Source organism: Robertkochia solimangrovi, from assembly GCF_007279655.1.
In the GTDB taxonomy this organism is placed as follows: Bacteria; Bacteroidota; Bacteroidia; order Flavobacteriales; family Flavobacteriaceae; genus Robertkochia; species Robertkochia solimangrovi.
In genome coordinates this window covers 57,672-115,342 of sequence record NZ_QKWN01000014.1, presented here as the reverse complement: position 1 = coordinate 115,342, position 57,671 = coordinate 57,672, and the positions used below count along the sequence as shown (strand labels likewise).

The following is a 57,671-nucleotide window of genomic DNA, read 5'->3' as shown; positions in this document are numbered from 1 at the left end:
CGCCGAGTCGATTTACCAAAAACGTAATGATCGTTCCAATAAAACGAACCCTGTACAAATAAAGAATCACGAACTTTCTCAAGGTCCTTATTGCGAATTACGGAATCGAATAATTGTTGATTTTCACGAAACATTGCTGCCAGTTGTGATAATCTAATGGTTGGAAAATTATCAGGTCGTAAACCGAAATATTCCGGAGCATGAAAAGGCAGTTTCTTCAGGTTATATTTCCGATATAAAAATCTGTATTCCGACTGTAATCTACGATACTGACTCTCCCCGTGTTCGCTATCCAGCATATTGGCCTGCCCGTACAACAGTGCTTCCAGCGACTCTCCTGAAACCAGGACCTTTCTGATCAGGGTAAGACGGAGTGATCTCGCCAGATCATAGAAATAACCGGCATTAACCTTTGTGCCCATCGCTTTAAAAAGATATCGAAAGAACAATTCTTCCCAATCACCATTGCAGTGTTCGAGCTCTTCATAGATACCTTTTGTTCGTTCCTCCAGCCGCTCAAAAAACATACGCTCCAACCAGTGAGTAACCATAAAGTCAGGCACCTCGTTAATACGTCTTTCACAATTGATGAATGTTTTTCTGGCCTTAAATAATTCCGTATAGTTTCGGAGCAGGGTCTGCGGTATTAAGCGACGGAGTTCTACAGCCGGAATCTCTGACCCGTTTTGAGTGTATACCGGACGATCATACGCCCATACCACATGAAGAATCACATTATTATACCGGGAATCGGAATCGTGACGATGCTGATACCAATCTGAAGCTTTGACATGAAGCTCTACATTTCCTGCCCAAAGCTGACCACCGATCTCAATACGTGCATTGAAGAAATCCGGACCGGAATAATGGTTGTGACTCCCGGCTCTGAAGATAATGACCGGTAATCCGTCTGTCGTAAAAAGCTTTGATGGCTTTAATTTCTGGTGGCTCCAGATATAATGGAGAAGATCTTCTTTCACCGGCAAATAGTTTACCGGTGAATTTACGAAAATCTTTATAATATAGAATATTTTCTACGTATGAAATAACGATCAATCCTGTGTGATCTCACCTTGCCATTTCATGATACCTCCTGTAAGATTATAGGAATTAGCAAAACCTAACTGATCCATAAGCTTACATGCTTGTCCGCTTCGGTTCCCTGAACGACAGTATACATAGTAATTTTTAGATTTATCCAGTTTCTCGAGTTCTTCTATAAACTTCTGACCCTGGTAAATATCGATATGTACCATTCCGGGTATGTATCCTTCATCTACTTCAGCATCGGTTCTAACATCCAGGATTACCGCATTGTCATCCTTTTCTAATTGTGCTTCCCATTCTTCCTGAGACAGATCTGCCATAATATTGAATCAATTTGTATTAATAAAAAAATCCGAAGCCTGAGCTTCGGATTACAAAGTTACTATTTTTTCTTTTCTATACTTTGATAGAACAACCGATTGCCTTGGTATTCTTGATCTCTATTTCTTTACCGCTCAACATCGCGTCTATAGCATTTTCAACAAAGGTGGTTTCCACTGCAGAAACATCCTGGTAATTATCGTCTACCGCTCCGATATAACGAACCACATTTCCATTTGCTGTTTTCTCTAAAAGAAAGCAGTGCGGAGTTCTGGTTGCACCATATTTCGGAAACACCGTTTGACCTTCATCCAATAAATAAGGGAAGGTGAATCCTTTTTCTGCAGCACGCTCTTTCATCTTATCATAACTATCCTTGGGTTGTACATCCGGATTGTTTGGATTGATAGCGATCACAGGAACGCCCTTTTCTTTATATTTTGCATCCAGTGCAATGATACGGTCTTCATATGCCACAGCATACGGACAACTATTACAGGTGAAAACGACAAGATATCCTTTAACATCTTTATAATCTGACAAGGAAATCATCTTCCCGTCTATATTTTTCAACTTAAAGTCATCTGCTACATCACCTATCTTATAACCATCGTTATATTCTTTGGGCATTGCAAAAGCGGTCAGTGCGAACACGCTTAAAAAAGCAATGATAAATTTCGAAGTTCTCATATTGATTAGCAATTGGTTATAACGCTTTCTTCAAAGCGTTCTCAAGCTCCATAAAGGTAAAAGATTTTTCATAAAACGCACGATTATTTTTATTAAATATAAGCGTGGCTGGGATGGCCCCCGACCAGTCGTTATCTACTTTAGGGATCCACTCGTTCATTTTGGGATCATCGAGCAACAAGACCTTGCTCTTCAAATGTTTCTTTTCAAGGAAAGGGATGAGTAGCTCATCTGCTTTCGCCGGAAAATCCAGACTAACCAGTACTACTTCAACATTTTTATCACGGTACTTATCATTGATCTCCTCAAAATGCGGAAGTTCGGCAACACAGGGTTTACACCAGGTAGCCCAGAAATTCACCACATACGTACGTTCATCTTTTCTATTGAGCAATTTCTGCAGGCCCTCAAAATCATAAACTTTAACACTTTGATTCACCCCTTCTATAACATGTTTAGGCTCTGCTCCAAAGGCAAAATCACCATTTTCGGATACTGCAGAATTCTGCGCTCCTGTCTCTTTGCATCCAAAGGAGATCACCGTTATGAATACGGCTATAAGATACTTCATATCAATTGTCAGGTTTAATAGGTTTACTACGGTTTTGAATATGGTTGTTCTAATAAATGTATGAATGAAAGGTAAAGCCTTCGAATATTTAACTTTTTTTTATCAGTTAAAAAATTTGGAAAAGTCATTTATCATCGTACATTTGTACCAACAAATATTGTAGTGACAATTGAAAATCGAAAAGATCATAAAATCTGAATCTATGCCATCCGGAAGAAAAACCGTGATCAACCTGATGTATACGGCAAACCTGGTGGGCGAACGCACCACAGAATTGCTCAAGCCATTTGGCATCACCGTACAGCAGTTCAATGTACTGCGCATTCTGCGTGGTCAGAAAGGTAAACCGGCGAACCTGTTTACCATTCAGGAGCGTATGATCCACAAAATGAGTAACACTACCCGACTGGTAGACAAACTTATTGAAAAAAAATTGGTAGACCGTATGGTTTGCCCGAATAACCGAAGAAAAGTGGAGATCAGTATTACGGATTCCGGATTGAAACTTCTAAGTGAGATCGATGGGCCGATCGACGAACTGAATCTTACATTGGTGGAAGCATTCACTCCCGAAGAACTGGAAACCTTCAATATTTTTCTTGAAAGAATACGATCTTAATTAAAAAAATTTACACTAACATTTGTATATACAACTAAAGTTATGACAACAATAGAAAACAGCACCTTCATCGACAATATGAACTGGCGATATGCCACTAAAAAGTTCAATGCGGAAAAAAAGCTCAGTGAAGCTGAACTTGAGATCCTTACCGAAGCCATTCGTTTGAGTCCCTCTTCCTATGGCCTGCAACCTTACAAGGTATTCGTTATTACCGATCCTGAATTAAGAGCAGAATTACAAAAGGCTTCATTTATGCAGCCCCAGATCACCGATGCTTCACAGCTGATCGTGTTTGCTAATCAACTCAATTTTGGAAGCGAAGAGATTCAATCCTATATAGAGAACATTGCAGACACTCGTAAAATGGATATCAAAAATCTCGATGGATTTAGCCAGATGATGAATAACCAGGTGAACTCTTTACCGGAAGATGTAAAGAATAACTGGACTGCCAAACAGGCATATATCGCCCTCGGAAACCTACTTGCAGCAGCCGCAAACCTACACATAGACGCTTGTCCGATGGAAGGTTTCGATGCCGCAAAATACAATGAGATCCTGAATTTAAAATCTGAAAATCTCAACGCCTGTCTGGTAGCTGCGATCGGTTATCGCGATGCCGACGATGAGACACAGCATTACACAAAAGTTAGAAAATCTAAACAAGAATTATTTATAAATCTATAATCTGAACACAATGACTAAGAACATTTTAAAATCCGTATTGGCCCTTACTGTAATATTCGGAAGTTTCGCCTATACCCTGCCACTGGTTGAAAAACCCGTAAAAGTTGAAAACAGCTCTGTATCCTGGAAAGGATATAAAGTAACCGGTTCGCACGAAGGAACTGTAGCTCTGAAAAAAGGAATTCTGACCTTTGACGGCGATAAATTAGCCGGAGGTGAATTCACTGTTGATATGACCTCACTGGTATCCACTGACCTTACCGGTGAATATAAAGGAAAACTGGAAGGACACCTGAAATCAGATGATTTCTTCGGAGTTGAAAAATACCCTAACGCTACTTTGGTATTTACGAAAGTTTCGGCTACCGGAAAGAATGCGTATAAAGTTACCGGTGACCTTACCATCAAAGGTAAAACACACCCTGTAAACTTTGACCTTTCAATCTATGGAAGCAAAGCAACTGCAAGCGTTAAGATCGACAGAGCTAAATATGATATCCGATATGGATCCGGAAGCTTCTTTGACAATTTAGGAGATAAAACCATCTATGATGAATTTGATCTGGTAGTAGATCTGGAATTCTAATTCCCCCTAAGTTTAAGTTTAATTGTTATGATAAGATCCTGTGTTTTAACCGACACAGGATTTTTTTTTTAATCCTTGCTATGAAAATTTAAAAATCGTTTCTATATTTGACCTCAACATGAGAAACAATATTAACATTATCTGGTGGTGGTCTAACTTACGTTCGAATTCGTGAGCAGACGCCCCTATGATGTAATCAAAATATAAAAGGCCTGTCGATCACGACAGGCCTTTTTTGTTTCCAATAGTTTTTGAAATTAAGAAATCACAGAAAACCATGCATACCTTTGAATTAAAGACACATTATAAGCAGATACTCGCCGACACCATTACCCCGGTGAGCGTCTATCTAAAGATACGGGATAAATTTCCGAACAGCATTTTGCTTGAATCCAGTGACTATCATGCAAACGACAATAGTTTTTCGTACATCTGTTTCGACCCGATCGCCTCGGTAAAAGTCGAAAATGAAACGATCGTACGCCACTACCCTGACGGTACCCATCTTTCAGATGCGCTAACCTCAGAAAGTGATGTTCCGGCCATGATCGAAGCCTTTGCTAAAAGCTTTAAAACAGAAAATAACGGATTTAAGTTCATCACCAACGGACTCTTCGGCTATATCGCTTATGATGCCGTTCGCTATTTCGAAGATATCGAGATTCGGAAAAAAGAGGATTCTTTACAGATTCCGGATATCTATTATGCGGTATATCGCAACATCATCGCGATCAATCACTTTAAGAATGAAGCTTATATCTTTTGTCATTCCTCTGATGATTCACATAATATTGCGGATATTCAACAATTACTCGCAGCGCGAAACTTCGCTTCTTACAACTTCCAAAAAGTTGGTGAACCTCATTCTTTTCTCAAGGATGAAGATTACAGAGCACTGGTTGAAAAAGCCCGCCATCACTGTAAACGCGGTGACGTGTTCCAATTGGTGCTGAGCCGAAGATTTTCCCAACAATTCAAAGGCGATGAATTCAACGTTTATCGAGCCCTGCGATCCATCAATCCTTCTCCCTACCTCTTCTATTTCGATTACGGAAACTTCAAGATCTTTGGAAGTTCCCCGGAAGCACAATTGGTGGTAAAGAACGATAAGGCTGAGATCCATCCGATCGCCGGCACCTTTAAACGCACGGGTAATGATGAGAAAGACGCCCAACTGGCCATTGAACTTTCCGAAGATCTAAAAGAAAACAGCGAACATGTAATGCTGGTGGATCTGGCAAGAAACGATCTCAGCCGAAACGGCAACAGTGTTGCTGTGGAGACCTACCGTGAAGTTCAGTATTTCTCCCATGTGATACACCTGGTTTCCAAGGTCACTGCCAGAAAAAAACCTGAGATCTCGACCATGCGGGTCGTTGCCGACACCTTTCCTGCCGGAACGCTGAGTGGAGCTCCGAAGCACATGGCTATGCAACTGATCGATCGTTATGAACACAGTCAGCGGGATTATTATGGCGGGGCCATCGGTTTTATGGATTTCAACGGAAACTTCAACCATGCTATTATGATACGGACCTTCCTGAGCAAGGATTACCGCCTTTATTATCAGGCAGGTGCCGGACTTGTATCCGCATCCGTTGCGGAGAATGAATTACAGGAAACCTATAACAAACTCGGAGCTCTGAACAAAGCCATGGATATGGCGGAAGAGATAAAATAAAATTTCCAATTGGAGAAAAATATGAAAAAAGTATTGGTAATCGATAACTATGACAGCTTCACCTATAATCTGGTACATTACCTGGAAGACCTGGATTGCGAGGTAGAAGTTTACCGGAATGATCAGATCGATCTTGATATCGTCGAAGATTTTGAAAAGATCGTCCTATCACCCGGTCCCGGAATTCCTGACGAAGCCGGACTTTTAAAGCCTCTCATAAAACGCTTCGCTCCTACCAAGAGTATCTTTGGAGTGTGCCTCGGACAACAAGCCATCGGTGAAGTTTTCGGGGGTTCACTTATCAATATCGAAGAGGTATATCACGGGGTGAGCACTGCTATTAAGATCATTGCTGACGACCCTATCTATAATAACCTTCCTGAAGAGATCGAGGTCGGTCGTTACCACAGTTGGGTGGTCGACCCTAAAGTCCCAAACGATCTGATCATAACCGCCATTGACGAAAACGGCCAGATCATGTCGTTAAAACACCGTGAATATGATGTCCGGGGTGTACAATATCACCCGGAATCGGTACTCACCCCTGAAGGTAAAACCATTTTAAAGAACTGGCTCGACATGTAATTTTCCAACATGCAGCACAATCGATAAAATGACTTTAAAAAAACTACAATGAAAACAATTTTAAACCGATTAATAAATCACGAGACCATCAGTAAGGAAGAAGCCAGAAATGCTTTGGTAATGATCTCAAACGGGGAAGTAAACACCAGTCAGATCGCAGCTTTTCTTACCGTCTATATGATGCGTAACATCACCATCGAGGAACTGGAAGGCTTCAGGGATGCCCTGCAGGAACTCTGCCTTTCTGTAGACCTCAACGGCCATGAGACCATCGATCTATGCGGGACCGGAGGAGACGGTAAAGACACCTTTAATATTTCAACACTCGCCTCTTTCATCACGGCAGCAGCAGGAGTTAAGGTTACCAAACATGGGAATTACGGCGTTTCTTCAAAATGTGGCTCCAGTAATGTCATGGAACATCTCGGAATCCGATTCTCCCAGGATGTCGATTTCCTTAACCGCTGCATCGACCAGGCCGGAATCTGTATATTACATGCTCCCCTGTTCCATCCGGCCATGAAGCATGTGGCTCCTATTCGCAGAGAACTGGCGGTGAAGACTTTTTTCAACATGCTGGGACCGATGGTTAATCCGGCATTCCCTAAGAATCAAATGGTAGGCGTATTCAACCTGGAACTCGCCCGACTTTATGGTTACCTCTATCAAAACACAGAAAAGAACTATACCATCCTTCATGCCCTTGACGGCTATGATGAGATCTCGCTCACCGGAAAGACCAAGGTCATTCGCAACAACCATGAACAAATGTTGGAAGCAGCAGATTTCGGAGTTACCGAAGTAAAGCAAAGTGAGATCATCGGAGGTGGAAGCATTGAATCATCAGCAGCCATCTTTATAAATGTTTTAGAAGGAAAAGGAACCACTGCGCAAAATAATGTGGTTTGCGCCAATGCTGCCATGGCCATTGCAACGGTTAAGAACACCCCGGTACATGATAGCTTTGCAGAAGCCAAAGAAGTGCTTCTGAGCGGTAAGGCGCTGGAAGTACTCAGAAAAATACAACAACTCAGTGCTTAAGACTGATAATCGATATACTCAAATGAACATACTGGATAGAATTATAGCTGATAAACGGAAGGAAGTTGCTTTAAGAAGTTCACTGATACCCATAAAGCAACTGGAGGCCTCGGCTCTTTTCGATCGAAAGATCAATGCTCTTTCCGATCGCTTGCGAAACAGCGAGTCCGGGATCATCGCTGAACACAAACGCCGATCCCCTTCAAAGGCAGTGATCAACCAGCAATTGAATGTACAGGATGTGGCGACAGGGTATCAGCGAGCCGGGGTGTGCGGAATGTCTGTCTTAACCGATGTCAAATATTTCGGTGGGGCGATCGACGACCTGCTGATCGCCAGAGCCGCCGTGGAAATTCCTTTATTACGAAAGGAATTCATAATAGATCCTTACCAGCTATTTGAGGCTAAGGCCTATGGAGCCGATGTGATTTTACTCATCGCAGCGGTACTCACCACCCGGGAAATGCAAGACCTGGCTAAACTCGCCAGTGAACTGCAATTGGAAGTATTGCTGGAGGTTCATGACCTGGAAGAATTACAGCGATCACTGATACCGGAAGTGGCCATGATCGGAGTAAATAACCGAAATCTCAAAACTTTCGAGGTATCTTTGGATACCAGCCGGTCCTTAGCGTCACATATTCCCGATTCTTTCGTGAAGGTTTCCGAAAGTGGCATCAGTGACACTGCATCCATTGCAGGTTTAAGAGACTACGGTTACCGTGGATTCCTGATCGGTGAGAATTTTATGAAAACCGAGGATCCGGGAAAAAATGCCGGGGAATTTATTAGTCAGCTTCAAAAAACCACCTCATGAAATTAAAGATCTGCGGAATGAAACATCCGGCCAATATAAAGGCTGTAGGCAATTTGAATCCCGACTATCTCGGCTTTATCATGTACGAAAAGTCTCCGAGGTTCTTCGAAGGAATCATTCCGGAACTTCCGGATTCAATACGAAAGGTGGGTGTATTCGTCAATGCAGATATCGATTCGCTTCTCAAATCAGTGAAGTATTACCGCTTTAATGCCATTCAATTACACGGAAATGAAAGTCCTGAATATCTGGCGAAACTGGATGCTTTACTTCTGGAGGAATTTGGCAACGGGGTATGCAAACCGGAATTGATTAAGGTGTTCTCCGTCATCGACAGGATCGAGGCTAAAACGATCAGTCGATATGAGCAATATTCCGATTTCTTTCTGTTTGATACGAAAGGACTTCTCCCCGGCGGCAATGGTTTTACCTTCAACTGGTCAGCGCTGGATGAATATCCGTCAGAGACTCCCTTTTTTCTGAGTGGAGGTATCGGGCAGCAGGAGATCGGACAAATTCTTGAATTTTTGAGTTCACCGGCAGCGGCCTATTGTCATGCGATCGATGTGAACAGCAGATTCGAATCTGAACCCGGAATGAAGATTCCGGAAAAACTTAAACTTTTTAAATCATTGTTACCTTAACAGAAATACAACCAAATGAACTATAATGTAGACAGCAACGGATATTACGGGAATTTTGGCGGGGCATATATTCCAGAAATGCTCTACCCGAATGTGGAAGAACTTCGTCAACGTTATCTTGAAGTGATGAACGAGCCTGATTTCAAAGTTACTTTCGATAAGCTGCTCCGCGATTATGTGGGCAGACCCTCGCCTTTGTATTTTGCCTCAAGACTTTCCGAAAAGCATGGCGCCAGGATCTATCTGAAACGTGAAGACCTGAATCATACCGGTGCCCATAAGATCAATAATACCATCGGACAAATTCTGATGGCCCGAAAATTGGGTAAGAAACGGATCATTGCAGAGACCGGTGCCGGACAACACGGGGTTGCAACTGCTACCGTATGTGCACTGATGGGAATGGAATGTGTCGTGTATATGGGAGAAATCGATATCGCTCGCCAGGCTCCAAATGTCGCCAGGATGAAAATGCTCGGAGCTACGGTCAGACCTGCGCTTTCCGGAAGCCGCACACTCAAGGACGCGACAAATGAAGCTATTCGTGACTGGATCAACAACCCGGTCGACACACATTATATCATCGGGTCTGCCATTGGCCCGCATCCGTATCCCGATATGGTTACGCGATTTCAAAGCATCATATCAGAAGAGATCAAATGGCAATTAAAAGAGAAAGAAGGAAGGGAAAATCCTGATTATGTGATCGCCTGTATCGGCGGTGGCAGTAATGCTGCAGGTACGTATTATCATTTTCTGGATCAACCGGAAGTAGGCATAATCGCCGTGGAAGCAGCCGGAAAAGGAATTCATTCCGGTGAGAGTGCAGCAACTTCTATTCTTGGAAAGGAAGGAATAATTCATGGTTGTAAAACTTTATTGATGCAATCGGAAGACGGTCAGATCACCGAACCATACTCCATCTCTGCCGGACTTGACTATCCCGGAGTTGGTCCGATGCATGCCCATCTCTACACTTCCGGAAGAGGTGAATTCTACTCCGCCACTGACGATGAAGCCATGCATGCCGGACTGGAGCTCGCAAAATTAGAAGGGATCATCCCGGCTATTGAGTCCAGCCATGCATTCGCGGTATTCAACCATAAAAATTTCAAAAAAGACGACATCGTTGTTATCAGTCTTTCAGGTCGTGGCGACAAAGACCTCGATACCTATATCAATTATTTTAATCTCTAATGCTATCATGAACAGGATCGAAAAGAAATTACAGGAAGATAAAAAGTTATTATCGATATATTTTACCGCAGGATATCCTCAAATAAACGATACTACCGATATAATCCAATCGCTGGAAAAGGAAGGTGTCGACCTGATCGAGATCGGCTTACCCTTCAGCGATCCACTTGCAGACGGGCCGACCATTCAGCAAAGCTCCACCGATGCCTTAAAGAATGGAATGAGTACCGCTGTGCTTTTCGAACAACTTAAGGATATTCGAAAAACGGTCTCCATTCCGCTGATCATCATGGGGTATTTCAATCCCATATTACAATTTGGCGTGGAAGAATTCTGTAAAAAGTGTCATGAGATCGGTATTGACGGACTCATCATTCCTGACCTTCCCGTTGATGTTTATAAAAGGGAATATCAGGCCTTATTCGAGCAATACGGCCTTTTCAATATATTCCTGATCACTCCTCAGACCAGTGATGAACGCATCCGTTTTATAGATGCTGTTTCCAACGGATTTATCTACATGGTAAGTTCTGCCAGTGTAACTGGAGCGAAGAGCGAATTCGGAAATACGCAGGAATCCTATTTCAAAAGGATCAGTGATATGGATTTGAAAACTCCACAAATCGTAGGTTTCGGGATCTCAAATGCTACAACCTTTCAGGCCGCCACTAAATATGCTCATGGAGCGATCATTGGCTCAGCCTTTATCAAATGCCTGAACGAAAAAGGCATAACAGGTATCCCTGACTTTATAGGAAGTATTCGATAGTCGGTTTAACATACCATAACAAGGTTTTAATAAGGCTTTAGCACCCTTTTCTTCTATATTTCCCTATATTAAGAATGAACCTTAAAAACTATGAATATGGGAACTATAGCAGACAAAAAATGGAAAAGAAAAAAACAACAGGAAAACCCGACAAATCCGTCTGGTAATACCAATATCGATACCAACGATTTCGATGTTGACAAGAAAACGATCAAGGAACAGCAGAACAAACAGTGATGCTGTCCCCCAGATAAACAAACCGGAGCCACGTCTCCGGTTTTTTGTTTAAAAATATCTTGAATACTGGTCTACCCGGTAATCGAAGGTCGTATAATCCGGATTCTGTTGTTTCTTCCTTTTGTATTCGGGAATGCTTCCAACCGCCCGATTGGCTGACCCCGATGGTGATATCAAAGAAACCGTCCTGATCGTTCGTCCGTCCAATACAAACTCATGTTCCCTCGGCAGCTCCTCGGACACTTGAACAAATGATAATTCATGTGCCTTTAACTGTCTTCTAAAGAAATATTCTGGCGCATTCTTACTGTTTCCTCCCGTGAATAACAGTGTATCCACACTTGAGAATTTCCGTAATCCTCCTAAAAGGTCACGTAAAACCACATTCTCCATACTTGTATCTGCAGCATCCATCCTTTGCCTTTCGGCACTTTCAACGATGTCAAAGATTCCTATCCCTTTCGATCTCAGAAATTGTTTTCGTTGCGCTATGGCCAATGCTGTAGAAGCAAATTCCAGATTCAGTTCGAAAATAGTATCCAGGATCTTCCACAGTTGTCCGTCACGACTTCCATAGCAGAAATCAACATCGCCTTCCTTAAGCAATCCGGCACTAAATCGTGGTGGAGGCAGGGTGCCTACAATTAATTTACGAGTGTTTTCGGGAACAAAAGGAGGATATGGATGGAAATGATGAAACATAATTTGACAAAAGTCCTTATTTTATTTAAATTAAGAAAGAAACAAATAAAAACCTTGTATTATGGGAAAAGGAGATCTAAAATCTAAAAGAGGAAAAATAAGCCGGGGTACTTATGGCGTACGAAGACGAAGAAAATTAAAGAAACGTGCTCCGATTGAAGAAAAGGTGAGCGTAGATACCAAGAAATAAAAAACGGGTATTTTCAATACCCGCTATTTCTATCGTATGAACACAAGTTCGTTCTTCTTCACTGAATGTTCTTCGCTATAGGTATATCCGTCGTAATCGAAACCTTTCAGGTCTTCCATACTTTGCACACCCCTATCGATGATATAGCGCACCATGGATCCTCTTGCCTTTTTCGCAAAGAAACTTATCACTTTTAATTTACCATTCTTAAAGTCTTTAAAGTTTGGGGTGATCACAGGCACTTTCAGTTTTTTGGAATCCACTGCAGAAAAATATTCATTGCTCGCCAGATTTATGAATAACTCATCGTCAGCTAGCTCCTCATTTAATGCAGCGGTAATCTTTTTTTTCCAGAATCCGTAGAGGTTCTCATTACGTCCCACCTTAAGGGAGGTCCCCATCTCAAGTCTGTAAGGTTGCATCAGGTCAAGTGGACGTAAAACTCCATAAAGTCCGCTCAATATCCTGAGAGACTCTTGTAATTTCTCTATCTTTTCTTCCGGAATAGAATAGGCATCAAGCCCTGAGTAAACATCACCGTTAAAAGCATACACCGCAGGACGGGCATTTTCGGGAGTGAAGGGTAAACTGAAATCCTGATTACGCTGCCAGTTTAATGCTGCAAGATTATCAGAGATATGCATCAGTTCCGACAATTTTTTTGGTGATTTCTTTTGTAATACCTTATTCAGTTTGTCTGCCTCCTCCTGGAAAAGAGGTTGTGTATGCATTTCCACTGGTAAGGCCGATTCAAAATCCAATGACTTTGCAGGAGATATAACGATCTTCATGATAAGAACAGGTTAATTCAGTTTAGTGTTTATTACCGTGATCTGCAGAAAATTTCCACAGAAAATCACAGGTCAAAAATACCACTCGGGAGAAGGATATAAAATTAATATTGAGTCGTAATTCCTATCCTATTATAAATTTTAATTATCGATCTGATGTTTGGCATAATTGCGCCATTTTTCAATGGCTTCCTGCATATCTTCCGGGATTTCCGAATCGAATCGCAGGAATTCACCCGTTACCGGATGTGCAAAGCCAAGAGTTTTTGCATGCAGCGCTTGTCTAGGCAATATCTTAAAACAATTCTCAACGAACTGCTTATACTTGGTAAACGTAGTCCCTTTAAGGATTCTTTCCCCACCATATCGTTCATCATTGAATAAGGTGTGACCCGCATATTTCATATGTACGCGAATCTGGTGTGTTCTACCGGTCTCCAATCTGCAGGATAATAAGGTCACATAACCAAATCGCTCCAATACTTTATAATGGGTAACCGCTTCTTTACCCTGGTCGCCCTCAGGAAAAACCATCATCTGAAGTCGGTTCTTCGGATTTCTTCCGATATGACCGGTAACTGTACCTTCATCCTCCGTAACATTTCCCCAAACAAGTGCTACATATTCCCTTTCACTGCTCTTATCAAAGAACTGTCTTGACAAATGGTTCAGTGCATGTTCGGTCTTGGCGATCACCAATAATCCAGATGTGTCCTTATCGATACGATGAACGAGTCCGGGACGTTCGTTACTGTTCAACGGAAGGTTATTAAAATGGTAGATCAAGGCATTGATAAGAGTACCGGAATAATTTCCATGTCCGGGATGCACCACCATTCCTGCCGGTTTGTTGATCACCAGAAGTTCATCATCTTCATAGACGATATCCAGTGGAATTTCTTCCGGAGTCAACAGGTATTCATGAGGAGGATGCTCAAAGAGTACTTTAACCTCATCATTAGCTTTAACCTTATGGTTTGATTTTACAGCGATACCATTAACATAAATATTCCCGTTTTTGGCAGCTTGTTGTATCTTATTTCGTGTGGCATTCTCGATAAAATTCATCAAAAACTTATCCACTCTTAATGGTTCCTGACCTTTTCCTGCCTGAAAGCTATAATGTTCGTACAGCTCATCATCCTGATTCAGTTCATCATCCCTTTCCGTGTCCTTCATCTCTTCTAATCTTGTTCTTCAGGATTATTTCCGTTTCCGCATACCAATTCTACCTGTGAGGTTTTTGGCAACTGGTGTCCGGGCAATATATCTTCACCGTCATAACGCACATAATATACCATGTCTTTTCCGATCTCATCGATATAGGTAACTTTACCTACTTCAAGTCCGACCGCTTTCAACATGGAGGTAGCGTTCCGTTTGGTTTTCTGGATCAGATTAGGTACACTTACCTTTCTGTAACCTGAAGGATTGATAATAAGATATATTTTTCTTCCTTTCTTTACTTTCTTATTGGGTTTTGGATTCTGTTCAATCACTGAAAATCTCGGGTAATCAGGATTAAAATTCGCAGAATCAAGAACCACTGATCTGAGCTCGGCATCTCCTAAGATATTATCCACTTCTCTGATCGACTTCTTAGAAAGATCAGGTACCAGTACGGTTTCACCATGATTTGTGGTATATTTCAGGTATTGCAGCATTAGCAGGGTCAGTACAACAACAACTCCTGCAGCTAGGGCAAGTTGTTTTAAGAAGGTCTTGCTTAGGATAAACTTGAATAGCTTCATTTAAAAAAATTATTGGACAAAGATATAAAATCAAAATTCACAACCACCGGTTGATCCGGCAATTCAATTTTAGGATATGTTCTTTTAAAGAATGTTGAAATTAAATAATACTTTTGATTAACGTAAATATCGGCTGAAGTTATATACGATGCAGCCCCAATAATTCGTTTTTATCACAAACTTTTATGATCAAGGGGTTCCATCTTTCCTTTTTTAAACACAATGAGTAATACAAATATGAAAAAAAAGATAGGGGTTGTCATGGGAGGATATTCTTCCGAATTTGAGATTTCACTTAAAAGTGGTTATGTGGTTTGCAACGCCCTCCCAAAAGATAAATATGAAGTGTATCCACTTCATATATTAAAAGATAAATGGGTATATGTGGATGAAGATCAAAAGGAACATCCGATCGATCGAGCCGATTTCAGCATTCAGGTGAATGGAGCCCAGCTACAATTCGACTGTATCTTCAATGCAATTCATGGTCATCCGGGCGAAGATGGATTTCTGCCAGGCTATTTCTCATTGCTCAACCTGCCACATACTTCCTGTGACATGTATCAGTCAGCACTCACCTTCAACAAGCGTGATTGTCTTGCTGTTTTAAAACCTTACGGCATTAAATGTGCAGCTTCCTATTACCTGAACCTTGGTGATGAAATCGACGAAAAAGCGATTATCGATAAAGTTGGCCTGCCCTGTTTTGTCAAGGCCAATAAGGCAGGTTCCAGTTTTGGGGTATATAAAGTCTCTGATCAGGAAAACCTCAGTGAAGCAATCCATAATGCCTTAAAGGAAGATGACGAACTAATTATAGAGAGTTTCCTCTCGGGAACAGAAGTATCGGTAGGTGTAATTCGTTACAAGGGAGAAGTGATCGTATTGCCCATCACCGAGATCGTTTCAGAGAATGAATTTTTTGATTACGAAGCAAAGTATCTTGGAAAATCACAGGAGATAACTCCCGCTGGAATATCAGAAACCGAAGAGAACAATGTCAGGGAGGCTGCCAAAAGGATCTATGAGATCCTCAGGTTAAAGGGATTCAGCAGGAGTGAATTCATCTTTGTAAATCAGGAACCTTACTTATTGGAAGTGAATACAATTCCCGGATTAACCAATGAAAGTATCCTGCCACAACAGGCCAGGGCTGCAGGAATCAGTCTGCCGGAATTATTCGATAACGCCATCGAGGAAGCCTTACAATAGTAGTTTTTACGATAACTTAATAATTGAAAGGCAGCTATAAGTAAATAAGACCTAAAAACAATACAGATCAAGTCATAGAACCGTTTGCAAAAGGATACTTCGCAAAGTACCCTGAAAAATAAGAACGTTGGGATAAGATCAATTTTCAATTCCTCAAACGTACATCAATGATTTTACTATCTTTATTCATTCAACCGAATTAACAGAATCACAGACATGCGTCGAGCTATATTTCCGGGATCCTTCGATCCGATCACATTGGGACATTTTGATATTATCACCAGAGGGATCACGCTATTTGATGAGCTGATCATTGCCATAGGGATTAATGCGGAAAAAAAATATATGTTCGACCTGGAGGAAAGAAAGGAGTTTATCGAGAACGCTTTTGCAAATGAACCGAAGATACGCGTGATGACCTATGAAGGGCTCACCGTCGATTTCTGTAAAAAAGTTGATGCGCAATTCATTCTGAGAGGTTTGAGAAATCCGGCAGATTTTGAATTTGAAAAAGCCATTGCTCATACCAACAGAAAACTATCCGAGATCGAAACGGTTTTCCTGCTGACCTCATCCGGAAAAAGCTATATTTCGTCTTCCATCGTCAGGGATGTAATCAGAAACGGAGGCGATTATACCGGTCTGGTCCCTGATACGGTTCGTGTAAAAAAATAAATCGGTGAAATTATGTCGTCGAAACAACAGATATTGGTCATCGATGATGACACCCTAAGCAGATTTCAAGTTAAAAAAGTTATTGCAAATGCTTTTTCGGACTCCGATATACTGGAATTTCCAGAAGGAAGTTCTGCATTTAATTTTCTTAAAAGTTATGATCTTATTCCCGGAACCAACTTTCTAATATTCCTGGATCTCTTCATGCCGATTATGGATGGCTGGAAATTTCTGGAAAAGCTGCCGTCCATCAACTTTCCGGAAAAGAATGCCATTCAGGTATTCCTCCTGACTTCATCCTTTGACCCCGAAATCGACACCAAGGTTACTGAATACCGCACAACTTACGGGATGAATGTAACCAAAATTGAGAAGCCGGTTGTTGCCTCCAAACTCACGGGCCTGGTTATTCCATAACCTTGGCCATCACATGATATCGCGGATCATCGATATCTTCAACGATCACATTGGCGAGTTTCGGTGAGGCTTTTATCATCAGGCGCTGACATTCTTCACTGAGATGTTTGATCTTCAGATTTTTCCCAGCAGCTTCATATTTATCAATCAGATTGGAAAGCGCCTCCAGCGCAGAATGATCGCTTACCCGTGATTCGATAAAATCGATCTCAACGTTTTCCGGATCGTCCTTGATATCAAATTTGCTATTGAACTGTTGTACCGAACCAAAGAAAAGTGGCCCCCAGATCTCATAGACTTTGGTACCATCCTCCTTTATATGTTTTCGAGCCCGAATTCGCTTGGCATTTTCCCAGGAAAAAACAAGGGCAGAAATGATCACTCCGGCGATAACTGCGATCGCAAGATCAAAAATAACGGTAAGCAAGGACACCGCGATCAATACAATTGCATCACTTAACGGGATTTTATGCAGGATACGGAAACTACTCCATGCAAAGGTTCCGATTACCACCATGAACATCACCCCTACCAATGCAGCGATTGGCACCTGTTCTATATAAGCGCTGGCAAAAAGAATGAACATCAATAAGGTAAGGGCAGCTACAATTCCTGAAAGTCTGGTTCTGCCTCCAGATTTGATATTGATAATCGACTGACCGATCATAGCACAGCCTCCCATTCCACCAAACAATCCCGTGATAATATTAGCACCTCCCTGAGCCATACATTCACGATTAGCACTTCCACGGGTCTCCGTAAGCTCATCGATAAGGTTTAATGTCATCAAGGATTCAATGAGTCCGATAGCTGCAAGTATCAATGCATAGGGCCCGATAAATCGTAAGGTTTCCATATTCATAGGTACCTTATTAAAAAGATCCCACTGGAAATCCGGCAAACCTCCCTTTAACCCTTCTCCTCCACCATCACGAATAAAGGAACCTACGGTTGCCACATCGAGTTTCCCAAAGATAACGATCGCAGACACGGCCAGGATTGCGATAAGTGCCTCTGGTAATTTTTTATAGACCTTAGGCAGCAACCACATGATAGCCATGGTTAGTCCAACCAGTCCGATCATGAGATACAGATCGGTTCCATGCATCCAGATACGCTCACCATTCTGTACATATTTAAACATCCCCAATTGTGACAAAAAGATCACGATTGCCAGACCATTCACAAAGCCCATCATCACGGGATGCGGAATCAGACGTACGAATTTCCCCAATTTGAAAACGCCGGCAAGCATTTGTATGATCCCCATGAGAATAACGGTTGCAAACAAATAATAGAGTCCGAGATTTTCTCCATCGATACCACGTGCATTTCCTTCCGCTACGAGATGGACCATAACCACGGCCAATGCTCCTGTTGCCCCGGAGATCATACCCGGTCTTCCCCCAAAGACAGAAGTGATCAGACCGATCATAAAGGCCGCATACAAACCTACTAATGGAGGTACGCCTGCCACGAAAGCAAAGGCTACCGCTTCCGGAATGAGTGCGAGTGCCACTGTCAGTCCACTTAATATATCATTCTTGGCATTTGCTGCTCTTTTGCGGATAAAATCTGTCATCTGGAGAAAATTTAAGGGTGCAAAACTACTGTAATTTTTGATTCTCACAAGTTATGCAACCATATGTAACTATTTCATAGTTTGAGGGGTGTATATGTTTTTAAGCGGCTGAAAGATTTCGGAACGAAAAAAATCATTAGTTTTAACTAACCTTAAAACAACAAGTTACAAACGTTTTGAAAATTTACACGTCATTTCAATAATTATCAAAACAACCACCACAAAAAACCAACCTCATGAAAGCTTTTCTTTTTGCCGCCCTACTGACCCTGTCCGGTCTACAGATCTTTGCTCAGGAATTAAAAGATCCGTCCTTTGAAGAGATCCTCTCAATAAGAAATGCAGGAAGCCCTGTAATCTCTCCGGACGGTTCGACCATCGCATATACATCTACTACCACCGATTGGGAAAATAACAAATACGATACAGAGATCTGGTTGATAAGACCGGGTGAATCCCCTTTTCAACTCACCAATGCGAAAGATGGCGGCAGTACCAACCCAAAATGGTCTCCGGATGGGCAATGGATAGCTTTTAGCTCCGACAGGGATGAAAAGAATCAGATCTTTGTGATTCGCAGTGCAGGCGGTGAGGCCATACAGCTCACCGGAACTGAGGGTAGTGTATCCGATTTTGACTGGTCACCTGATGGAAAACAGATCGCTTTTATACAGGCAGAGACAGAATCTGAAGCAGAGAAGAAGCGCAAAAAGAAATACGGCGACTACTTTACAGATGATGAGAAATTCTACCTTCACAAACTATGGATTATCCCTTTTGAAGGCTCCGATGCCCAACTTCGCCCTGCATTACCGAAAGATTCCGCTGCAACTGCAGCCCTTAAATCAAGGGAACTCATCAGTGAATCATCGTATAGCATCAACAACTTTTCCTGGTCTCCGGATAGTAAACAGATCGCCTTCGAGCATCAACCAAACCCGTTGATCAATACTTTCTTTAAAGCTGATATTTCTTTGCTGGATGTAGCTTCTGAAAAGATCACCCCTCTTATCAACAATAAAAGCTATGATGGTTTGATCGGATGGTCACCGGATGGAAACTCCATCTTATACAGCAGTTCTTTAAATGACACCATTTCCAACTATTACAAGAATGATAAGTATTTCATCATCGGCAAAGACGGAAGTGGGAACAGGCAGGTAGGCAGCAGGTTTGACGAAAATCTGGGAGACATTCACTGGACTCCCCGTGGCATCTTCGCCACAGCCTGGCAAAAGACCCAAAGAAAATTGGTATATATGGATCCTGCTTCCGGTAAGGTTACCCTGATCAAAAAAGGTCCGGAAAGGATTTATGGCATTTCCTTTTCCAAAGACGGAAGCAAAGTCGCCTTTTCCGGTACCAACGATGATGATATTACCGAGATATATTCGGGTGATGCCAACCTGACTAATTTAAATAAGTACACTTCAAACTCAGATATTATCAAAGACTGGGCTGTTTCCAACAGTGAGGTGATTTCATGGAAAAGTAAAGACGGGGCAAAAATAGAAGGTGTACTTATGAAACCGCAAAACTTTGACCCCGATAAAAAATATCCGTTGCTGGTGATTATTCATGGGGGACCTACAGGAATTTCAACACCCGGACCGGTACCCTCTTATGTTTACCCGATGGTTCAGTGGCTGAATAAAGGGGCCCTGATCCTCCAACCCAATTACAGAGGTTCGGCAGGATATGGGGAGGAGTTCAGAGAATTGAATGTCAGGAATCTCGGCGTTGGGGATGCATGGGATGTATTATCGGGAGTCGATTATCTGATTTCAAAAGGTTTGGTTGATAACGAAAAAATAGGATGTATGGGATGGAGTCAGGGCGGTTATATTTCTGCATTCCTCACGACCAACAGTGACCGGTTCAAAGCGATATCAGTTGGAGCCGGCATATCGAACTGGATGACCTATTATGTAAATACCGACATTCATCCATTCACGAGGCAATACCTGAAAGCCACACCCTGGTCAGATAAGGAGATCTATGAAGTAACCTCCCCCATGACCAACATCAATCAGGCAAAGACGCCAACACTGATCCAGCATGGTGAATTCGACCGTAGAGTACCCATCGCTAATGCCTACGAACTTTTACAAGGCTTAAGAGATGTTGGGGTGCCTTCCAAACTGATCGTGTACAAAGGATTTGGTCATGGAATCACCAAACCTAAGGAACGACTTGCCGCCATGTGGCACAATTGGATATGGTTTGGAAAATATCTTTGGAATGAAGAAATCGTACTGCCCGAATAGTTTATAATAGGAGATAGGGTATCTTATATTTTCAGATATGCCATTTTTGGCTACATTTGGAAGAATAAAAATTGTACCCTTGAAAAAAATTTACCTGTTACTTACACTATTCCTGCATTGCACATTGCATTCCCAGGATTTTACGACTGTATTTGAAACCTCTGAAGGAACTGAAACTGCGACTTACGCACAGGTAATCGCATATTATCAGGGTCTTGCTAAAAAATACCCTTCCATCACCATTACCGAAGAGGGGATGACAGACAGCGGCTATCCATTGCATCTGGTGATCTACAACCCCAACAAGGAGAAAGATCTGAACAAGCTGCGTAAAGACCACAGGATCCTACTAATCAATAATGGGATACATCCCGGCGAACCGGATGGAATAGATGCGACAATGATGATGCTCAGAGATTTTGCATCCGGCAAAATAGCAGCGCCGAAACATACCATCATCGCCACCATTCCCTTATACAACATCGGTGGATCCTTAAACCGAAACAGCACGTCGAGAACCAACCAGAACGGACCGGTAGCCTATGGCTTCAGAGGTAACGCGAGAAATTACGATCTGAACCGTGATTTCATCAAGAGCGACACCCGAAATGCGCGCGCCTTTGCCGGTATCTATCAAAAGATACAACCCGATGTTTTTATCGACAATCATGTTAGCAACGGAGCGGATTATCAATATACCCTCACCCACCTTTTTACCCAGCATAATAAACTGGGATATGAAGCCGGAGACTATGTACAAAACAAGATGATGCCCGGTCTGATCGATGGCTTACAGGCTAAATCCTGGGATATTACACCATACGTGAATGTTTTCAACCAGGTTCCTGAAAAAGGATTTTCACAATTCCTTGACTCCCCCCGCTATTCCACAGGCTACACCACACTTTGGAACACACTGGGCATGATGGTGGAAACACACATGCTCAAACCCTATAAACCCAGAGTAGAAGGTACCTATGACCTGATGATCGCGATGATCGATTTCACGGAAGCGAACTACAAAAAGATACTGGAAGTACGAAATGCGAATTTTAAAGCATTCGAAACTGCTGCAACCTATGAATTAAACTGGGAGGTAGACACTACTAAATCACGCACTTTTGACTTCAAAGGATTTGAAGGAAGTTTTATCGAAAGTGAAGTTACCGGTCAGGAAAGACTTTATTACGATCGCAACAAACCTTTTACGAGACCTGTCGAATATCAGGACGAGTTTAAAGCCTCAGTATCGATCGAGATTCCGGAAGCCTATATGATTCCTGTAGGCTGGCATAACGTCATCGATCTTTTAAAACTGAACGGAATAGCCATGGAACTTATAAGTCAGGATATGGATACCGAAGCAGAGATCTATCATATCGAAGACTACAAGACACGAAACAATGCATATGAAGGTCATTATACACATTTCAATACTAAGGTACGTGCAAGCACGGAGATGACCCATTTTGAAAAAGGCAGGTATTACCGGGTAAATACAAGACAGCCCGGGATAAGATATATCCTTGAAGTTTTGGAACCACAAGCTGTTGACTCATTCTTCAACTGGAATTTCTTCGACACGATTTTACAGCAAAAAGAAGGCTTCTCTCCTTATGTATGGGAAGATAAAGCGAATGAACTCCTTATGAAGGATAGCGACCTGAAGGCAGCCTTTGAAGCAAAGAAAAATACAGACGAAGCCTTTGCTAAGAATTGGTATGCACAACTGAACTGGTTGCACAAACATTCTCCTAATTACGAAAAGGCTCATCTAAAATACCCGGTTTATCGCTTGCGTTAAGCGTTAAGCCGGGATCATCGTAAAGAAGCTCTTGATATTGGCATAGGAATTCTCCAATGCCTTTTCAATCTTCTTATCACTAAGCCATTCAGCAACTTCGATACCTTCGTTACATTGAGGCACGAGTTTACCACTGTATCCGGTACGCATGAGATACCAATGCGTTTCCTTTAGTTTATAAACTCCGTTGCGTTTGAAAATATGGTAAGTCACCTGAAGGAAGTTGTCGATCTTTAATTTCTTAACACCGGTCTCCTCCTCTACTTCACGTATAGCAGCATCTTCAATGCTTTCACCTTTATCGACCTTACCTTTTGGCAAATCCCACTTTCCATTTCTGAAAATAAAAAGTGTCTTTCCTTTATCATTTTTAACCACCCCTCCGGCTGCCACCACCAGAGGCACCTTCTTCATGAACTTCTTCAATAAGGCATCCTTATCGGGATGATAGATTTGCGCTGCTTTGATCTTCCCTTTATTCAGCTGATCGATCACATCTTCCACATTCACTGTATCCATCAGAAACAGCTTAAAATCGGTTTCTTTGGAAATCTTTGAGGTTAAAAAAATGCGATGCTCATTTACAAAAACTTCATACATTTGCAACATGATTTTAAATAAAGATACCGCTAAAAAAACAGCAGAGCTTTTATTGCAAATTAATGCAATAAAGTTGAATCCGAAAAATCCTTTTACATGGGCTTCCGGATGGAAATCACCAATTTATTGTGACAACCGCATCATTTTGTCGTATCCGCCTATCAGAAACTATGTCAGAGAGCAGATTGCCAGACAGATCGAGGAGCTTTACGGCAAGCCGGATGTCATCGCTGGAGTAGCTACCGGAGCTATCGGTATCGGTATGCTTGTCGCCGAATATATGAACCTTCCATTTATCTATGTAAGGCCTGAACCTAAGAAACACGGCAGAGGAAATCAGATCGAAGGAATTCTCGAATCCGGACAACATGTTGTGGTAGTCGAAGACCTTATCAGCACTGGAAAAAGCAGCCTCAATGCAGTTGAAGCCCTGAAACAGGAAGGAGCTCACATCAAAGGCATGCTCGCTATTTTCACCTATGGCTTCAATGTTGCAGAAGAAAACTTCAAGACAGGCGACATCCCTCTTCATACCTTAAGCAGTTACGAATACCTGCTGGAGCAGGCACTCGACACTAATTACATCGGTGAAAAGGACATGGAAACTTTAAAAGAATGGCGCCTTGCTCCGCAAGACTGGAAATAATACAGAAATATGACAATTGAAACTCCAAAAACCACAGTCGGTAAAACGCCTGAAGAAGTCTATAACTTTCTTACTGACATCAAAAATTTCGAAAAGCTGATGCCTGAGAACATCAGTAAGTTCGAAGTACTTGAAGAAGATAAATTCCTGTTCGCTCTCAAAGGAATGCCAGAGATCGTTCTGAAATTAAAAGAAAAGAATCCCCATAACGAAGTAATTCTGGGCGCAGCCAGTGATAAACTACCGTTTACTCTAAAGGCAGACATCAGTGAAAAAGGGGATGCAGGTAGTGAGGTCGGACTTACCTTCTCCGGAGATTTTAATCCGATGATGGGCATGATGATCAAAGGACCGATCACCAGCTTCATCAACACACTGGTAACCAACATGGCTAAATTGTAGTAAGAACGCACTACATCAATCTATAAAAAATCACCCTGTTGCATCCTTAATACAACAGGGTGATTTCTTTTAGATCATATTCACAAATACTGTGATCTTCGATCATAACCATCAGCTTACCCTGTTCGGTTACTCCGCGGATAAAGCCCATGAACAACTCTCCGGAACGATCCTTAAAAGTTGAAGGCTTATCTTTTCGGAATAATTTCTCTTCATATCGCTGGTGCAATTCATGAAGCTGACCTTCCCGTATCAGCTTTTCATATTTCCTGAGACTATCAACAATTAGCACCATCATCTCTTCCTTATCATAAATCACACCTGTGATCTGTTTCAGAGAGGAAGCATTCAAAACACCGTCGAAATCTGATTGATTAAGATTAAGACCTATCCCTATAACCGCTGCCTCTAACTGCCCATTTTTTATTTGATTTTCGATGAGAATACCGCAAACCTTAGAGTTTACTGACAAAATGTCGTTAGGCCACTTAATGCGTAACTGAGGTATGGTGAACGCATTTAAGACATCATAGATACACAAGGCGACTGCCATACTAATGTAAAACTGATTGTCTTTATTTAAGGTGTTTATATACTTGAATATGCTGAAAGTAAGGTTCTTACCCGGTTCTGAGACCCAATTCGTTCCCATCTGCCCTCTTCCTGCGGTCTGATTCTCTGCCATGACAACTGTATAATCTTCCAATTCCGATTGAGCTGCCAGCTGTTTTAAATACGAATTGGTCGAATCGATGGCATTAAGTTTGATTAACTTCATAAGAAACCCCTACATTTGAATTAAATCTTTATGATAATTTTGAATGGTCAAAAAAGTAAAAAATAATAACTTTGTGAAAATAAAAATTTTTAATGGCAAAAACGAGTAGTAGTGCAGATCAGTTGATAACATTTATCTTAAAAGGAATTGAGGAGGTTAAGGGAAAGGATGTAAATATTTTAGATTTAAGAGAAATAGAAAACACGGTTTGCGATTACTTTGTTATCTGCAACGGTACTTCAAATACCCAGGTTAACGCCATCGTTAATTCCATACAAAAAACAGTAAGTCGAGAACTCAAGGATAAACCCTGGCACGTCGAGGGAACTGACAATGCAGAATGGGTGCTTATCGACTACGTCAACGTGGTAGTTCACGTTTTCCAGAAACACATTCGGGAATATTACGATATCGAAGGATTATGGGGAGATGCCAAGGTTACGGCAATTCCCATGAATTAAATTTTCAACGACTAAAAAATTTAAATGGCTAAAGAAAATAACAATCCAACTCCAAAGCGTCCTAAATTCAGTTCATACTGGATCTACGGAGTCATATTGCTTTTCATCATCGGTGCTCAGTTCTTTACTGGAGGTAGCGGTTGGCAGACACCACCCGATATTACTCCGGCAAAATTACAGGAGTTCATCAAAACCGGTGATGTCAATAAAGTTGTCATCATAACGAATACAAGACAGGCTAAGGTCTATCTGACCGATGACGCCCTCAAGAAAGACATTCATAAGAACGCTCAGAGCAAATCTAAGCTCATGACCGCTCAACTCCCGCAATATCAATTGAAATTCGGGGATCTTCAAAATTTTGAAGACGAGGTCACCAAAGCGATACAGGATAGTGATGCCTCTACAGATGTGATCTTTGATCAGGATAATAACCTGTTTGGTGATATCTTGCTCACAATATTACCGTTCGTACTCATCATAGGTATTTGGATATTCCTGATGCGAAGAATGTCAGGTGGCGCCACAGGAGGTGCAGGCGGACAAATTTTCAATATCGGAAAATCCAAAGCCCGTTTGTTTGATGAGAAAACAGATATGAAGGTAACTTTTAAGGATGTTGCCGGACTTGAAGGAGCGAAAGAAGAGGTTCAGGAAATTGTGGATTTCCTTAAGAACCCTGAAAAATATACCTCATTAGGTGGTAAGATCCCTAAAGGAGCACTACTTGTAGGTCCTCCGGGAACCGGTAAAACCTTGCTTGCAAAAGCAGTTGCCGGAGAAGCTAAGGTTCCTTTCTTCTCCCTGTCCGGATCAGATTTTGTCGAAATGTTCGTAGGGGTAGGAGCCTCAAGGGTACGTGACCTTTTCAAACAGGCAAAAGACAAATCACCATCGATCATCTTTATCGATGAGATCGATGCGATCGGACGTGCCAGAGGAAAGAATAATTTCACAGGGAGTAACGATGAGCGTGAAAACACCCTCAACCAGCTACTGACCGAAATGGACGGTTTCGGCACGAACACCAATGTGATCGTACTGGCTGCAACCAACCGTGCAGACATCCTTGATAAAGCTCTGATGCGTGCCGGACGTTTCGACAGACAGATCTATGTAGATCTACCGGACGTAAGAGAAAGAAAAGAGATTTTTGAGGTACACCTCAAACCTATCAAGACCGCTGAAACTCTGGATCTTGAATTCCTGGCAAAGCAAACTCCGGGATTCTCAGGAGCGGATATCGCGAATGTTTGTAACGAAGCAGCACTGATCGCTGCACGTAACGGCAAAAAAGCGGTAGACAAGCAGGATTTCCTGGATGCGGTTGACCGTATCGTTGGAGGACTTGAGAAAAAGAATAAGATCATCACTCCCGAGGAGAAAAAGACCATCGCTTTCCATGAAGCAGGACACGCCACGGTTAGCTGGATGCTGGAACATGCTGCTCCACTGGTTAAGGTAACCATCGTGCCAAGAGGTCAAAGTCTTGGAGCTGCCTGGTATCTTCCGGAGGAAAGACTTATCGTCAGACCTGAACAGATGGCAGATGAGATGTGCGCAACCATGGGTGGTCGTGCTGCAGAAAAAGTGATGTTTGACAAAATTTCCACCGGAGCATTGAGCGACCTTGAAAAGGTCACCAAACAGGCACGTGCCATGGTAACCATTTACGGACTCAATGATCAGATCGGTAACCTGACCTTCTATGATTCTTCAGGACAAACCGATTACAATTTCTCCAAACCTTACAGTGAAGAGACCGCTCAGATCATCGATAAAGAGATCTCAAGAATTATTGAAGAACAATATAAAAGAGCGATCAAAATACTGGAAGACAACAAAGACAAACTCACAATTCTCGCGGAGCACTTGCTTGAAAAAGAGGTTATTTTCAAAGACGACCTCGAGCGAATCTTTGGAAAACGCCCATTCACCAAAGAAGAAGAACAACAGCTTCAGGAGAATTAAAATATCGGAAGGCGAGCGTAAAACACATTTTTTACGCTCGTTTTCTTATATATACCCTTTAATTTTATACTTTTATATTGGATTAAACTAATTAAATAGCATTCCCCTTCTAATTTAAATGAGCTTATTTAAAAAACTTTTCGGATCTAAACAACGCAAAGAAACTCCAGAGAAAGGAGCTGAAGAGCGCGGAAAGTTTATGCCCGAACTGAAGCTACCCACAGACGAGAAATTCACCATCAATTTTAAAAAGAACGGAGGTAAATTCCTGTACTGCGATTCCTTAGAGGAGGTACACGACTGTTTCCGTAATATACTGGCGGAGAACCAATGGAATACCGATCAGGTATGCTGCCTCGATGTAAACCTCGGTTCAAAGTTCAAACCGTTCCATCTGGAAAAAAGAAGCAATTGCCGTGGCGCCAACCTCTTCCTCTCGACCTGTGAAAATCTGGTCGCAGATAATGGCTCCATACTCATCAGTTCAAATCAGATCGGTGAGAGTAAGCTCAATGATTTACCTGATAATTTTATAGTTTTTGCCACCACAAGTCAGCTTATCGACAATATTGGCGAAGGCTTGAGAGGCATAAAATCTAAAAACAAGAACCAGATTCCGACGAATATTACTACTATCAAGCACTTTAACCATAAAGAAGAAAAAGATTTTCTTACCTATGGGAGTAGTGCAAAAAACTTATATTTGCTCTTATTGGAAGATTTGTGAAATGAGAGAGCTCCTCAAGCGTACCATCACCGGTATTTTATATATTTTTTTATTACTAGCTGCCGTTTATCTAAGCAATGATGCATTTGATTTTCTTTTCCTGATCTTCGGCCTTACCTGTCTTTACGAATTCAAAAAGATCATCAGACTCCGGGGCTATTTTATCTTTATAGCGTTCCTCCTGTTATGGTGGGTATGCATATACCTCCTCGGAAGTTTTGCGCAGCATTTTCTGGTCAGCATCATCCTATTAGGATGTTGTGTCGTGGTTGACCTTATCATGATCCTGAAATTGTTCAGCACCACCCCGGCACAATACACCAACACTCAGAAATTCCTGATCTCATTGTTCTATATCGGCGGTGGATGTATCTTCCTGACGATGATCCCTTACAGGAATGAACATTTTGCAAAGACATTGATTATTGGTATTTTTATATTGATATGGGTAAATGACTCATTTGCTTATCTCGTAGGGAAAAGCATAGGAAGAACCAAGTTATTTGAAAGGGTATCTCCTAAAAAGACTGTAGAAGGATTTGTAGGCGGATTGGTATTTTCACTGATCGCTGCATACTTCCTTTATAAATACGGTTCAGAATTAAGCCTTGCCCAATGGCTGATCCTGGCGATTGTTGTTGTAGTCTCCGGCTCATTAGGAGACCTTGTGGAATCTAAATTTAAACGTTTAGCAGGCGTGAAAGACAGCGGAGCAATCCTTCCGGGACATGGGGGATTACTCGACAGACTAGACAGTCTTGTTTTTGCCGCACCGTTTACTTTCCTAACTTTGCAAATTTTTAATTATGTTTCATAAAGAAGGCTTTAAGATCATCCTGATCACCTTTTTCGTTGTGATCGCTGGTATTTTACTGGCTCAATTTTTCATATCAACAGAGTGGCTACAAAAACTCATTCAGGTCGCTTTTCTCATCCTGCTGATCCTGATACTTCAGTTTTTCAGAAACCCCAAACGAACAACGACCCCTGATGATGAAGTGATCATCGCTCCCGTTGATGGCAAGGTAGTCGTGATCGAAGAAGTTTTTGAGAAGGAGTTCTTTAAAGATAAACGTATTCAGGTTTCCATCTTTATGTCGCCTGTCAATGTACATGTAACCCGTTATGCACTTAGCGGACTTGTTAAATACAGCAAATATCACCCGGGGAAATATCTGGTAGCATGGCACCCAAAAGCCTCTGAAGAAAATGAAAGAACCACTGTCGTTATCGAAAATGCCTCTTTCGGAAAAGTATTGTATCGTCAGATCGCAGGTGCGCTGGCGAAGCGTATCGTAAATTATGCCAAAGAAGGTATGCTGGTGGTTCAGGGAACCGATGCAGGTTTTATCAAATTCGGCTCCAGAGTCGATCTGTTCCTCCCGCTTGACGCCGATATCAAAGTCTCCCTGAATCAAAAAGTAAAAGGAGGAGTTGACATTATAGCTTCCTGAGAAAAGCTAAAAACGGACAACACATGAATGCTGAAGAATTAGATGATAAGTTCAATGAAGCCGTTGATAAGATAAATAATCACCAGGAACCCTTTCCTGCCGATTTTTTATTGCGCCTCTACGCCTATTACAAAAAAGCCACCCAGAGCAACGATCCACCGCGCAGCCGCACGCCACTGATCAATGCCTTTAAAGCTAATGCGCTGTTTCAGGCGAAGAACATTTCAGAAAAAGAAGCTAAAAAGAAATACATAAAGCTCGTAGAACAATATTTCGAAGAGACTAAAAAGTAAGTGACAGACCGTTTGCAGCAGACAGTTATAGACTGTAAAACAAAAACCTGTATCACCTCCCCAAAAAAGTTATTAAAGCATCGCCGTGGCGAGCACCATAATTGCAGCGACAACTTCTCGTAGGCGAAGTCATAAGTCCCGAATTCTATCAGGCAACATGGCACCGACTACTCAGCAGGAAAGATCGTCACTTTGAATTGCATCAGCAAACCAGAAGGTTTAAGTCAAAAAAAATGTCGCTTGAACATATTCAAACGACATTTTTAATTACCAGGTTTACATAAACCCTATTATTTCAATCTTGAAAGACTTTCCTTCAACGTATCGATCTTCGCCAATGCGTCGGCTTCTTTTTGGCGCTCGATCGCCACTACATTATCCGGTGCATTATTCACAAATCGTTCATTTGACAATTTCTTTTGAACCGATTTTAAAAAGCCTTCTGTATAAATAAGCTCCTCATTTAATTTAGCGATCTCATCTTCCACATTGATAGCACCTGCTACCGGAATAAAGTATTCATCTGCTCCCACTCTGAACGACAAGGCGCCTTCTACCTGACTAGTGACATAGCTCAACGCATCAAGGTTCCCCAGCTTTGCGATCACACTGTCATAGCGCTCCGATTTTTCATCAGCCGCAAGAACCATCAGGGATAATTCATTTTTCTGCGGAATATTCTTTTCCTTACGAATAGTACGAATACCCGAGATCACATCAGCTGCTTTTTCAAATTCTCTGATCACCTGCTCATCAAAAGTTTCCTGCTCAGGCCATTTCGCCACGATCAGCGCATTTTCAGGAGCTCTTTCCTCCATATGCTGCCAGATCTCTTCAGTAAGGAAAGGCATAAACGGATGCAACAATTTCAGATTATCTTCAAATACCGCGATGATCTGAGCATAGGTTTTCGCATCGATCGGTTGCTGATAGGCAGGCTTTACCATTTCCAGTAACCAGGAACAGAAATCATCCCAAATTAACTTATAGGTAGCCATCAAAGCATCAGATATTCGGTATTTTGAGAATTGATCTTCGATCTCTTGAAGCGTCTTATTAAATTTATGTTTATACCACGCTAATGCCACAGCCGAATGTTCGGGCTGAGGAATTTCCGCTGACACCTCCCAACCTTTCACAAGGCGAAAAGCATTCCAGATTTTATTTGCAAAACCTTTTCCTTGCTGACAAAGTGCCTCATCGAACAACAAGTCATTACCTGCCGCCGAACTCAGCAATAATCCAACCCTGACACCATCCGCTCCAAATTCTTCGATCAGCTTGAGTGCATCCGGCGAATTACCCAGCGATTTCGACATCTTACGACGTTGCTTATCACGAACCAATCCGGTCAGGTAAATATTACTAAATGGCTTCTCTCCTCTGAACTCATAACCCGCAATGATCATTCGTGCCACCCAGAAGAATAAAATATCGGGCCCCGTAACCAGATCGTTGGTTGGATAATAATAGTTAATCTCTTCATTTTCCGGCTCCAATATCCCGTTAAAAACGCTGATCGGCCATAACCATGACGAAAACCAAGTATCCAGAGAATCTTCTTCCTGACGGAGATCTGCAGTGGTCAGTGCAACGTTTCCGGTTACTTCTTTAGCTTTCACCAAAGCTTCCTCAACATTATTAGCCACTACGAAATCCTCTTTTCCCCCACCGTAATACCATGCAGGGATCTGATGTCCCCACCACAACTGACGACTTATATTCCAGTCTCTTATATTCTCAAGCCAGTGTCTGTAAGTGTTCTCAAATTTCTTGGGAAACAATTTAATCTCACCTGATCCCAACACTGCTTCATGTGCAGGTTTTACCAGGTCTTCCATTTTCAGGAACCATTGATCCGAAAGCTTAGGCTCAATTACCGCCTTGGTTCTTTCAGAGGTTCCTACTTTATTCAGATGCTGTTCCGTCTTTATCAGGAATCCTTTTTCCTCAAGTTCTTTACTGATCTCTTTTCTTACTACAAAGCGATCTTTTCCGGCATAATGCAATCCGTGCTCATTAAGGGTTGCATCATCATGGAAGATATCCACCACCTCAAGGCCGTGTTTATCGCCCAGCATTTTATCATTCTCATCATGTGCCGGTGTCACCTTAAGACATCCGGTCCCGAATTCCATATCGACGTAATCATCGGCGATCACCGGGATGGCACGACCTGCCAAAGGAACGATCGCTTTCTTTCCGATGAGATGTGTATAACGCTCATCATCAGGATTCACACAGATCGCGGTATCTCCGAGAATGGTTTCCGGTCTCGTGGTTGCGATCGTGATCTTTTCATCGCTTCCTTCCACGGCATACTGTAAATAATACAGTGATCCCTGACGTTCTTCATAGATCACCTCTTCATCAGAAAGCGTAGTCTTCGCTTCAGGATCCCAGTTCACCATACGGTAACCGCGATAGATCAGTCCTTTTTCATAAAGATCCACGAATACTTTGATCACGGAAGCAGAAAGATCTTCATCCATGGTGAATTTAGTCCGATCCCAATCACAGGAACATCCTAACTTCTTTAACTGCTCCAGGATTACTCCCCCATATTCATGTGTCCAATCCCAGGCATGTTCAAGAAATTCTTCACGGGTAAGATCAGCTTTAGCAATACCTCTATCCTTCAATTTGGCCACCACTTTAGCCTCGGTGGCAATAGAAGCGTGATCTGTACCGGGCACCCAGCACGCATTGAAACCTTTGAGTCTCGCACGTCTGATAAGCACATCCTGAATGGTATTGTTAAGCATATGCCCCATATGCAGCACACCGGTTACATTCGGAGGCGGAATAACGATAGCATAAGGTTTTCTCTGATCGGGAACCGATTTGAAATACCGGTTTTCCATCCAGTAGTCATACCATTTACGCTCTACTGTACCAGCCTCATATTTAGAAGGAATTTCCATATCCTGAATTCACATTTTGATTTAAGATTGCAAAAATAGCCATATCCAGAGGATTTTAAAAGAAATCAATAAATTTTGCAGACTGACTAAAAGTGGTTACTTTTGAGTTTCACTTAAATCTTTATCAGATGAAAAAATTACTAATGCTTCTATTTGTCGGACTGACATACATCAGTGTATCAGCCCAGGAAAAAGTAGCAAAGATCGAATTTAAAAGCGACGTTATAGATTATGGCGAAATCGCTCAGGGTAGTGACGGTGTTCGCATATTCGAATTCACCAACACAGGTAATGCTCCTCTGATCATCACCAGTGTTAAATCGACTTGCGGATGTACCATCCCTAAGAAACCTGAAGAACCTATCTTACCTGGAAAAATGGGTAAGATCGAGGTAAAGTATGACACTAACCGTCCCGGACATATTCGTAAAACCATCATGGTTACTTCAAATGCAGACACACCTAATGTTTCTTTGAAGATAAAAGGGAAAGTAATTCCTCCGGATTCGGGCAGCAAGAAATAAGTTAATTGCTGATAAAAAATAAAAGAGCCTTTTCGGGGCTCTTTTTTATTTATAACACCTTCACAAGTTCGAAGGCAAACTTCAGTTCTGTACCATTCCGATCGATCAGTAATTTGATCTTCTTCCCTGCTTTTTCATTGATAATTTCACTCAACTGTTGAATATTGTAACGATGAGCAGGTCTTCCGTTCACACTGAGTATCACATCCCCTTTCTTAAGTCCGACCTGCATAGCAGGACTTCCTTCACGTATCTCGGCGATCTCGAGGGCTGGTTCCAGACTGATCGAATAGGAATCCCCCAGGGTGAAGGTTACTCCGGCCGAATTGGAGTCATCGCCATCATCTACGGTCACTCCTGCCGCAGCTCTTTTTTCGAGTTCCTTCACAATTCGAACACCATTATGCTGTAATTCGATTCCGCTCATATTATATTTAAACGGATCATTGAAATTTCCATTCTTCCGCAAAGTGATCCGTTCATAAGGATAATCGATCACGATATCAAAACGCTTTAAGATTTCAGACCCCAGGCTCCCGTCCCGGTTTCCCCGGAATGTGATGTGTTTGGTGGAGACAGAATCCGGAAAGGCGACTTTAGCATCCTTTAGCATGAACTTCCCGATAGAGAACTTTTCTAATCGCGATCGTTTCCCGTAGATATTTCCGCTCAGACCTTTTCCCATATAATCTTCAAAATAAAGCTCTGGAACATGAATCCCTTCATCATCATCTTCAAATAACCAAACCGCATCGGTACTTCCACTATCCAGCAATAGATAGACCGGAAGATCTTCATTACCACCCAGAGCAACCGAGGCATTCAAAAAGGGTTTATTCCCGATCAGATCGAGACGATAAGTTTCACAAGCACCGCATTTCCTGTAGCGATACGCTTCAGGATTATTGAACTTTAGTTTTTTCTTGCGATAGTTGATCTCGACGATAAAATTCTTCAGAAGATCGTAGCCGATGATCCCGTGAACTGTGATCCCCAGCCTTGGTGAGAAATTTATTTCCCGGTTGAGCAGCATATAGAACTCCTGATCGTTGTTGTAGATGTTTTTTAACTTAAACCGGTTATGTCTTGATCGTATAGCCCGGATTGGCTCACCTTCCCCCAAACCTTTAAGTTCGATCTCTTCAAAACTCCCCATCGAAAGGGAATCTTTATCGGTTATATTAAAAAGGATCGGAACACTCACACCGGTGTCCAGGATAAAGGAAAGTTCCTTACCGTTCACCTCTACGGGAACGATAATAAGATTGTTGACGAATTTAAAGCGTATGGTTTCATCCTCATCCCCTGGCTTGATCACATAGCCGTCTTGCGCCGCAACCGAAAATAATGCAGCGCAGAAAAGCGATATCAATACCCAGAAGGTTTTCATGATTTTGCAATTTACCCGTCCTCATTACTACCTAATTTACTAAATTAACAATTTTCTTAACCAATTTTTAACAATATTTAACTCCAAGGTTAAATGCTTATGAATAATGGTTTGTGAAATATATTTTGCAAATTTGCACGCATTTAAATTTCAACCACATGCCTAACATTTCTATCAAGGGTAAACACATGCCCGAATCGCCAATACGTAAGTTGGTTCCCTATGCAGAAGCAGCGAAGAAAAGAGGAACTCATGTATTTCACCTGAACATCGGTCAACCCGATATCAAGACTCCTGAGGTAGCTCTGGAGGCGGTTAGAAACAACACGGTTACCACACTTGCCTACAGCAATTCTGAGGGAACGGAAAGTTATCGTACCAAGCTCGCCGGTTATTACAATCGTAAAGGGCTGAAGGTAGAGAGTTCGGATATAATTATATCGACCGGTGGTTCAGAGGCATTGTTGTTCGCCATGGGTACGGTTTGTGACCAGGGTGATGAGATCATCATTCCGGAGCCTTTCTATGCAAACTATAATGGTTTTGCAACCGCTTCCGGTGTGACCGTAGTACCTGTGGTATCGAAAATTGAAGACAATTTTTCACTTCCTCCTATCGAGGAATTCGAAAAACTGATCACTGATAAAACACGTGCCATACTGATCTGTAACCCGGGCAACCCTACCGGATATCTTTATTCCAAGGAAGAGATCAACAAATTGGCCGAAATCGTTAAGAAACACGACCTATTCCTTATCGCCGATGAAGTATACCGTGAATTCACCTATGATGGTGCGCATCACACTTCTATACTTGAAATGGATGGACTTAATGATCACGCAATCGTGATCGACTCCGTTTCAAAGCGTTACTCTATGTGCGGCGCTCGTATCGGATGTCTTATCTCCAGAAACCGCGAAGTGATCACTACTGCACTCAAATTCGCTCAGGCACGTCTGTCTCCTCCAACTTTCGCACAGATCGCCAGTGAGGCAGCATTAGATACTCCGGACTCCTATTTTGATGAAGTGATCGGAGAATATGTTGAACGCAGAAACATCCTGATCGAAGAACTGGAAAAGATCGAAGGTGTCAAGGTAGCCAGACCCAAAGGAGCCTTCTATTGTATCGCCGAACTACCGGTAACGAATTCAGATGATTTTGCACAATGGTTGCTCGAAAAATTCTCCCTGAACGGACAAACCGTAATGGTTGCTCCAGCTGCAGGATTCTATTCTACTCCGGGCATCGGATTAAATCAGGTAAGAATTGCTTATGTGCTGAAAAAAGAAGATCTTGTGAGCGCTGTAAACATACTCAAAGCAGCACTTAAAGAATACAATGCCTGAAACGTTGCTTAAAGATATATCATTAAAGTCTTTCAATACCTTTGGTATCGATGTAAAAGCTTCCCAATTCGCCGAAGTGGACTCTGTTGGATCACTTATCGCGATCTTAAAGGAGTTTCCAGAAAACAACACCCTGATTCTGGGTGGCGGCAGCAATATGTTGCTTACCGGAGATGTTGAAGGACTTGTTTTACATATAAATCTTCACGGTATTTCCGAAATCTCACGCACCGAAGAACATGTAAACATCAACGTTGCGGCCGGTGAGAACTGGCATGAGCTGGTACGCTGGTGCATCGATCATGATTTCGGAGGAATCGAGAATCTTTCGCTTATTCCGGGAAATGCAGGTACTGCACCCATACAAAATATCGGCGCTTACGGCACCGAACTAAAAGACGTTTTCGTAAGCTGCTCTGCCATCGAAAGAAGTACCGGAAAAGAATATACCTTCAGTCATGAAGACTGTAAATTCGGATATCGAGACTCGATTTTCAAAGGAAGCGCTAAAGACCGTTTTATCATTACCTCGATCGAACTACGACTTACCCATAAGAACCACCGGCTGAATACCGGTTATGGAGCCATAGAGGCGGAACTGGCGAATCGAGGCATTACAAATCCGGGGATACGTGATATTTCCGATGCCGTGATCGCAATACGTCAGAGCAAACTTCCGGATCCTGCAAAGCTCGGCAACAGTGGCAGCTTCTTTAAAAATCCCGTTATACCTGTGAAAGATTTCAAAAAAATACAGGAACAATACACCGAAATACCCAGTTATCCCGTTACTAAAGATGAAGTGAAGGTTCCGGCCGGATGGCTCATCGAACAATGCGGATTTAAAGGAAAACGTTTCGGTGATGCAGGTGTACACGAAAAGCAAGCTTTGGTTCTTGTAAATCATGGTAACGCAACCGGGAAGGAAATTCTTCAACTCGCTGAGAAAATCAGAACCACGGTACTGGAAAAGTTTAACATTTCCATACAGCCGGAAGTTAATATTATCTGACAACCAGGCATTTTTTTGACCTTCTGAACGTTTTTCTCATTGAAATTTTTACTTTTGGAAAATTGAACCTGCCTGTAATCAGATTTACAGACCAGGCGTATAACCAAGCCAACACGAAATACTAAGTTTTACCTAAAAACTGGTTTATGAGTAAACTATTGGAGCGAAACATTGTGGAGCTTTTGAAAAACCGTGATGATAAAGGCATGGCTATGTTATACGATCATTACGGTGATACCCTGTTTGGGGTTGCCCTGAAGATAACCAAAGACGAAGACCTGGCTAAAGATGTACTGCAATTAAGTCTGATGAAGATCTGGAAAAAGATCGACACCTATGACAATAGCAAGTCTAAATTATTTACCTGGATGTTCCGAATTACGCGCAATACAGCCATCGATAAAATTCGAAGTGCAAATTTAAAAAGCGATCAGGAAATCCAAATCGAAGTTTCGGACGTATATAATTTAGGTGTAGAAAGTGTCAATCCTGATCACATCGATATCCGAAAGCATTTAAATTCACTTGATGCCAAGTATAAGATAGTCATGGAAGCCCTGTTTTTTGAGGGTTTGACGCAACAGGAAGCCAGTGAAGCACTGGATATTCCTTTGGGAACCATCAAATCAAGGCTGAAGATCGGCCTTCGGGAACTCAGAAGAATATTTGACCCTGCTACATTATAAATGTTATTGTTTTTGATAATTTATCAGACATTATGAAAAACGCGGTAAAAGATTTATTAGACAGTGATCTGCTGGAACGCTATCTCATCGGAGAAACCTCCTATGAAGAAAATGTTCGCGCAGAACACTTTATCCAGAAGTATCCTGAGATCAGAGAGGAATATCTGATTTTGCAGGATAACCTGGAGCATTACAGCAAATCATACGCCACGGAAGCCCCATTAGAGATCAAAGACCAGATCCTTGCCCAAATTGCTGAAGAAAATACAACAAAAACTTCAGGAAAGACCGGCATGCCCTGGTACTTTGTAGCGGCATCCATCGCAGCACTGCTATTTGCTGTAGCGACGGTAACGCTTTGGAAACAGAATCGACTATTGTCTACTGAAAACAATACGGTTGTGAACCAGATGCAAACACTGAAGAGCGACATAATCAATGCTAATTCCCGATTGGAGAATCTTAAAAGCAAATATGCCGTTTTAAATGATCCCGAAACCAAAAAGTACGTGATCGTTGGAAACGAAAGAGCCAAAAATCTGAAATCAGTAGCTTACATCAACCCTAAGGAAAGATTGACTGCGATCAATGTCCTATCACTTCCTGAACTTCCGGAAGAAAAAGAGTTTAAGATGTGGGCCGAAGTTGACGGAAAAATGGTATGTATCGGAGTGCTTGAACAAGCCGACCGAAAATTGATGTCACTGCCATTTGCAGATAAAGCATCAAGCTATAAGATCACCATCGACAATAAAGGGAACAATGATTTTGCCGGAATCGACAGCGAAGTGGCAAAACTGGAATTTTCCAAAGAATAAAATTTTTTAACTAAGTTAAGTTAGGGCAGTCCGTTTGGATTGCCTTTTTTTATGTAACATCCCCGCTACCCCCCTTTTATTTTATGATAGTCTTAAAAGGGTATTACAAGGGAAATACGTACATTTGCAACAAATATTTTGACATGAAACTCCTATTGATAAGTATTGTTTTAATCGGATTGGCTTTTGCTGGAATCGCTATCAAAATCTGGGCTAAAAAAGACGGAAAATTTGCCGGCACCTGCGCAAGTCAGTCACCCTTCCTGAACGAAACCGGAGAACCTTGCAGTATGTGCGGAAAGATGCCGGAAGAACAGGAATGCAAAAATCCGAATCCACAGCACAACTAATTCTCCCAAAAAGAGATACTTACATTTTTTACTTACATTTCCTACCTAAATATCTGCTTTTAATTGTTTTCGTAGGAGGCAATTTATTATATTTATATAAGCCGTTATTTAAATAACTTTTTCTTGGAGCAATCTCACAACCCGGTACACGAAAATATTAAGAAAGCAAAAAAAGGAGATCAGAAAGCCTTTAGTTTTCTTCTCGATAATTTCTGGAACGATGTGTATAGCTTTCAATTACTTCGAACAAGAAATGAGAATGACGCAGAAGATATAACCGTCAGAACCTTTTCAAAAGCATTCGACAGGATCGACACCTACAAGGAAGAATACGAGTTCAAAACCTGGCTGATCACCATTTCTAAGAATATTCACATTGACCTGCTTCGCAAGCAGCGTACACGGGCACTTCATCAGGCTTCAACTGAAGAGGCTGACAATGTTTATGATCTACCCGACGATACTCCCACAGCAGAAGACAAACTCATTACCGAACAAAATCTGGCGAAATTACTTCAATACATCAAAAAACTGAAACCCCACTACCAGGAAGTGATCAATCTGAGGTATTTTCAGGAGCTGAGTTATGAAGAGATCGCTAAACATCTCGATGAATCACTCACCAACGTTAAAGTAAAATTACTCAGAGCCAGGAAGTTACTAGCCACCATTATCGAAGAAAAAGATTAATAAATTCATTAAATACGCTTGTTTTTCTTAGCAATTTTTCTATAAATTCACCTCAAATTTGATGATTTGAGAAAATTATTGTTAAGTGTAGGTCCCGGACTCCTTTTTGCCGGCGCCGCAATAGGAGTTTCCCACCTTGTTCAGTCCACCCGTGCTGGTGCAGAATATGGCTTAGGTCTTTTTTGGGCACTCATACTCGCACATTTATTTAAGTACCCGTTCTTTCAATTCGGCCCCAGATATGCTTTAGCCACTGGAGAAAGTCTTCTCGACGGGTATCGGAAACTCGGTAAAGGTGTCCTTATCGCATATTTCCTATTGACACTGGCTACCATGTTCACCATTCAGACCGCTGTTACCATTGTAACTGCCGGACTCGCCTCAAGTTTGTTTGGTATCACAACAAATCCGGTCATCTGGAGCGTGATCATCACCCTCATCTGCCTTATCATTCTATTGATAGGAAAATACAAAATCCTGGATCGACTGATGAAAGTCATCGTTTTCACATTAACCCTATGCACCATTGTTGCAGTGATTATGGCAGCAGGGGTTTCTGATACTACGATAAGCTGGACACAGATATTACCCAAGGAAACAGCATCGATCGCTTTCTTAATAGCCTTCATGGGTTGGATGCCCGCACCCCTCGATCTTTCCGTATGGCATTCGTTATGGGTACTGGAAAAGAAAAAAATCAGTGAAGACTATCGAGACAGGAAAGTTCTAGCAGATTTTAATATCGGATACCTCAGTACGATCCTATTGGGTATATTGTTCATATGCCTTGGCATGTTCGTGATGTATGGCAGTGGAAAAACCTTTGCTCCCGGAGCTTCTCAATTCGCAGAACAATTTATAGGACTTTACACCGCTACCCTTGGTAAAAACACCTTTTTAATCATAGCCCTTGCCGGATTTACCGCTATGTTCAGTACCACACTAACCACGCTGGACGCTTCTCCCAGATCAATGGAAAGAGCCAGTGAAATTCTACTGAAAGGCAGCAACCCTTTTAATTTTCTTTTCTGGATAATTATTTTGGCCACCGGTACCGGAATCATTCTGATGTTCTTTCTTTCCGAAATGAAATTGCTTATCGATATCGCTACCATCCTGTCTTTTGTAACGGCACCCTTCTATGCGGTGATCAACTACGCCCTGATGTGTTCGCGATACATGCCGGAAGCCTGGAAACTGAGGTGGCCCATGCATATTTTAAGCTGGATAAGCATTATTTCCCTTACCGGATTCAGCATCTGGTATCTCACAACAATATGAACGAAATTCGTATTATACTTTGTATCTTTGCCACATAAATAAGTATCATGAGTACAGAATTGGCAAACAGTACAACAGCACCAACCAAGGGAAAACCTAAATGGCTAAGGGTAAAACTTCCGACCGGTAAGAAATACACGGAACTCCGCGGGCTTGTAGATAAATATAATCTGCACACCATATGTACTTCGGGAAGCTGCCCGAATATGGGAGAATGCTGGGGAGAAGGTACAGCAACCTTTATGATCCTTGGGAATGTTTGTACAAGATCATGCGGATTTTGCGGAGTAAAGACCGGGAGGCCTGAAACGATCGATTGGGAGGAACCCGAAAAAGTGGCTCGCTCGATCAAACTCATGAAGATCAAACATGCGGTTCTAACTTCGGTTGACCGCGATGACCTGAAAGACATGGGGTCTATCATCTGGGCAGAGACCGTTAAGGCTGTTCGCAGAATGAATCCAACCACCACTTTAGAAACACTTATACCGGATTTCCAGGGAGTGGAAAGAAATATCGACCGAATTGTAGCGGTTTCTCCTGAGGTGGTCTCGCATAATATGGAAACCGTTCGTCGACTTACCAGAGAAGTGCGCATTCAGGCTAAATACGACCGTAGTCTCGGAGTACTTAAATATTTAAAAGATCAGGGAATCAACAGAACGAAATCAGGAATAATGCTCGGACTCGGGGAGCAGGAAGAAGAAGTTATCGAAACATTACACGATCTTCGTGCGGCCGATGTTGATGTGGTTACCATCGGACAATACCTGCAGCCTTCCAAAAAGCATTTGCCTGTTAAACAATTTATCACACCGGATCAGTTTGCTAAATATGAAGCGATCGGGAAGGACCTTGGTTTCCGCCATGTAGAAAGTGGCGCTTTGGTTCGCTCATCGTACAAGGCTCATAAGCATATTGAATAAATAAACCGGGAAATCCCGTTAAGCACCATAAAAAACAACACTTGAAAAGAACAAGGGTTGCCATCAACGGATTTGGCAGAATAGGACGTACGTTATTTCGCATTTTACAATCGCATACCGATATTGAGATCGTCGCGATCAATGATCTTGCCGACGGGCAAACACTGAGTCATCTTCTAAAATACGACAGTATTCATGGCAGACTAGATCGGCCATGCAGTTATTCAGATGATCATCTTATCGTGGGTGATCAAAAAATTGCACTGTACCACGCAAAAGCTCCCGGTGATATCCCCTGGCAGGCACATGACATTGATTTTGTCATCGAATCTACCGGTAAATTTAAAAGCCAAAAAGAATTGCAGGGACATCTCGACCAGGGAGCGAAGAAAGTAATCCTAAGCGTACCTCCTTCTGATGACAACATAAAAATGGTTGTAATGGGTGTAAATCAGGACATCCTATCAGCAGCAGACTTAATCATATCCAATGCTTCCTGTACGACGAACAATGCGGCACCCATGATCAGCATACTGGACGAGCTTTGCGGAATCGAACAAGCCTACATCACAACCGTGCATTCATACACAACAGATCAGAGCCTTCATGATCAGCCACACAGAGATCTGCGCAGAGCGCGTGCAGCCGGACAATCGATTGTACCGACCACAACCGGGGCTGCCAAAGCACTAACCACCATATTCCCGGAACTCAGCTCCGTGATCGGTGGCTGCGGAATCCGTGTTCCGGTTCCTGACGGATCCCTGACTGATATCACCTGCAATGTTAAAAAAGAAGTTACCATCGAACAGGTAAATGAAGCCTTTCAAAATGCAGCGGCCGGAAAATTTAAGGGAATTCTGGAATATACTGAAGACCCAATAGTGTCTGTCGACATCATAGATTCTCCAGCTTCCTGCACCTTTGATGCGCAGATGACTTCAGTTATCGGTAAAATGGTTAAGATCATCGGATGGTACGATAATGAATACGGTTATAGTAGTCGGTTGGTCGATTTAATTAAGTATGTTCGGGATATTTAATTATCTTTATCTATTCATATTCCGACATTTATGCGCTTACTTGTCCTCATAATCTTATACTTAGCGTTGCCGTTGAGCATGGCTGCACAGGATGATCTTATCTATCTTGACAGCCTTCAAAAGTTCAAGCATCGCTTCTACGACCTGAAAAATCAGGGCGATTACGAAGGTGCGAAAGAGGCTTACAACAAAGCCTGGGATATCGCTACCTTTCTGGAAAGAGACCGTATCATTATAGACTTGTATAACCTCAACACCATACTGAATCTTGAATTCAATTACCTCAAGAATGCAGAGAGTGGGATCAAACTAACCGACGTTGATTTTTCAGAGGTCCGTAACTATAAGGAAGGCAAAGCATTATCCGCTATACTCGAAGGCGTTATCTATGCAAAACAAGGTAATAAGGCAGAGGCGAGAAAGAAGATCACAGAGGCAGAAGGACATGTGAACGCACTGGACCCGTCGCTGCTGAACACGAACATCATATACGTTATCGAATATTACAAGGCCGTGATCCATATGGAACTGGATGACCTTGATATTGCATTAAAGGAATTCAGTCGAATCACACAATCCAGCCATGAATTTGAAAAGGAATTCCTAAGGGCACGTACCTACCTCAATATGGCAGGGATCTACCTCGAAAAAGACAACCTGGAAAGTGCGCGTTATCAATTACAAAATGCAGAGCAGGTAGCCGAAAATTACGGTTATTTTAAAGTCCTTAGAGAAACACACCTGATGACCGCTAAACTTCTTAAAAGTCAAGGGAATTTCGAGGAAGCGCTTGTACATTTCCAGAAAGCGGACAGTATTCAGGAAGCTTATTTCAATCCACTGGCTCTGATCGATCAACGCTATGCCGCTTCAGAGGACCAGATCGATATGCTGACACAGCGACTTCAACAAAGAGAGAAAGACGTCGCGGATTACGAAGAAGAAGAAAAGATCTCAAAGCTTACTTCTGTACTTAGCTCAGCCTTACTGATAATCATTTCCTTACTGACCATATCACTGTATCGAAATAACCAGATCAAATTCAAAACCAACGACCTGCTATTAAAAAAGAACAATGAGCTTCAACTCGCTAAAGAGGAGGCGGAAAAAGCTATGAAAGCGAAGAGTCAATTCCTTTCTACCGTGAGTCATGAATTGAGGACACCACTTTATGCGGTAACAGGTCTTACGCATCTACTGTTAGAAGAAGACCCAAAAGAAAGCCAGAAAGAACACCTTAATTCATTGAAATTCTCTGGTGAATACCTGCTGGAGTTCATCAACGATATCCTTCAGATCAATAAGATCGATGCGAATAAACTGGTCATCGAAAATGTTGAGTTCGATCTCCGAAAAGTACTGGGTGAGGTTTGTAAATCCTTGCATCAAACCGCCAAAGAAAATAATAATACCATCGTACTCGAAGTTCATGACAGCATCCCGGATAAACTTATCGGAGATCCGTTAAAACTATCACAGATCTTTATCAACCTGGTTGGTAATGCTCTTAAATTCACTGACAACGGAAAAGTTACAATTGTTGCCAACCCCGTTAAAATGGATAAAGACCAATACACGATTCATTTTGAAGTTAATGACGAAGGTATCGGTATTTCTAAAGAAATGCAGGAGAATATCTTTGAAAGCTTCTCTCAGGGATCTGTACAGATCAACCGCAAATATGGAGGTACCGGTCTCGGCCTTACCATTGTAAAAAGTCTCATCGGCCTGTTCAATAGCAAGATCGAAGTTAAAAGTGATATTGGTGAAGGTAGTTCCTTCTATTTCAATATCGATTTCAAACTGGTGGAATACAAGGAAAAAACAAAGGTCAAAGATATTATTCCCGAAGACCTCAGCGACGATTTCTTCTCTGAACTTCATATCCTTGTAGTGGAGGACAACAAGATCAACCAGGTGATCACCCAGAAAATGCTCTCTAAAAAAGGTATGAGTTGTGACATCGCCAACAATGGCTATGAAGCGATTGACCGCGCTAAAGCTACTGCATATGACCTGATCTTGATGGATATACACATGCCTGGAATCAGTGGGCTGAAAGCAACGGAACAGATCCGTGAATTCAATAAAACCGTACCGATAATCGCACTTACAGCGATCTCACTTGATGAAAGTACCGAGGATTTCTTTGCGATAGGTTGCACAGATGTGATCACAAAACCGTTCAAACCTGACACGTTCTATAATGCAATTGCAAAGGCGGTAAGTAAAAGTAAAACAGCACTCACTTAATCAGCAAGAAGTCCGTTACCGGCAAATTCCAGCAACCTGCTATCAAATTCATCGCCATTTTCCAGAAAATCGGTGCGAATAGGCAGGTAAAAGGCTTTATCCAATTCATCCTCCAATCTTACAAAATCCTTTTCGGTAGTAAGCACGAAATGCTTCTTTTGCAAGAATTTGATCTCCATTGGAGAAAAATTATGGTGATCGGGATACGACAGATGTTCAAAGGAAATATCTCTGCTTTTCAGAAAATGCAACAGCGGTCCGGGGTTGGCGATACCGGTCACCAGGGTAACCTCCTCATTCTTAAGTTCCTCTAATGACATTTTACTATTGCTGCCATAGATATGTTCCTCATAAGTGATCGTACTGAAATAAAGACGTTGCCCTTCCTCCAGAGCCAGTCTTTTGCTGACATCCTTCTGAGCCTCTATCGGAAGTTCGATCGGGCATTTGGTCACGATAATAATATCGGCACGCTTCGATTGGGATTTATTATCACGCAGATTTCCGGCAGGCAATAAGTGATCATCTTTATAGATATCACCATACACGGTAAGTAATATGTTCAGACCGGCCTTCACCTTTCTGTGCTGAAAGGCATCATCAAGAATAATGACCTCCGCCGAAGTTCGTTCCCTGAGTTCATTGATTCCATTTTGTCGATCGGCATCGACAGCTACGGCAATATCCTTGAATTTTCTGTGATATTGATAAGGTTCATCCCCGAGATCCTTCACTCCAATCGCATCAGAAGCCATAACAAATCCATCCGATAAGCGTTTATACCCTCTGCTGAGAACTGCAATTTTGAATTTAGGCGAAAGTAACCGAATCACATATTCGGTCATCGGACTCTTCCCCGTTCCTCCTACACTCAGGTTCCCGATACAGATAACCGGAAAGTCATAGGACATCGATTTCAGCCATCCGGAATCATACATCAGATTACGGATAAAGACCACGATTCCATATAGCCAGGAAAAAGGAAGGAGTAATTTTCTCAAGATGCGCATAATGGCGAAATTAGAATATTTATCTTTGAAAAAAAACACGGTCAATGATAATACAAGACGTAATTCGTCAAATCGAAGAATTTGCACCGCTAAGTTACGCCGAAGATTTTGACAATGTCGGACTCCTGGTCGGAACTCCGGATCAGGAAGTTAAAGGAATTCTGGTCACACTGGACACTCTTGAAAATGTTATAGAGGAAGCCATTGAAAAGAATTGTAATCTTATTGTCAGCTTTCACCCGATCATTTTCAGCGGTCTCAAAAAGATCACCGGAAACAATTATGTCGAACGTGTCGTCTTAAAGGCAATCAAAAATGACATCGCCATCTATGCAATTCATACTGCTCTCGATAATCATTTCCAAGGCGTAAATGCAAGGATTTGTGAAACGCTGGGACTTCAGCATCACCGTATCCTGATACCAAAAGATAATGCGATTAAAAAACTGGTAACCTTTGTTCCTAAAGAGGCGGCTCAATCACTTAGAGAAGCGTTGTTCGCTGCGGGCGCCGGATCCATAGGCAATTATGACAACTGTAGTTTTAATGTAGAAGGAACCGGAAGCTTCCGCGGAAACGAAGATTCAAATCCGGTCATAGGGGAAAAGGGTATAACCCATTATGAAAGTGAAACCCGTATCGGAATCACCTATCCAAAACACCGCGAAAGCAAGGTCTTACATGCTCTTTTTAAAAACCATCCTTATGAAGAAGTAGCGTATGAGATCACGACCCTGGAAAATAAACATCAGCATATCGGCATGGGGATGATCGGGGAATTACCAGAGCCCACAGCGGCGGAAGACTTCCTGAAAACAGTTAAATCAACCATGCACTGCGGCGTGATCAGACATAGTGAATTCACCGGAAAAAAAGTTAAGAAAGTAGCTGTCCTCGGAGGAAGTGGTGCCTTCGCAATCAAAAATGCAATATCCGCAGGTGCAGACATTTACCTCACAGCCGATCTTAAATACCACGACTTTTACAGGGCCGAAAATAAAATCGTCCTTGCAGATATAGGACACTTTGAAAGCGAACAGTTCACAAAAAATCTATTAGTTGAGTATCTTACAAAAAAATTCACTAATTTTGCAGTCGTTTTATCAGTTTGCAATACAAATCCCGTCAAGTATTTATAATAGAATATGGCAAAAAAAACAGAAGTTACAGTTGAGGAGAAATTAAGAACCTTATATGACCTGCAACTTATAGATTCGAGGATCGATGAGATTCGAAATGTACGTGGTGAACTTCCGCTGGAAGTTGAAGATCTTGAAGATGAAGTTGAAGGTTTAAAGACCCGATTAGAAAAGCTCAGCGGGAATCTTGATGAGATCAATACAGAGATCGGAAACAAGAAAAATTTAATAGAAGAAGCGAAATCACTGATAAAAAAATACAGTGAACAACAAAAGAACGTTCGCAACAACCGAGAATTCAACTCGCTTTCTAAAGAGATCGAATATCAGGAACTCGAGATACAATTAGCTGAGAAGCACATCAAGGAATTCAAAGCTCAGATCGAGCAGAAGAAAGATGTGATCGCTCAAACCAAGGAAAAACTTGGAGAACGTGAATCTCACCTGAAACACAAAAAAGGTGAATTAAACGATATCCTTTCTGAAACCGAAAAAGAGGAAAAAGCACTGATGGACAAAAGCCTTGAATATGAGGAAATGATCGATCAGCGTTTGCTTACCGCTTATAAGCGTATCAGAGGAAGCGTTAAGAACGGCCTTGCGGTAGTAGCAATCGAAAGAGGTGCTTCCGGAGGATCATTCTTTACCATTCCACCACAGGTACAAATGGAGATCGCAGCCCGCAAAAAGATCATCACTGACGAACACAGTGGTCGTATTCTTGTTGACCCTGCTTTAGCCGATGAAGAAAAATCCAGAATGGAAGATTTCTTCGCAACGCTGTAATAACGAATATCATCATTATACTTTAAAAGCCCTTTTTTCTAAGGGCTTTTTTCTTTCCATCAATTCCGATTGAAATCTCTGCCGAATTTCGTAATTTGAAGTCTGATACGACACTTCAAAGATCTTGGCTAAGCGCTTGAAATCAATAAAGGACAATAAGAAACAAAGTACCTCGATCCGCGATTCCTTCGCAGCGTTTCGGTATATACCAAGATTTTCAAGAGAAATATGGGAAACCAATAAACAGATCTACCTCCTTAATCTATGTGCCCGACTGATCAATGCATTCAGTCCGGTAGTCATCTTATGGATTGGTAAACTCATAATCGATGAAATAGTACGGCTGTTAAACACTTCTGAAACTGATTACACCCAACTATGGCAATATGTGGGTATCGAATTCGGTATCGTTTTATTCGCTGACCTCATGGGGCGCCTGATCACGTTAACCGATGGCCTGCTGGGAGACCTGTATGCCAACAATTCCTCTGTTAAGATCATACAAAAGACCAATGAGATCGGCATTGAACAACTGGAAAACCCAGAATTCTATGATAAGCTGGAAAGAGCCCGGATACAGACTACAAACCGGGTTGGATTAATGTCTAATATACTCAGTCAGGCCGAGAGCCTCATCAGCATGTTCTCACTCATTGCCGGACTCATCTATTTCGAACCTGTTTTGATCATCATCCTTATATTGAGCATCATTCCGGCCTTCATCAATGAGATACGGTACAGCTCCAGAAGTTATTCTTTAGCAAGAAGCTGGACCTCTGAAAGACGTGAACTCGATTACCTCAGGTATGTGGGTGCAAACGATAAAACTGCCAAGGAAATCAAACTTTTTGGGTTAACAGATTATGTGGCGGAAAGATTCCGTCAGCTTTCTGATCAGTATTATCGTCTTAACAGGGATCTCGCGATTCGTCGCTCCGTTTTAGGAGGCCTTTTCAATGCTTTAGGGGTACTCTCCTATTATGCCGCCTATGTGCTGATTATCTATCGTGTTCTTACCGGTGTTATTACACTAGGTGATCTTACATTTTTAAGCGGAAGTTTCAGTCGGCTGCGAAATAACCTACAGGCATTCTTTTCAAGATTTACACGTATTGCAGAAAGCGCACTCTATCTCAAGGATTATTTCGATTTTATAGACCTCGATCCGGGCATCACAGACTCCGGCACATTGCCCCCACCAAAAGAGATCAAAGAGGGATTTGTTCTTGAAAATGTAAGCTTTAAATATCCCGGCGCAACCGAAATGGTACTGGACGGCATTTGCTTTGACTTAAAAAAAGGCGAAAAAATGGCATTTGTTGGTCAAAATGGTGCAGGAAAGACTACGCTTATAAAATTGCTACTGAGGTTCTATGAACCAACCGGAGGCAAGATCTTTCTTGACGGAACCGAGATCAGACAGTACAAGAGAGCGGAATATCAGCAAATGTTCGGCGTTATTTTCCAGGATTTTTTCAAATATGAATTTACCGTTAGAGAAAATATCGCAGTAGGTAAAATCAGTGAGCTCGACAATATGGAGAAGATCAAGGAAGCAGCCAGATTAAGCCTTGCGGAAGAAGTCATTAAAGATCTGGAACGAGGGTACGAACAACAACTGGGCAAACGCTTTAAAAAAGGACAGGAATTATCGGGTGGTCAATGGCAGAAGATCGCACTTGCCCGGGCCTATATGAAAGATGCAGACATCCTAATTTTAGACGAACCCACTTCTGCGCTGGATGCAAAGGCTGAATATGAAGTTTTCGAAAGGTTCATCGGACTTACCGAAGGGAAAACCAGCATCATTATCTCTCACCGATTCAGCACGGTTAGAATGGCTGACAGAATCCTGGTACTGGAAAACGGGCGCGTGCTTGAACTAGGAACTCATGAAGAACTCATGAACAATGACAAACTATATTCGGAACTTTTTACGCTTCAGGCTTCCGGATATCAGTAGAAAATTACCAGTGACCTCCATTATATACGCCTACGCTAACATTCGGACGTACTTTAGGACCATTGGGTCCCCAGGTTAGATCTACCCCGGCACTGGTTCCCCAGTGAGGACTTCCTCCACATGCAGAAAACAAACCTAATAACGCAACGATGAATAGAGATACAAAAAATCGGTTTATGAATTTACGGATCATGACTTGATGAATTAGATTAGTTTTAGTTTATTGGTTTCTGGATACAAAAAACAGCTCCCTGTGGATCCTGAACAATAACCACAGCCCCCCCTCTAACACCGGATTCTGTGCCCAAAAGCACATCTCCACCGGCAGTTGTTACTTTTGATTCCATTGCAGAAGGATCAGAACAACGAACATAGGGCACCCATCGGGTTCCCTGATTATCCACCGGATTCATGATCATGCCCGCAAGCTTTTCGCCATTGGCTTCCAACACCCAATATGGTTTATTATCATAATTCTGTTCCTCAACAACGACATCGAATGCCATTTTATAGAATGAAGCTGCATCGGCAGTATTTTCAGCCCAAAGCTCAGACCAAAGCCATCCGTTCTCTCCAGAAGAAACCGCAGTAAGCATGGCCTCAGGATTTTCCACCAACGAAAACTCTTCTCCCTGTGCTCCCTGAAGAATAGCCTGCATACCTCGCCCCTTTAGCATCACCGGTGGTAGCGCCAAGCCTCCTCCGGCCTGCTCGATCGCTGTGATCTTAGCAGAGAGACCGGTAACAGGTACAGCCTTCACCCATACGGAAGTATTGGCCTTCGGGATTTCTATCATCCCTCCTATCGCCTTTCCTCCGTTATAGATGGTAGTTAATCCGAGCCCTTTTCCAGGCACATCTTTAAAGGTCCATCCAAAAACTTCACCATAGAATTTTTTAGAAGCATACATATTAGGTGTTACCAGATCATGCCATAATGGAGGCGCATAAAAGTTAGATTCTGTTATCGAACCTGTATTGGAACAGGTAAAAGCCATTATCAACACCAATAATGGAATACGGAAAGTTTTCAGCCAATTCATAAAAAACGGATTAAAAAAAGAAAAAAATTAACTTGCTGATTTACAAGATTTTAAATGTACAAATTTTTTCTTTCAATAGCCATGACAACTTGCTGATTTTCTGCCTGTTACTGAGACTTTAAAAGTTGAAGTATCTTTTGTTCGGTCGCTTCGCTGTTCCAATTTTCTTCGATTGCCGGATCGTTCATCACACTATCCATGATCGCTCTTTGGAGTTGACCGATTCTGAGAGCTTCGGAATACGGCTTATCTGAAAACGTAACTCTACTATATAAGGGTACCCATTTATCCGGATATTTCCCGGCGAACCATTTTTCAATTTTTTTCCTCAATAAAAAATTGGGATCAGCGGTCTTCTCACTCATTTCCTTAAAATTACTGTAGCTCAGTTCTGCCACCGCATCAGTATTAGGTTTCCGGGAAAGTTCATAATTCTTAAAAATCTGCTCCCAATCATCACCATATGTATCCATAAACTGATCAAGCACGGTAATATCTTCAAATCCCGCATTCATCCCCTGACCATAAAAAGGCACAATAGCATGGGCAGCATCACCGATTAAAGCCACTTTGTCCCAGTAAGTCCATGGAAAACACTTGATGGTCACCAAACTGCTCGTTGGATTCTTAAAGAATTCCTTCACGAGATCGGGTATATCCTCCACCACATCTTTAAAATATTTTTCAAAGAATATTCCCAGTTGCTCCTCTGTGGTCAACGATTCAAACGATTCTTCTCCTGCAAAAGGCATGAACAGCGTACCGGTAAAACTTCCGTTAAGATTCGGAAGTGCGATCAACATGAATTCACCCCTTGGCCAAATGTGCAAAGAATTCTTATCGATCTTATGCGTACCTCCCGGACCTGCGGGTATGGTAAGCTCTTTGTAACCTGTACTCAGAAATTCCTGACTATAGTTAAAAAGACTACGACGCTGCATTTTATGTCGAATTCTGGAGAAAGCCCCATCGGCACCAAAAACATGATCGAACTGATGGGCGGTCCATTTTTCGTTTTCAGAATCCCCTGTAAATAATTTGGCCTCATGCAATGAAACATCCCAAACCTTTTCTTCAAATATGAACCTTGCACCCGTCGCTTCAGCAAGGTCGATCATTCTTTTATTGAGTATTCCTCTTGAAATGGAATAAATCGCTTCATTTTCTTCCCCATAATGTTGATAGCTCATACTTCCGTCGGCATTATGGATCGCCCGCTTATGCATAGGAATAGCAAGTTTCATGATCTCATCCCGGATACCGGCCTTTTCGAGAGCCCGCCAACCCCGGTCAGACATAGCCAGATTTATGGATCTTCCGGAAAAATCCATTTTCCGAATATCCGGTCTCCGGTCATAAACCGTTACCTCGTGTCCTCGTTTCGTCAAATAAATGGCTAATAAACTACCTACGAGCCCGCTGCCGGTTATGGCGATTTTTTTTGGTGTTTGCATGGAGAATATTTCGAAGCCCTTTATATCAGGGGTACCTACAAAGTTAATCAATTCAATGAATACCAATGCAGCCAGTGTATAGCATGAAAAATACAACCCAAAAATCAAAGGAAATTTATCAGCATAAAAATCGCTTCGAAAACTCACTGCGCGTATGCACAACTCTTGAGAAACCTCCTGAAACCCTTACAGACACTGAATTGATTTAAATTTTGTAAATTAAAAGGAACTGTAAATCATAATATTATGGACGAACAGAAATTAGCATGGATGCAAAAGATCTATTCCAAACTGGAAGATATCAAGAATACGCAGGAAAGTAGTATCGATAAAATAAATCACGTTATTACCGATCTGTTTCAGCATCCCGATAAAGATTTGGAAAAAGTTATGGAAGAGGCACATCAGCGTGCTTCCGATAATGTAGATATGGTTCGTGAGGCTTTGAATGCATACGAAGAACGTATCAACAAGATGCTTCCTCAGGAATAACGAATTACGAGAATGATCTACCTTTAAAGGCCGTGTATGCACGGTCTTTTTTTATGTTCACACTTTTTAAAATTCTTTTAACAAGTCGTTAAGGACCAGGGATCCTTTATTCCTCGTATATACAATAAAGACGTACAAAAATTCCGCTTTAAGCGCCAATATATATCCACCCTCCCTTCGGAGGGTTTCTTTTTTTCTTCTTGTATATTTTGGTCATCCACATTTACGGCTTTGCACCAACCCTTGTCACACAATGACGTTCAAAATCACTCCCAATTGAAAACGCATGTGCAACCATATGATTTTCATACATATAAAAGAAATTATGAAACTGAAACCTATAAAATCAACCTACATTAAAAGGATAAAATCTAAAACTTAAATTTATGAAAGATCTGGTTTGGCTTATTATTGTTATTCTGATTATCGGGTGGTTAGTCGGATATTTTGGATTCGGCGAAGCAGTGGGTAGTCTGATCCATATTTTACTGGTATTGGCAGTGATAATGGTCCTATACAAACTAGCCACAGGGAAGCGATTATAATTTTTTTTAAAAAAATTTCACTTTCCGAAATCCAAAAGCAGAATACCAACGTATATAAAGTAATCATTACATAGTAGTAGGTATTAGTTTAGGGAAAAAAGCCCTCTTGTCAATAAGATGAGAGGGCTTTTTATTTTAGGCCTGTTTTATACAGAATCAATTTATAAAAAGGTATAAATTACCCGATTAAGACTTCAAATGGCATTCAAAATCTCGATCATACACATCTTATCGAACTTATGATCAACGGAATAGTCTCCTCACTTCATTATTACACCCATTCACAACATTCTCCGTGATAGAAAACTCTTAATAGTGTGGCTTTACTCTTCAATTCATAATTATTATTTATTTTTATACAAATTACCCTACAGATGAATCGATTTAATTTACTTGCTGCATCCGTATTCCTTTCGCTCCTATGGAATTGCAAAGAACCGGAAAAACAACTGACGGTACCTGAAAAGATCGCAAATGCAAATGGAATTACCGACTGGAGTAAAGTGAAAGAACTGCACTTCACTTTTAATGTAGAAAGGGGAAGCACCCATTTTGAACGTAGCTGGATCTGGGATCCCACTACAGATGATGTTACTATGATGATGGGTGATGAAAAGATCTCGTATAACAGAAACGAGGTAGACAGTACACTCGTACAGACAGATCAGGGATTTATCAATGACAGTTATTGGTTACTGGCTCCTTATAAATTGGTATGGGATGAGGGAATGGATTACGAACCGGTAGTCAGAGAACCCGCCCCGATCAGCAACGATTCACTGAACAGACTGACCATTACGTATGTAGGTGATGGTGGATATACCCCTGGAGATGGCTATGATTTTTATTACGATGATAATTATATCATCAGAGAATGGGTATATCGGGAAAACAATACTTCAGCAGTTTGTATGATGACAACCTGGGAAGATTATAAAAATTATCACGGACTTAATCTGGCAACCATGCATCAGGATGACACCGGATATTTCAGACTCTTCTTTACCGATATTGAAGTAGTAGAGAACACACCCTGAGCAAGAAAAATCTCCTGCAGAAATACGAGAAGTATAATTTTAAATACTTTAACTTTCGGTGATGAAGCAATATGAATTTTCGGAGACTTTCAACAGGGACCCTTTCTTTAACATTGAAAGAATACAAGACAACCCCGCACATGAAAGTCCACGAAAATTTGATTTTCATTCCCACGATTATTACGTAATTCAGATCCTTACCAAAGGTTCAGGGACACATACTATCGATTTCAGATCGTATGACATGAATCCTGGTTCGGTTTTCTTTTTAAATCCCGGGCAACCTCATCAGGTTACAGAAACCTCCCCAAACGAAGGTTTTATTATTTCCTTTAATTATGAGTTTTTAGCAAGGTCAAACATCAGTCTGAATTTCATACACGATATCAATCTGTTCAGACCTTTTGGAGAATCACCTCCCTTGCATCCGGGTTCGGATAACTTTGATAAGATACTTGCATACTGTATGGAAATAGAATCATGTTTTGAACGCAGCGATGATTTCCGTTATGAAGCACTTGGTGCATACCTAAGGCTTTTATTGATCAGTTGTAATGCATCGTGTGACATCCGAGAATTACCACCTGAAGATCTTGCCGATAATGCTGTTGAAACGATCAGAAACTTCAGAGCATTGGTTGAGAAACAGTTTCGGGATTGGCACCGTGCTTCACAATATGCGGATGCTTTATATATCTCTGTCAATTATCTCAACAAACTTGTAAAGACTTATTTAGGTACCTCAACGAAGGATTATATCCAGGATCGTATAATTCTTGAGGTTAAAAGATCGCTGATTAATTCTGGACAAACCGCCAAAGAGATCGCATATGATCTGGGATACAAGGAACCGTCGCATCTCAGCAATGCCTTTAAAAAATGTACCGGAATAAGCCTCAGTGACTTCAGGGAACACTATCAAAGTTGATTTTCACATCTGTTTTCCCCTTTTTCGCATGGACTCACCTGTTCTGTTTCCCGAAATTTGTATCATAATATAAAAATCGAAGAACATGAAAACAATATTGTATAAATCAGAAAGTCGCGGACATGCAGATCACGGATGGTTAAACAGTTACCATACTTTTAGTTTTGCCAATTATTATGATCCCGCCAGAATGAACTTTGGCGTATTAAGAGTTCTGAATGATGACCACGTTGCCGCAGGTATGGGGTTTGGAAGACATCCTCATGATAATATGGAAATCATCTCCATCCCCTTATTCGGAGATCTCGAGCACCAGGACAGCATGGGAAACAAGACTGTAATTAAAGAAGGTGACGTGCAGTCGATGTCTGCCGGAACGGGAATATTCCATAGTGAAAAGAACAAGAATAATGACAAAGCAGTGAAATTCCTTCAGATCTGGATCTTACCAAAAAAGAGGAACATACCTCCTACTTATGACCAGATTACGATGAAACTGGAGGACCGACTCAATAAATTTCAACAGATAGTTTCACCAAATCCAGAGGATGACGGCGTATCCATCAATCAGGATGCCTGGTTCAACATTACCACGCTGGAAGCAGGGAAGTCATTGACCTATAAATTACATGATCCTGAAAAGAATGGAGTCTATGCCTTTGTTCTGGAAGGGGATGTCAACATAAACGGAACTGCCTTAGAGCGCAGAGACGGTCTGGGAATTTCCGAGTCTGATACTTTGGAAGTTCAAGCAGAAAGTGACACCCAATTATTGTTGATGGAAGTTCCAATGAGTATTCAATAAGCAAATTCCTTCAGGAAATAGCTATTTACGAAAAAGCCGGCTCTTTAATTGATCCGGCATTTTCGTTACTTCATTATTTATGACTAAGAATTCCTTTCTTTAATATTTGCCCGAAAGAATAAATATCTTCAAAGGAATTATAAAATGGTGCTGGCGCAAGACGAATTACATTGGGTTCTCTCCAATCCGTGATCACACCATGCTCCATAAGATAATCAAATAAAGAACGTCCTTCGCCATGTAGGAAGACCGACAATTGACAACCTCTGGCTTCTGGCGTAATGATCTCAAAAGTACTATCGACCTGCTTATCAATCTCATGCAGTACAAATTCCAGATACGCTGTAAGCACTTTACTTTTTTGGATCAGCTTTTGCATTCCAACTTCCTCGAACAAGGTCAATGAAGAAAGATAGGGAGCTACAGAGATCACCGGAGCATTGCTTATTTGCCATGCCTCAGCATTCGGCATGGGCTCAAACTCCGGCTCCATCATGAATCGAACGTCCTTTCTCGTACCCCACCAACCTTCAAACCGGGGAATATCGGTTCGATTGTGATAGCGTTCATGCACATAGATTCCCGAAACATTTCCAGGGCCACTATTCATATATTTATAGCTACACCATGCAGCGAAATCCACATCCCAGTCATGAAGGTTCAACTCAACATTTCCGGCAGCATGCGCAAGGTCCCATCCAACGATCGCACCGCAGCGCTTTGCTACACTTGTTATATTTTCCATTTCAAGAACCTGACCATTATAATAATTTACGCCTCCCATCAGTACCAAAGCGAGCTCATCACCGGCAGTTTCGATTTCCTTTATAATATCCTCTGTTCTCCAAAAATTTTCTCCCGGTCTTTTCTTTACTTCTATGATCGCATCGTCAGGATCATACCCATGGAATCTCACCTGACTCCTGATCATATACTGGTCAGATGGAAATGCCTTTTCTTCACAAAGGATCTTAAATCGCTTTTCGGACGGGCGATAGAATGACA

Annotated in this window: 62 protein-coding genes (2 of these 62 cut by a window edge); 44 read left to right on the top strand and 18 right to left on the bottom strand. The window is 41.8% G+C overall.

The window, feature by feature from the left end; genetic code table 11:
* The 4 genes from DMZ48_RS17385 to DMZ48_RS17370 form a co-directional block, all read right to left on the bottom strand.
* Positions 1-980, bottom strand: the 5' portion of a protein-coding gene (locus tag DMZ48_RS17385; RefSeq protein WP_162558752.1) for a DUF2851 family protein. It extends 295 nt beyond the left edge of the window; only the first 980 of its 1,275 coding nucleotides appear in the window; it begins with the start codon at positions 978-980; its stop codon lies off the left edge, out of view.
* A gap of 72 nt (positions 981-1,052) precedes the next feature.
* The gene (locus DMZ48_RS17380; RefSeq protein ID WP_143956449.1) at positions 1,053-1,367 is read right to left on the bottom strand and encodes a rhodanese-like domain-containing protein; all 315 of its coding nucleotides are present in this window, start codon (positions 1,365-1,367) and stop codon (positions 1,053-1,055) included.
* A gap of 76 nt (positions 1,368-1,443) precedes the next feature.
* Positions 1,444-2,058 (bottom strand): thioredoxin family protein, encoded by a 615-nt coding sequence (locus tag DMZ48_RS17375; protein WP_143956448.1) that lies wholly within the window; start codon positions 2,056-2,058, stop codon positions 1,444-1,446.
* Between the two features lie 16 nt (positions 2,059-2,074).
* Positions 2,075-2,629: a TlpA disulfide reductase family protein gene (locus DMZ48_RS17370; protein WP_143956447.1), complete on the bottom strand. Its 555-nt coding sequence runs from the start codon at positions 2,627-2,629 to the stop codon at positions 2,075-2,077.
* A 202-nt stretch (positions 2,630-2,831) separates the two neighbouring features.
* Here DMZ48_RS17370 and DMZ48_RS17365 point away from each other — a divergent pair, with 202 nt between their 5' ends.
* The 11 genes from DMZ48_RS17365 (at position 2,832) to DMZ48_RS18700 (ending at position 11,495) form a co-directional block, all read left to right on the top strand.
* Positions 2,832-3,248 carry a MarR family winged helix-turn-helix transcriptional regulator gene (locus DMZ48_RS17365; protein WP_242009247.1) on the top strand — a complete coding sequence of 139 codons (417 nt, stop codon included), beginning with the start codon at positions 2,832-2,834 and terminating at the stop codon, positions 3,246-3,248.
* 42 nt (positions 3,249-3,290) lie between these two features.
* Complete coding sequence (locus DMZ48_RS17360; RefSeq protein ID WP_143956445.1) at positions 3,291-3,938, top strand: NAD(P)H-dependent oxidoreductase; 648 nt, start codon at positions 3,291-3,293, stop codon at positions 3,936-3,938.
* A gap of 10 nt (positions 3,939-3,948) precedes the next feature.
* Positions 3,949-4,524 carry a YceI family protein gene (locus DMZ48_RS17355; RefSeq protein WP_143956444.1) on the top strand — a complete coding sequence of 192 codons (576 nt, stop codon included), beginning with the start codon at positions 3,949-3,951 and terminating at the stop codon, positions 4,522-4,524.
* Between the two features lie 277 nt (positions 4,525-4,801).
* Positions 4,802-6,205 (top strand): anthranilate synthase component I family protein, encoded by a 1,404-nt coding sequence (locus DMZ48_RS17350; RefSeq protein ID WP_143956443.1) that lies wholly within the window; start codon positions 4,802-4,804, stop codon positions 6,203-6,205.
* A 21-nt stretch (positions 6,206-6,226) separates the two neighbouring features.
* On the top strand, positions 6,227-6,790 hold the full coding sequence (locus DMZ48_RS17345; RefSeq protein WP_143956442.1) for an anthranilate synthase component II: 564 nt from the start codon (positions 6,227-6,229) through the stop codon (positions 6,788-6,790).
* Between the two features lie 48 nt (positions 6,791-6,838).
* The gene (gene trpD, locus DMZ48_RS17340; RefSeq protein WP_143956441.1) at positions 6,839-7,831 is read left to right on the top strand and encodes an anthranilate phosphoribosyltransferase; all 993 of its coding nucleotides are present in this window, start codon (positions 6,839-6,841) and stop codon (positions 7,829-7,831) included.
* A 22-nt stretch (positions 7,832-7,853) separates the two neighbouring features.
* Positions 7,854-8,648: an indole-3-glycerol phosphate synthase TrpC gene (gene trpC, locus DMZ48_RS17335; RefSeq protein ID WP_143956440.1), complete on the top strand. Its 795-nt coding sequence runs from the start codon at positions 7,854-7,856 to the stop codon at positions 8,646-8,648.
* A complete protein-coding gene (locus DMZ48_RS17330; protein ID WP_143956439.1) occupies positions 8,645-9,292 on the top strand; it encodes a phosphoribosylanthranilate isomerase in 648 nt (215 codons plus the stop codon). Before trpC ends, DMZ48_RS17330 begins: the two co-directional genes overlap by 4 nt.
* Positions 9,293-9,307: 15 nt before the next feature.
* The gene (gene trpB, locus DMZ48_RS17325; RefSeq protein WP_143956438.1) at positions 9,308-10,489 is read left to right on the top strand and encodes a tryptophan synthase subunit beta; all 1,182 of its coding nucleotides are present in this window, start codon (positions 9,308-9,310) and stop codon (positions 10,487-10,489) included.
* Between the two features lie 7 nt (positions 10,490-10,496).
* Positions 10,497-11,258 carry a tryptophan synthase subunit alpha gene (gene trpA / locus DMZ48_RS17320; protein ID WP_143956437.1) on the top strand — a complete coding sequence of 254 codons (762 nt, stop codon included), beginning with the start codon at positions 10,497-10,499 and terminating at the stop codon, positions 11,256-11,258.
* Positions 11,259-11,354: 96 nt separating this feature from the next.
* Complete coding sequence (locus DMZ48_RS18700; protein ID WP_199288018.1) at positions 11,355-11,495, top strand: hypothetical protein; 141 nt, start codon at positions 11,355-11,357, stop codon at positions 11,493-11,495.
* 48 nt (positions 11,496-11,543) lie between these two features.
* Here the strand turns inward: DMZ48_RS18700 and DMZ48_RS17315 are convergent, their stop codons facing one another.
* On the bottom strand, positions 11,544-12,197 hold the full coding sequence (locus DMZ48_RS17315; protein ID WP_143956436.1) for a uracil-DNA glycosylase family protein: 654 nt from the start codon (positions 12,195-12,197) through the stop codon (positions 11,544-11,546).
* Between the two features lie 61 nt (positions 12,198-12,258).
* Between DMZ48_RS17315 and DMZ48_RS17310 the strand changes: the two genes are divergently transcribed.
* Positions 12,259-12,387, top strand: a complete 129-nt coding sequence (locus DMZ48_RS17310) for a 30S ribosomal protein THX (protein WP_143956435.1) — start codon at positions 12,259-12,261, stop codon at positions 12,385-12,387.
* Between the two features lie 29 nt (positions 12,388-12,416).
* On the opposite strand, the gene yaaA is transcribed toward DMZ48_RS17310, so the two are convergent.
* The 3 genes from yaaA to DMZ48_RS17295 form a co-directional block, all read right to left on the bottom strand.
* A complete protein-coding gene (yaaA, locus tag DMZ48_RS17305) occupies positions 12,417-13,178 on the bottom strand; it encodes a peroxide stress protein YaaA (protein WP_143956434.1) in 762 nt (253 codons plus the stop codon).
* 141 nt (positions 13,179-13,319) lie between these two features.
* The gene (locus DMZ48_RS17300) at positions 13,320-14,357 is read right to left on the bottom strand and encodes an RluA family pseudouridine synthase (protein WP_143956433.1); all 1,038 of its coding nucleotides are present in this window, start codon (positions 14,355-14,357) and stop codon (positions 13,320-13,322) included.
* A gap of 5 nt (positions 14,358-14,362) precedes the next feature.
* A complete protein-coding gene (locus DMZ48_RS17295) occupies positions 14,363-14,929 on the bottom strand; it encodes a PASTA domain-containing protein (RefSeq protein ID WP_143956432.1) in 567 nt (188 codons plus the stop codon).
* Between the two features lie 237 nt (positions 14,930-15,166).
* On the opposite strand from DMZ48_RS17295, the gene DMZ48_RS17290 reads away from it, so the two are divergent.
* The 3 genes from DMZ48_RS17290 to DMZ48_RS17280 all read left to right on the top strand — a co-directional run bounded on the left by DMZ48_RS17290 (position 15,167) and on the right by DMZ48_RS17280 (position 17,233).
* Positions 15,167-16,141 carry a D-alanine--D-alanine ligase gene (locus DMZ48_RS17290; RefSeq protein WP_143956431.1) on the top strand — a complete coding sequence of 325 codons (975 nt, stop codon included), beginning with the start codon at positions 15,167-15,169 and terminating at the stop codon, positions 16,139-16,141.
* Between the two features lie 216 nt (positions 16,142-16,357).
* A complete protein-coding gene (gene coaD, locus DMZ48_RS17285) occupies positions 16,358-16,816 on the top strand; it encodes a pantetheine-phosphate adenylyltransferase (protein WP_143956430.1) in 459 nt (152 codons plus the stop codon).
* A gap of 12 nt (positions 16,817-16,828) precedes the next feature.
* Complete coding sequence (locus tag DMZ48_RS17280; RefSeq protein WP_143956429.1) at positions 16,829-17,233, top strand: response regulator; 405 nt, start codon at positions 16,829-16,831, stop codon at positions 17,231-17,233.
* Here the strand turns inward: DMZ48_RS17280 and DMZ48_RS17275 are convergent.
* On the bottom strand, positions 17,223-18,815 hold the full coding sequence (locus DMZ48_RS17275; RefSeq protein WP_143956428.1) for a SulP family inorganic anion transporter: 1,593 nt from the start codon (positions 18,813-18,815) through the stop codon (positions 17,223-17,225). The two genes, DMZ48_RS17280 and DMZ48_RS17275, sit on opposite strands and share 11 nt — an antisense overlap.
* A gap of 236 nt (positions 18,816-19,051) precedes the next feature.
* Between DMZ48_RS17275 and DMZ48_RS17270 the strand changes: the two genes are divergently transcribed.
* Both DMZ48_RS17270 and DMZ48_RS17265 read left to right on the top strand, forming a co-directional pair.
* Positions 19,052-21,082 carry a S9 family peptidase gene (locus DMZ48_RS17270; RefSeq protein ID WP_143956427.1) on the top strand — a complete coding sequence of 677 codons (2,031 nt, stop codon included), beginning with the start codon at positions 19,052-19,054 and terminating at the stop codon, positions 21,080-21,082.
* Positions 21,083-21,161: 79 nt separating this feature from the next.
* Positions 21,162-22,886, top strand: coding sequence for a M14 family metallopeptidase (locus DMZ48_RS17265; RefSeq protein ID WP_422395444.1), 1,725 nt, complete (start codon positions 21,162-21,164; stop codon positions 22,884-22,886).
* Between the two features lie 3 nt (positions 22,887-22,889).
* On the opposite strand, the gene DMZ48_RS17260 is transcribed toward DMZ48_RS17265, so the two are convergent.
* The gene (locus tag DMZ48_RS17260; RefSeq protein ID WP_143956426.1) at positions 22,890-23,486 is read right to left on the bottom strand and encodes an NUDIX hydrolase; all 597 of its coding nucleotides are present in this window, start codon (positions 23,484-23,486) and stop codon (positions 22,890-22,892) included.
* A gap of 7 nt (positions 23,487-23,493) precedes the next feature.
* On the opposite strand from DMZ48_RS17260, the gene pyrE reads away from it, so the two are divergent.
* Both pyrE and DMZ48_RS17250 read left to right on the top strand, forming a co-directional pair.
* On the top strand, positions 23,494-24,132 hold the full coding sequence (gene pyrE, locus DMZ48_RS17255; protein ID WP_143956425.1) for an orotate phosphoribosyltransferase: 639 nt from the start codon (positions 23,494-23,496) through the stop codon (positions 24,130-24,132).
* 9 nt (positions 24,133-24,141) lie between these two features.
* On the top strand, positions 24,142-24,534 hold the full coding sequence (locus tag DMZ48_RS17250) for an SRPBCC family protein (protein WP_143956424.1): 393 nt from the start codon (positions 24,142-24,144) through the stop codon (positions 24,532-24,534).
* 46 nt (positions 24,535-24,580) lie between these two features.
* On the opposite strand, the gene DMZ48_RS17245 is transcribed toward DMZ48_RS17250, so the two are convergent.
* Positions 24,581-25,312: a biotin--[acetyl-CoA-carboxylase] ligase gene (locus DMZ48_RS17245; protein WP_143956423.1), complete on the bottom strand. Its 732-nt coding sequence runs from the start codon at positions 25,310-25,312 to the stop codon at positions 24,581-24,583.
* Between the two features lie 92 nt (positions 25,313-25,404).
* Between DMZ48_RS17245 and rsfS the strand changes: the two genes are divergently transcribed.
* The 6 genes from rsfS to DMZ48_RS17215 all read left to right on the top strand — a co-directional run bounded on the left by rsfS (position 25,405) and on the right by DMZ48_RS17215 (position 30,218).
* Positions 25,405-25,773, top strand: a complete 369-nt coding sequence (rsfS, locus tag DMZ48_RS17240; RefSeq protein WP_143956422.1) for a ribosome silencing factor — start codon at positions 25,405-25,407, stop codon at positions 25,771-25,773.
* Between the two features lie 24 nt (positions 25,774-25,797).
* Positions 25,798-27,744 carry an ATP-dependent zinc metalloprotease FtsH gene (gene ftsH / locus DMZ48_RS17235; RefSeq protein ID WP_143956421.1) on the top strand — a complete coding sequence of 649 codons (1,947 nt, stop codon included), beginning with the start codon at positions 25,798-25,800 and terminating at the stop codon, positions 27,742-27,744.
* A 118-nt stretch (positions 27,745-27,862) separates the two neighbouring features.
* Positions 27,863-28,471: an LUD domain-containing protein gene (locus DMZ48_RS17230; RefSeq protein ID WP_143956420.1), complete on the top strand. Its 609-nt coding sequence runs from the start codon at positions 27,863-27,865 to the stop codon at positions 28,469-28,471.
* Between the two features lies 1 nt (position 28,472).
* Positions 28,473-29,288 (top strand): phosphatidate cytidylyltransferase, encoded by an 816-nt coding sequence (locus DMZ48_RS17225; protein ID WP_143956419.1) that lies wholly within the window; start codon positions 28,473-28,475, stop codon positions 29,286-29,288.
* On the top strand, positions 29,278-29,925 hold the full coding sequence (locus DMZ48_RS17220; protein WP_143956418.1) for a phosphatidylserine decarboxylase family protein: 648 nt from the start codon (positions 29,278-29,280) through the stop codon (positions 29,923-29,925). Before DMZ48_RS17225 ends, DMZ48_RS17220 begins: the two co-directional genes overlap by 11 nt.
* A gap of 23 nt (positions 29,926-29,948) precedes the next feature.
* Positions 29,949-30,218 (top strand): acyl-CoA-binding protein, encoded by a 270-nt coding sequence (locus tag DMZ48_RS17215; protein ID WP_143956417.1) that lies wholly within the window; start codon positions 29,949-29,951, stop codon positions 30,216-30,218.
* Between the two features lie 290 nt (positions 30,219-30,508).
* Here DMZ48_RS17215 and DMZ48_RS17210 read toward each other — a convergent pair whose 3' ends face one another.
* Positions 30,509-33,142 carry a valine--tRNA ligase gene (locus DMZ48_RS17210; protein ID WP_143956416.1) on the bottom strand — a complete coding sequence of 878 codons (2,634 nt, stop codon included), beginning with the start codon at positions 33,140-33,142 and terminating at the stop codon, positions 30,509-30,511.
* A gap of 128 nt (positions 33,143-33,270) precedes the next feature.
* On the opposite strand from DMZ48_RS17210, the gene DMZ48_RS17205 reads away from it, so the two are divergent.
* Complete coding sequence (locus DMZ48_RS17205) at positions 33,271-33,666, top strand: DUF1573 domain-containing protein (RefSeq protein WP_143956415.1); 396 nt, start codon at positions 33,271-33,273, stop codon at positions 33,664-33,666.
* Between the two features lie 49 nt (positions 33,667-33,715).
* Here DMZ48_RS17205 and DMZ48_RS17200 read toward each other — a convergent pair whose 3' ends face one another.
* Positions 33,716-35,056, bottom strand: a complete 1,341-nt coding sequence (locus DMZ48_RS17200; protein WP_143956414.1) for an aspartyl protease family protein — start codon at positions 35,054-35,056, stop codon at positions 33,716-33,718.
* A gap of 158 nt (positions 35,057-35,214) precedes the next feature.
* Here DMZ48_RS17200 and DMZ48_RS17195 point away from each other — a divergent pair, with 158 nt between their 5' ends.
* The 10 genes from DMZ48_RS17195 (at position 35,215) to DMZ48_RS17150 (ending at position 45,464) form a co-directional block, all read left to right on the top strand.
* Positions 35,215-36,405: a pyridoxal phosphate-dependent aminotransferase gene (locus DMZ48_RS17195; RefSeq protein ID WP_143956413.1), complete on the top strand. Its 1,191-nt coding sequence runs from the start codon at positions 35,215-35,217 to the stop codon at positions 36,403-36,405.
* Positions 36,398-37,417, top strand: coding sequence for a UDP-N-acetylmuramate dehydrogenase (murB, locus tag DMZ48_RS17190; protein WP_143956412.1), 1,020 nt, complete (start codon positions 36,398-36,400; stop codon positions 37,415-37,417). The genes DMZ48_RS17195 and murB overlap by 8 nt, the downstream gene beginning before the upstream one ends.
* A 146-nt stretch (positions 37,418-37,563) precedes the next feature.
* The gene (locus DMZ48_RS17185; RefSeq protein ID WP_143956411.1) at positions 37,564-38,103 is read left to right on the top strand and encodes an RNA polymerase sigma factor; all 540 of its coding nucleotides are present in this window, start codon (positions 37,564-37,566) and stop codon (positions 38,101-38,103) included.
* Positions 38,104-38,135: 32 nt separating this feature from the next.
* On the top strand, positions 38,136-38,921 hold the full coding sequence (locus tag DMZ48_RS17180; protein WP_143956410.1) for an anti-sigma factor domain-containing protein: 786 nt from the start codon (positions 38,136-38,138) through the stop codon (positions 38,919-38,921).
* Positions 38,922-39,064: 143 nt separating this feature from the next.
* Positions 39,065-39,271 (top strand): membrane or secreted protein, encoded by a 207-nt coding sequence (locus DMZ48_RS17175; protein ID WP_143956409.1) that lies wholly within the window; start codon positions 39,065-39,067, stop codon positions 39,269-39,271.
* A gap of 123 nt (positions 39,272-39,394) precedes the next feature.
* Positions 39,395-39,961 carry an RNA polymerase sigma factor gene (locus DMZ48_RS17170; RefSeq protein WP_143956408.1) on the top strand — a complete coding sequence of 189 codons (567 nt, stop codon included), beginning with the start codon at positions 39,395-39,397 and terminating at the stop codon, positions 39,959-39,961.
* A 66-nt stretch (positions 39,962-40,027) separates the two neighbouring features.
* Positions 40,028-41,242, top strand: a complete 1,215-nt coding sequence (locus DMZ48_RS17165; RefSeq protein WP_143956407.1) for an Nramp family divalent metal transporter — start codon at positions 40,028-40,030, stop codon at positions 41,240-41,242.
* A 47-nt stretch (positions 41,243-41,289) separates the two neighbouring features.
* A complete protein-coding gene (lipA, locus tag DMZ48_RS17160; protein WP_143956406.1) occupies positions 41,290-42,168 on the top strand; it encodes a lipoyl synthase in 879 nt (292 codons plus the stop codon).
* A gap of 41 nt (positions 42,169-42,209) precedes the next feature.
* A complete protein-coding gene (gap, locus tag DMZ48_RS17155) occupies positions 42,210-43,211 on the top strand; it encodes a type I glyceraldehyde-3-phosphate dehydrogenase (RefSeq protein WP_143956405.1) in 1,002 nt (333 codons plus the stop codon).
* Between the two features lie 30 nt (positions 43,212-43,241).
* On the top strand, positions 43,242-45,464 hold the full coding sequence (locus tag DMZ48_RS17150) for a tetratricopeptide repeat-containing hybrid sensor histidine kinase/response regulator (RefSeq protein ID WP_143956404.1): 2,223 nt from the start codon (positions 43,242-43,244) through the stop codon (positions 45,462-45,464).
* Here the strand turns inward: DMZ48_RS17150 and lpxK are convergent.
* Positions 45,461-46,474 carry a tetraacyldisaccharide 4'-kinase gene (gene lpxK, locus DMZ48_RS17145; RefSeq protein WP_143956403.1) on the bottom strand — a complete coding sequence of 338 codons (1,014 nt, stop codon included), beginning with the start codon at positions 46,472-46,474 and terminating at the stop codon, positions 45,461-45,463. The genes DMZ48_RS17150 and lpxK overlap by 4 nt on opposite strands.
* A 44-nt stretch (positions 46,475-46,518) precedes the next feature.
* Here lpxK and DMZ48_RS17140 point away from each other — a divergent pair, with 44 nt between their 5' ends.
* From DMZ48_RS17140 to DMZ48_RS17130, 3 genes are all read left to right on the top strand, one after another.
* Entirely contained in the window at positions 46,519-47,613 is a 1,095-nt protein-coding gene (locus tag DMZ48_RS17140; RefSeq protein ID WP_143956402.1) for a Nif3-like dinuclear metal center hexameric protein, read from the top strand.
* 6 nt (positions 47,614-47,619) lie between these two features.
* Positions 47,620-48,399, top strand: a complete 780-nt coding sequence (locus DMZ48_RS17135) for a zinc ribbon domain-containing protein (RefSeq protein ID WP_143956401.1) — start codon at positions 47,620-47,622, stop codon at positions 48,397-48,399.
* Between the two features lie 124 nt (positions 48,400-48,523).
* Entirely contained in the window at positions 48,524-50,362 is a 1,839-nt protein-coding gene (locus tag DMZ48_RS17130; RefSeq protein WP_143956400.1) for an ABC transporter ATP-binding protein, read from the top strand.
* 4 nt (positions 50,363-50,366) lie between these two features.
* Here the strand turns inward: DMZ48_RS17130 and DMZ48_RS17125 are convergent, their stop codons facing one another.
* The 3 genes from DMZ48_RS17125 to DMZ48_RS17115 form a co-directional block, all read right to left on the bottom strand.
* Positions 50,367-50,555 (bottom strand): hypothetical protein, encoded by a 189-nt coding sequence (locus DMZ48_RS17125; protein WP_143956399.1) that lies wholly within the window; start codon positions 50,553-50,555, stop codon positions 50,367-50,369.
* Between the two features lie 22 nt (positions 50,556-50,577).
* Positions 50,578-51,405: a VOC family protein gene (locus DMZ48_RS17120; protein WP_143956398.1), complete on the bottom strand. Its 828-nt coding sequence runs from the start codon at positions 51,403-51,405 to the stop codon at positions 50,578-50,580.
* A gap of 107 nt (positions 51,406-51,512) precedes the next feature.
* A complete protein-coding gene (locus tag DMZ48_RS17115) occupies positions 51,513-52,859 on the bottom strand; it encodes an FAD-dependent oxidoreductase (protein ID WP_143956397.1) in 1,347 nt (448 codons plus the stop codon).
* A gap of 246 nt (positions 52,860-53,105) precedes the next feature.
* Between DMZ48_RS17115 and DMZ48_RS17110 the strand changes: the two genes are divergently transcribed.
* From DMZ48_RS17110 to DMZ48_RS17090, 5 genes are all read left to right on the top strand, one after another.
* Positions 53,106-53,351: a hypothetical protein gene (locus DMZ48_RS17110; protein ID WP_143956396.1), complete on the top strand. Its 246-nt coding sequence runs from the start codon at positions 53,106-53,108 to the stop codon at positions 53,349-53,351.
* 386 nt (positions 53,352-53,737) lie between these two features.
* A complete protein-coding gene (locus DMZ48_RS17105; RefSeq protein WP_143956395.1) occupies positions 53,738-53,896 on the top strand; it encodes a lmo0937 family membrane protein in 159 nt (52 codons plus the stop codon).
* 374 nt (positions 53,897-54,270) lie between these two features.
* A complete protein-coding gene (locus DMZ48_RS17100) occupies positions 54,271-54,933 on the top strand; it encodes a hypothetical protein (protein ID WP_143956394.1) in 663 nt (220 codons plus the stop codon).
* Positions 54,934-54,994: 61 nt separating this feature from the next.
* Positions 54,995-55,861: a helix-turn-helix domain-containing protein gene (locus DMZ48_RS17095; RefSeq protein ID WP_143956393.1), complete on the top strand. Its 867-nt coding sequence runs from the start codon at positions 54,995-54,997 to the stop codon at positions 55,859-55,861.
* Between the two features lie 85 nt (positions 55,862-55,946).
* The gene (locus tag DMZ48_RS17090) at positions 55,947-56,666 is read left to right on the top strand and encodes a pirin family protein (RefSeq protein WP_143956392.1); all 720 of its coding nucleotides are present in this window, start codon (positions 55,947-55,949) and stop codon (positions 56,664-56,666) included.
* A 73-nt stretch (positions 56,667-56,739) separates the two neighbouring features.
* Here the strand turns inward: DMZ48_RS17090 and kynU are convergent, their stop codons facing one another.
* Positions 56,740-57,671, bottom strand: the 3' portion of a protein-coding gene (gene kynU / locus DMZ48_RS17085) for a kynureninase (RefSeq protein WP_143956391.1). The gene runs 340 nt beyond the window's last position; only the last 932 of its 1,272 coding nucleotides appear in the window; the start codon falls outside the window, past its right edge — the gene reads right to left on this strand; the stop codon is at positions 56,740-56,742.

Bases quoted from the DNA above. Each gene is read 5' to 3' on its own strand.
- DMZ48_RS17380 (WP_143956449.1), bottom strand. From the start codon at position 1,367: ATGGCAGATCTGTCTCAGGAAGAATGGGAAGCACAATTAGAAAAGGAT.
- DMZ48_RS17375 (WP_143956448.1), bottom strand. From the start codon at position 2,058: ATGAGAACTTCGAAATTTATCATTGCTTTTTTAAGCGTGTTCGCACTG.
- DMZ48_RS17370 (WP_143956447.1), bottom strand. From the start codon at position 2,629: ATGAAGTATCTTATAGCCGTATTCATAACGGTGATCTCCTTTGGATGC.
- DMZ48_RS17365 (WP_242009247.1), top strand. From the start codon at position 2,832: ATGCCATCCGGAAGAAAAACCGTGATCAACCTGATGTATACGGCAAAC.
- DMZ48_RS17360 (WP_143956445.1), top strand. From the start codon at position 3,291: ATGACAACAATAGAAAACAGCACCTTCATCGACAATATGAACTGGCGA.
- DMZ48_RS17355 (WP_143956444.1), top strand. From the start codon at position 3,949: ATGACTAAGAACATTTTAAAATCCGTATTGGCCCTTACTGTAATATTC.
- DMZ48_RS17350 (WP_143956443.1), top strand. From the start codon at position 4,802: ATGCATACCTTTGAATTAAAGACACATTATAAGCAGATACTCGCCGAC.
- DMZ48_RS17345 (WP_143956442.1), top strand. From the start codon at position 6,227: ATGAAAAAAGTATTGGTAATCGATAACTATGACAGCTTCACCTATAAT.
- trpD (WP_143956441.1), top strand. From the start codon at position 6,839: ATGAAAACAATTTTAAACCGATTAATAAATCACGAGACCATCAGTAAG.
- trpC (WP_143956440.1), top strand. From the start codon at position 7,854: ATGAACATACTGGATAGAATTATAGCTGATAAACGGAAGGAAGTTGCT.
- DMZ48_RS17330 (WP_143956439.1), top strand. From the start codon at position 8,645: ATGAAATTAAAGATCTGCGGAATGAAACATCCGGCCAATATAAAGGCT.
- trpB (WP_143956438.1), top strand. From the start codon at position 9,308: ATGAACTATAATGTAGACAGCAACGGATATTACGGGAATTTTGGCGGG.
- trpA (WP_143956437.1), top strand. From the start codon at position 10,497: ATGAACAGGATCGAAAAGAAATTACAGGAAGATAAAAAGTTATTATCG.
- DMZ48_RS18700 (WP_199288018.1), top strand. From the start codon at position 11,355: ATGGGAACTATAGCAGACAAAAAATGGAAAAGAAAAAAACAACAGGAA.
- DMZ48_RS17315 (WP_143956436.1), bottom strand. From the start codon at position 12,197: ATGTTTCATCATTTCCATCCATATCCTCCTTTTGTTCCCGAAAACACT.
- DMZ48_RS17310 (WP_143956435.1), top strand. From the start codon at position 12,259: ATGGGAAAAGGAGATCTAAAATCTAAAAGAGGAAAAATAAGCCGGGGT.
- yaaA (WP_143956434.1), bottom strand. From the start codon at position 13,178: ATGAAGATCGTTATATCTCCTGCAAAGTCATTGGATTTTGAATCGGCC.
- DMZ48_RS17300 (WP_143956433.1), bottom strand. From the start codon at position 14,357: ATGAAGGACACGGAAAGGGATGATGAACTGAATCAGGATGATGAGCTG.
- DMZ48_RS17295 (WP_143956432.1), bottom strand. From the start codon at position 14,929: ATGAAGCTATTCAAGTTTATCCTAAGCAAGACCTTCTTAAAACAACTT.
- DMZ48_RS17290 (WP_143956431.1), top strand. From the start codon at position 15,167: ATGAAAAAAAAGATAGGGGTTGTCATGGGAGGATATTCTTCCGAATTT.
- coaD (WP_143956430.1), top strand. From the start codon at position 16,358: ATGCGTCGAGCTATATTTCCGGGATCCTTCGATCCGATCACATTGGGA.
- DMZ48_RS17280 (WP_143956429.1), top strand. From the start codon at position 16,829: ATGTCGTCGAAACAACAGATATTGGTCATCGATGATGACACCCTAAGC.
- DMZ48_RS17275 (WP_143956428.1), bottom strand. From the start codon at position 18,815: ATGACAGATTTTATCCGCAAAAGAGCAGCAAATGCCAAGAATGATATA.
- DMZ48_RS17270 (WP_143956427.1), top strand. From the start codon at position 19,052: ATGAAAGCTTTTCTTTTTGCCGCCCTACTGACCCTGTCCGGTCTACAG.
- DMZ48_RS17260 (WP_143956426.1), bottom strand. From the start codon at position 23,486: ATGTATGAAGTTTTTGTAAATGAGCATCGCATTTTTTTAACCTCAAAG.
- pyrE (WP_143956425.1), top strand. From the start codon at position 23,494: ATGATTTTAAATAAAGATACCGCTAAAAAAACAGCAGAGCTTTTATTG.
- DMZ48_RS17250 (WP_143956424.1), top strand. From the start codon at position 24,142: ATGACAATTGAAACTCCAAAAACCACAGTCGGTAAAACGCCTGAAGAA.
- DMZ48_RS17245 (WP_143956423.1), bottom strand. From the start codon at position 25,312: ATGAAGTTAATCAAACTTAATGCCATCGATTCGACCAATTCGTATTTA.
- rsfS (WP_143956422.1), top strand. From the start codon at position 25,405: ATGGCAAAAACGAGTAGTAGTGCAGATCAGTTGATAACATTTATCTTA.
- ftsH (WP_143956421.1), top strand. From the start codon at position 25,798: ATGGCTAAAGAAAATAACAATCCAACTCCAAAGCGTCCTAAATTCAGT.
- DMZ48_RS17230 (WP_143956420.1), top strand. From the start codon at position 27,863: ATGAGCTTATTTAAAAAACTTTTCGGATCTAAACAACGCAAAGAAACT.
- DMZ48_RS17225 (WP_143956419.1), top strand. From the start codon at position 28,473: ATGAGAGAGCTCCTCAAGCGTACCATCACCGGTATTTTATATATTTTT.
- DMZ48_RS17220 (WP_143956418.1), top strand. From the start codon at position 29,278: ATGTTTCATAAAGAAGGCTTTAAGATCATCCTGATCACCTTTTTCGTT.
- DMZ48_RS17215 (WP_143956417.1), top strand. From the start codon at position 29,949: ATGAATGCTGAAGAATTAGATGATAAGTTCAATGAAGCCGTTGATAAG.
- DMZ48_RS17210 (WP_143956416.1), bottom strand. From the start codon at position 33,142: ATGGAAATTCCTTCTAAATATGAGGCTGGTACAGTAGAGCGTAAATGG.
- DMZ48_RS17205 (WP_143956415.1), top strand. From the start codon at position 33,271: ATGAAAAAATTACTAATGCTTCTATTTGTCGGACTGACATACATCAGT.
- DMZ48_RS17200 (WP_143956414.1), bottom strand. From the start codon at position 35,056: ATGAAAACCTTCTGGGTATTGATATCGCTTTTCTGCGCTGCATTATTT.
- DMZ48_RS17195 (WP_143956413.1), top strand. From the start codon at position 35,215: ATGCCTAACATTTCTATCAAGGGTAAACACATGCCCGAATCGCCAATA.
- murB (WP_143956412.1), top strand. From the start codon at position 36,398: ATGCCTGAAACGTTGCTTAAAGATATATCATTAAAGTCTTTCAATACC.
- DMZ48_RS17185 (WP_143956411.1), top strand. From the start codon at position 37,564: ATGAGTAAACTATTGGAGCGAAACATTGTGGAGCTTTTGAAAAACCGT.
- DMZ48_RS17180 (WP_143956410.1), top strand. From the start codon at position 38,136: ATGAAAAACGCGGTAAAAGATTTATTAGACAGTGATCTGCTGGAACGC.
- DMZ48_RS17175 (WP_143956409.1), top strand. From the start codon at position 39,065: ATGAAACTCCTATTGATAAGTATTGTTTTAATCGGATTGGCTTTTGCT.
- lipA (WP_143956406.1), top strand. From the start codon at position 41,290: ATGAGTACAGAATTGGCAAACAGTACAACAGCACCAACCAAGGGAAAA.
- DMZ48_RS17150 (WP_143956404.1), top strand. From the start codon at position 43,242: ATGCGCTTACTTGTCCTCATAATCTTATACTTAGCGTTGCCGTTGAGC.
- lpxK (WP_143956403.1), bottom strand. From the start codon at position 46,474: ATGCGCATCTTGAGAAAATTACTCCTTCCTTTTTCCTGGCTATATGGA.
- DMZ48_RS17140 (WP_143956402.1), top strand. From the start codon at position 46,519: ATGATAATACAAGACGTAATTCGTCAAATCGAAGAATTTGCACCGCTA.
- DMZ48_RS17135 (WP_143956401.1), top strand. From the start codon at position 47,620: ATGGCAAAAAAAACAGAAGTTACAGTTGAGGAGAAATTAAGAACCTTA.
- DMZ48_RS17125 (WP_143956399.1), bottom strand. From the start codon at position 50,555: ATGATCCGTAAATTCATAAACCGATTTTTTGTATCTCTATTCATCGTT.
- DMZ48_RS17120 (WP_143956398.1), bottom strand. From the start codon at position 51,405: ATGAATTGGCTGAAAACTTTCCGTATTCCATTATTGGTGTTGATAATG.
- DMZ48_RS17115 (WP_143956397.1), bottom strand. From the start codon at position 52,859: ATGCAAACACCAAAAAAAATCGCCATAACCGGCAGCGGGCTCGTAGGT.
- DMZ48_RS17110 (WP_143956396.1), top strand. From the start codon at position 53,106: ATGGACGAACAGAAATTAGCATGGATGCAAAAGATCTATTCCAAACTG.
- DMZ48_RS17105 (WP_143956395.1), top strand. From the start codon at position 53,738: ATGAAAGATCTGGTTTGGCTTATTATTGTTATTCTGATTATCGGGTGG.
- DMZ48_RS17100 (WP_143956394.1), top strand. From the start codon at position 54,271: ATGAATCGATTTAATTTACTTGCTGCATCCGTATTCCTTTCGCTCCTA.
- DMZ48_RS17095 (WP_143956393.1), top strand. From the start codon at position 54,995: ATGAAGCAATATGAATTTTCGGAGACTTTCAACAGGGACCCTTTCTTT.
- DMZ48_RS17090 (WP_143956392.1), top strand. From the start codon at position 55,947: ATGAAAACAATATTGTATAAATCAGAAAGTCGCGGACATGCAGATCAC.